The 54,584-nt window shown below is 50.9% G+C and carries 65 protein-coding genes (2 of these 65 cut by a window edge); 18 read left to right on the forward strand and 47 right to left on the reverse strand.

Annotated elements, in window-relative coordinates; translation table 11 throughout:
• Positions 1 to 25 carry the 5' end (the start) of a LysR family transcriptional regulator gene (locus IPG80_RS15060; RefSeq protein ID WP_345108227.1) on the reverse strand. 860 nt of this gene lie to the left of the window's left edge, so only the first 25 of its 885 coding nucleotides appear in the window; it begins with the start codon at positions 23 to 25; the stop codon falls past the left edge of the window.
• A gap of 133 nt (positions 26 to 158) precedes the next feature.
• On the opposite strand from IPG80_RS15060, the gene katG reads away from it, so the two are divergent.
• Together katG and glpK are read left to right on the forward strand one after the other, a co-directional pair.
• Positions 159 to 2,354: a catalase/peroxidase HPI gene (gene katG / locus IPG80_RS15065; protein ID WP_345108229.1), complete on the forward strand. Its 2,196-nt coding sequence runs from the start codon at positions 159 to 161 to the stop codon at positions 2,352 to 2,354.
• A gap of 102 nt (positions 2,355 to 2,456) precedes the next feature.
• Positions 2,457 to 3,944 (forward strand): glycerol kinase GlpK, encoded by a 1,488-nt coding sequence (glpK, locus tag IPG80_RS15070; RefSeq protein ID WP_345108231.1) that lies wholly within the window; start codon positions 2,457 to 2,459, stop codon positions 3,942 to 3,944.
• Positions 3,945 to 3,976: 32 nt separating this feature from the next.
• Here the strand turns inward: glpK and IPG80_RS15075 are convergent, their stop codons facing one another.
• The 23 genes from IPG80_RS15075 to IPG80_RS15185 all read right to left on the reverse strand — a co-directional run bounded on the left by IPG80_RS15075 (position 3,977) and on the right by IPG80_RS15185 (position 21,280).
• Positions 3,977 to 4,567: a hypothetical protein gene (locus IPG80_RS15075; protein WP_345108232.1), complete on the reverse strand. Its 591-nt coding sequence runs from the start codon at positions 4,565 to 4,567 to the stop codon at positions 3,977 to 3,979.
• A 17-nt stretch (positions 4,568 to 4,584) separates the two neighbouring features.
• Positions 4,585 to 5,811 (reverse strand): nucleotide disphospho-sugar-binding domain-containing protein, encoded by a 1,227-nt coding sequence (locus tag IPG80_RS15080; RefSeq protein ID WP_345108233.1) that lies wholly within the window; start codon positions 5,809 to 5,811, stop codon positions 4,585 to 4,587.
• Position 5,812: 1 nt separating this feature from the next.
• Complete coding sequence (locus tag IPG80_RS15085; protein ID WP_345108234.1) at positions 5,813 to 6,886, reverse strand: SDR family NAD(P)-dependent oxidoreductase; 1,074 nt, start codon at positions 6,884 to 6,886, stop codon at positions 5,813 to 5,815.
• On the reverse strand, positions 6,883 to 7,470 hold the full coding sequence (locus IPG80_RS15090) for a TetR/AcrR family transcriptional regulator (RefSeq protein ID WP_345108235.1): 588 nt from the start codon (positions 7,468 to 7,470) through the stop codon (positions 6,883 to 6,885). The genes IPG80_RS15085 and IPG80_RS15090 overlap by 4 nt, the downstream gene beginning before the upstream one ends.
• Positions 7,471 to 7,571: 101 nt before the next feature.
• Positions 7,572 to 8,351, reverse strand: a complete 780-nt coding sequence (locus IPG80_RS15095) for an MBL fold metallo-hydrolase (protein ID WP_345108237.1) — start codon at positions 8,349 to 8,351, stop codon at positions 7,572 to 7,574.
• 52 nt (positions 8,352 to 8,403) lie between these two features.
• A complete protein-coding gene (locus tag IPG80_RS15100; protein ID WP_345108239.1) occupies positions 8,404 to 9,012 on the reverse strand; it encodes a class I SAM-dependent methyltransferase in 609 nt (202 codons plus the stop codon).
• The gene (locus tag IPG80_RS15105; protein WP_345108241.1) at positions 9,009 to 9,575 is read right to left on the reverse strand and encodes a hypothetical protein; all 567 of its coding nucleotides are present in this window, start codon (positions 9,573 to 9,575) and stop codon (positions 9,009 to 9,011) included. Before IPG80_RS15105 ends, IPG80_RS15100 begins: the two co-directional genes overlap by 4 nt.
• Positions 9,576 to 9,640: 65 nt before the next feature.
• Positions 9,641 to 10,021, reverse strand: coding sequence for a hypothetical protein (locus IPG80_RS15110; protein WP_345108242.1), 381 nt, complete (start codon positions 10,019 to 10,021; stop codon positions 9,641 to 9,643).
• Positions 10,022 to 10,093: 72 nt separating this feature from the next.
• On the reverse strand, positions 10,094 to 10,522 hold the full coding sequence (locus tag IPG80_RS15115) for an Rrf2 family transcriptional regulator (RefSeq protein ID WP_345108244.1): 429 nt from the start codon (positions 10,520 to 10,522) through the stop codon (positions 10,094 to 10,096).
• Between the two features lie 24 nt (positions 10,523 to 10,546).
• Positions 10,547 to 11,416: an NAD(P)H-binding protein gene (locus IPG80_RS15120; protein WP_345108245.1), complete on the reverse strand. Its 870-nt coding sequence runs from the start codon at positions 11,414 to 11,416 to the stop codon at positions 10,547 to 10,549.
• A 162-nt stretch (positions 11,417 to 11,578) separates the two neighbouring features.
• Positions 11,579 to 11,866, reverse strand: coding sequence for an MBL fold metallo-hydrolase (locus IPG80_RS15125; RefSeq protein ID WP_345108247.1), 288 nt, complete (start codon positions 11,864 to 11,866; stop codon positions 11,579 to 11,581).
• Positions 11,863 to 12,246: an MBL fold metallo-hydrolase gene (locus IPG80_RS15130; protein ID WP_345108250.1), complete on the reverse strand. Its 384-nt coding sequence runs from the start codon at positions 12,244 to 12,246 to the stop codon at positions 11,863 to 11,865. The genes IPG80_RS15125 and IPG80_RS15130 overlap by 4 nt, the downstream gene beginning before the upstream one ends.
• A gap of 45 nt (positions 12,247 to 12,291) precedes the next feature.
• Entirely contained in the window at positions 12,292 to 13,146 is an 855-nt protein-coding gene (locus IPG80_RS15135; protein ID WP_345108252.1) for a MerR family transcriptional regulator, read from the reverse strand.
• Positions 13,147 to 13,252: 106 nt separating this feature from the next.
• On the reverse strand, positions 13,253 to 13,732 hold the full coding sequence (locus tag IPG80_RS15140; protein WP_345108254.1) for a hypothetical protein: 480 nt from the start codon (positions 13,730 to 13,732) through the stop codon (positions 13,253 to 13,255).
• A gap of 57 nt (positions 13,733 to 13,789) precedes the next feature.
• A complete protein-coding gene (locus IPG80_RS15145) occupies positions 13,790 to 14,494 on the reverse strand; it encodes a CPBP family intramembrane glutamic endopeptidase (RefSeq protein WP_345108257.1) in 705 nt (234 codons plus the stop codon).
• 1 nt (position 14,495) lies between these two features.
• Positions 14,496 to 15,188 carry a CPBP family intramembrane glutamic endopeptidase gene (locus IPG80_RS15150; RefSeq protein WP_345108259.1) on the reverse strand — a complete coding sequence of 231 codons (693 nt, stop codon included), beginning with the start codon at positions 15,186 to 15,188 and terminating at the stop codon, positions 14,496 to 14,498.
• 28 nt (positions 15,189 to 15,216) lie between these two features.
• Positions 15,217 to 15,768, reverse strand: coding sequence for a PadR family transcriptional regulator (locus IPG80_RS15155; RefSeq protein ID WP_345108262.1), 552 nt, complete (start codon positions 15,766 to 15,768; stop codon positions 15,217 to 15,219).
• Between the two features lie 119 nt (positions 15,769 to 15,887).
• On the reverse strand, positions 15,888 to 16,937 hold the full coding sequence (locus IPG80_RS15160; protein WP_345108265.1) for an SCP2 sterol-binding domain-containing protein: 1,050 nt from the start codon (positions 16,935 to 16,937) through the stop codon (positions 15,888 to 15,890).
• Between the two features lie 21 nt (positions 16,938 to 16,958).
• Positions 16,959 to 19,076: an NAD(P)/FAD-dependent oxidoreductase gene (locus IPG80_RS15165; RefSeq protein WP_345108268.1), complete on the reverse strand. Its 2,118-nt coding sequence runs from the start codon at positions 19,074 to 19,076 to the stop codon at positions 16,959 to 16,961.
• Between the two features lie 21 nt (positions 19,077 to 19,097).
• Complete coding sequence (locus tag IPG80_RS15170; RefSeq protein WP_345108271.1) at positions 19,098 to 19,484, reverse strand: DUF4345 domain-containing protein; 387 nt, start codon at positions 19,482 to 19,484, stop codon at positions 19,098 to 19,100.
• Positions 19,485 to 19,488: 4 nt separating this feature from the next.
• Positions 19,489 to 19,947: a DUF2269 family protein gene (locus IPG80_RS15175; RefSeq protein ID WP_345108274.1), complete on the reverse strand. Its 459-nt coding sequence runs from the start codon at positions 19,945 to 19,947 to the stop codon at positions 19,489 to 19,491.
• Between the two features lie 39 nt (positions 19,948 to 19,986).
• Positions 19,987 to 20,619, reverse strand: coding sequence for a DUF1295 domain-containing protein (locus IPG80_RS15180; protein ID WP_345108277.1), 633 nt, complete (start codon positions 20,617 to 20,619; stop codon positions 19,987 to 19,989).
• Positions 20,620 to 20,710: 91 nt separating this feature from the next.
• Entirely contained in the window at positions 20,711 to 21,280 is a 570-nt protein-coding gene (locus IPG80_RS15185) for a PadR family transcriptional regulator (RefSeq protein WP_345108280.1), read from the reverse strand.
• Between the two features lie 170 nt (positions 21,281 to 21,450).
• On the opposite strand from IPG80_RS15185, the gene IPG80_RS15190 reads away from it, so the two are divergent.
• From IPG80_RS15190 to IPG80_RS15210, 5 genes are all read left to right on the forward strand, one after another.
• On the forward strand, positions 21,451 to 23,142 hold the full coding sequence (locus IPG80_RS15190) for a glycerol-3-phosphate dehydrogenase/oxidase (protein WP_345108283.1): 1,692 nt from the start codon (positions 21,451 to 21,453) through the stop codon (positions 23,140 to 23,142).
• Between the two features lie 22 nt (positions 23,143 to 23,164).
• Positions 23,165 to 24,127 carry a glycosyltransferase family 2 protein gene (locus tag IPG80_RS15195; protein WP_345108286.1) on the forward strand — a complete coding sequence of 321 codons (963 nt, stop codon included), beginning with the start codon at positions 23,165 to 23,167 and terminating at the stop codon, positions 24,125 to 24,127.
• Entirely contained in the window at positions 24,114 to 24,761 is a 648-nt protein-coding gene (locus IPG80_RS15200) for a histidine phosphatase family protein (RefSeq protein ID WP_345108289.1), read from the forward strand. The genes IPG80_RS15195 and IPG80_RS15200 overlap by 14 nt, the downstream gene beginning before the upstream one ends.
• A 61-nt stretch (positions 24,762 to 24,822) precedes the next feature.
• Positions 24,823 to 25,902 carry a 2-dehydropantoate 2-reductase gene (locus tag IPG80_RS15205; RefSeq protein ID WP_345108292.1) on the forward strand — a complete coding sequence of 360 codons (1,080 nt, stop codon included), beginning with the start codon at positions 24,823 to 24,825 and terminating at the stop codon, positions 25,900 to 25,902.
• A gap of 70 nt (positions 25,903 to 25,972) precedes the next feature.
• Positions 25,973 to 27,667: a nucleoside kinase gene (locus tag IPG80_RS15210; RefSeq protein WP_345108295.1), complete on the forward strand. Its 1,695-nt coding sequence runs from the start codon at positions 25,973 to 25,975 to the stop codon at positions 27,665 to 27,667.
• 49 nt (positions 27,668 to 27,716) lie between these two features.
• Here the strand turns inward: IPG80_RS15210 and mgrA are convergent, their stop codons facing one another.
• From mgrA to IPG80_RS15270, 12 genes are all read right to left on the reverse strand, one after another.
• Positions 27,717 to 28,706, reverse strand: a complete 990-nt coding sequence (gene mgrA / locus IPG80_RS15215; protein WP_345108298.1) for an L-glyceraldehyde 3-phosphate reductase — start codon at positions 28,704 to 28,706, stop codon at positions 27,717 to 27,719.
• 91 nt (positions 28,707 to 28,797) lie between these two features.
• A complete protein-coding gene (locus IPG80_RS15220) occupies positions 28,798 to 29,826 on the reverse strand; it encodes an aldehyde reductase (RefSeq protein WP_345108301.1) in 1,029 nt (342 codons plus the stop codon).
• 55 nt (positions 29,827 to 29,881) lie between these two features.
• Positions 29,882 to 30,109, reverse strand: coding sequence for a type II toxin-antitoxin system Phd/YefM family antitoxin (locus tag IPG80_RS15225; RefSeq protein ID WP_345108304.1), 228 nt, complete (start codon positions 30,107 to 30,109; stop codon positions 29,882 to 29,884).
• 2 nt (positions 30,110 to 30,111) lie between these two features.
• Positions 30,112 to 30,504, reverse strand: coding sequence for a type II toxin-antitoxin system VapC family toxin (locus IPG80_RS15230; RefSeq protein ID WP_345108307.1), 393 nt, complete (start codon positions 30,502 to 30,504; stop codon positions 30,112 to 30,114).
• Positions 30,505 to 30,516: 12 nt separating this feature from the next.
• Positions 30,517 to 31,314, reverse strand: coding sequence for a DUF92 domain-containing protein (locus IPG80_RS15235; RefSeq protein ID WP_345108310.1), 798 nt, complete (start codon positions 31,312 to 31,314; stop codon positions 30,517 to 30,519).
• Between the two features lie 74 nt (positions 31,315 to 31,388).
• Entirely contained in the window at positions 31,389 to 32,297 is a 909-nt protein-coding gene (locus tag IPG80_RS15240) for a PH domain-containing protein (protein WP_345108313.1), read from the reverse strand.
• Positions 32,294 to 32,767: a hypothetical protein gene (locus IPG80_RS15245; RefSeq protein ID WP_345108316.1), complete on the reverse strand. Its 474-nt coding sequence runs from the start codon at positions 32,765 to 32,767 to the stop codon at positions 32,294 to 32,296. Before IPG80_RS15245 ends, IPG80_RS15240 begins: the two co-directional genes overlap by 4 nt.
• 11 nt (positions 32,768 to 32,778) lie before the next feature.
• On the reverse strand, positions 32,779 to 33,969 hold the full coding sequence (locus tag IPG80_RS15250; protein ID WP_345108319.1) for a YbaK/EbsC family protein: 1,191 nt from the start codon (positions 33,967 to 33,969) through the stop codon (positions 32,779 to 32,781).
• Between the two features lie 43 nt (positions 33,970 to 34,012).
• Positions 34,013 to 34,552: a polymer-forming cytoskeletal protein gene (locus IPG80_RS15255; RefSeq protein ID WP_345108322.1), complete on the reverse strand. Its 540-nt coding sequence runs from the start codon at positions 34,550 to 34,552 to the stop codon at positions 34,013 to 34,015.
• A 401-nt stretch (positions 34,553 to 34,953) separates the two neighbouring features.
• Positions 34,954 to 35,748 (reverse strand): enoyl-ACP reductase, encoded by a 795-nt coding sequence (locus IPG80_RS15260; protein WP_345108325.1) that lies wholly within the window; start codon positions 35,746 to 35,748, stop codon positions 34,954 to 34,956.
• 34 nt (positions 35,749 to 35,782) lie between these two features.
• A complete protein-coding gene (locus IPG80_RS15265) occupies positions 35,783 to 36,355 on the reverse strand; it encodes a DNA-3-methyladenine glycosylase (RefSeq protein ID WP_345108437.1) in 573 nt (190 codons plus the stop codon).
• A gap of 57 nt (positions 36,356 to 36,412) precedes the next feature.
• A complete protein-coding gene (locus tag IPG80_RS15270; RefSeq protein ID WP_345108328.1) occupies positions 36,413 to 37,336 on the reverse strand; it encodes an NAD-dependent epimerase/dehydratase family protein in 924 nt (307 codons plus the stop codon).
• A 215-nt stretch (positions 37,337 to 37,551) separates the two neighbouring features.
• Here IPG80_RS15270 and IPG80_RS15275 point away from each other — a divergent pair, with 215 nt between their 5' ends.
• Positions 37,552 to 37,764 (forward strand): cold-shock protein, encoded by a 213-nt coding sequence (locus tag IPG80_RS15275; RefSeq protein WP_345108332.1) that lies wholly within the window; start codon positions 37,552 to 37,554, stop codon positions 37,762 to 37,764.
• Positions 37,765 to 37,813: 49 nt separating this feature from the next.
• Here the strand turns inward: IPG80_RS15275 and IPG80_RS15280 are convergent, their stop codons facing one another.
• The 9 genes from IPG80_RS15280 to IPG80_RS15320 all read right to left on the reverse strand — a co-directional run bounded on the left by IPG80_RS15280 (position 37,814) and on the right by IPG80_RS15320 (position 44,570).
• Positions 37,814 to 39,067, reverse strand: coding sequence for a DEAD/DEAH box helicase (locus IPG80_RS15280; RefSeq protein WP_345108335.1), 1,254 nt, complete (start codon positions 39,065 to 39,067; stop codon positions 37,814 to 37,816).
• Positions 39,068 to 39,125: 58 nt separating this feature from the next.
• Positions 39,126 to 39,992: a DMT family transporter gene (locus IPG80_RS15285; protein WP_345108338.1), complete on the reverse strand. Its 867-nt coding sequence runs from the start codon at positions 39,990 to 39,992 to the stop codon at positions 39,126 to 39,128.
• A gap of 46 nt (positions 39,993 to 40,038) precedes the next feature.
• Positions 40,039 to 40,638, reverse strand: a complete 600-nt coding sequence (locus IPG80_RS15290) for a YiiX/YebB-like N1pC/P60 family cysteine hydrolase (RefSeq protein ID WP_345108341.1) — start codon at positions 40,636 to 40,638, stop codon at positions 40,039 to 40,041.
• A gap of 33 nt (positions 40,639 to 40,671) precedes the next feature.
• The gene (locus IPG80_RS15295; protein WP_345108344.1) at positions 40,672 to 41,724 is read right to left on the reverse strand and encodes a glycosyltransferase family 4 protein; all 1,053 of its coding nucleotides are present in this window, start codon (positions 41,722 to 41,724) and stop codon (positions 40,672 to 40,674) included.
• A complete protein-coding gene (locus tag IPG80_RS15300; RefSeq protein WP_345108346.1) occupies positions 41,725 to 42,102 on the reverse strand; it encodes a 6-carboxytetrahydropterin synthase in 378 nt (125 codons plus the stop codon). It lies immediately after the preceding gene.
• A gap of 20 nt (positions 42,103 to 42,122) precedes the next feature.
• Positions 42,123 to 42,803: a 2-phosphosulfolactate phosphatase gene (locus IPG80_RS15305; protein ID WP_345108349.1), complete on the reverse strand. Its 681-nt coding sequence runs from the start codon at positions 42,801 to 42,803 to the stop codon at positions 42,123 to 42,125.
• Positions 42,800 to 43,132 carry a hypothetical protein gene (locus IPG80_RS15310; RefSeq protein ID WP_345108352.1) on the reverse strand — a complete coding sequence of 111 codons (333 nt, stop codon included), beginning with the start codon at positions 43,130 to 43,132 and terminating at the stop codon, positions 42,800 to 42,802. Before IPG80_RS15310 ends, IPG80_RS15305 begins: the two co-directional genes overlap by 4 nt.
• Entirely contained in the window at positions 43,122 to 44,123 is a 1,002-nt protein-coding gene (locus tag IPG80_RS15315; RefSeq protein WP_345108355.1) for an oxidoreductase, read from the reverse strand. Before IPG80_RS15315 ends, IPG80_RS15310 begins: the two co-directional genes overlap by 11 nt.
• Positions 44,124 to 44,234: 111 nt before the next feature.
• Complete coding sequence (locus IPG80_RS15320) at positions 44,235 to 44,570, reverse strand: PilZ domain-containing protein (RefSeq protein ID WP_345108357.1); 336 nt, start codon at positions 44,568 to 44,570, stop codon at positions 44,235 to 44,237.
• A gap of 56 nt (positions 44,571 to 44,626) precedes the next feature.
• On the opposite strand from IPG80_RS15320, the gene IPG80_RS15325 reads away from it, so the two are divergent.
• The 10 genes from IPG80_RS15325 (at position 44,627) to IPG80_RS15370 (ending at position 53,739) form a co-directional block, all read left to right on the forward strand.
• The gene (locus IPG80_RS15325) at positions 44,627 to 45,367 is read left to right on the forward strand and encodes a PIG-L family deacetylase (RefSeq protein ID WP_345108359.1); all 741 of its coding nucleotides are present in this window, start codon (positions 44,627 to 44,629) and stop codon (positions 45,365 to 45,367) included.
• A 144-nt stretch (positions 45,368 to 45,511) separates the two neighbouring features.
• The gene (greA, locus tag IPG80_RS15330; protein WP_345108362.1) at positions 45,512 to 45,982 is read left to right on the forward strand and encodes a transcription elongation factor GreA; all 471 of its coding nucleotides are present in this window, start codon (positions 45,512 to 45,514) and stop codon (positions 45,980 to 45,982) included.
• A gap of 113 nt (positions 45,983 to 46,095) precedes the next feature.
• The gene (gene lysS / locus IPG80_RS15335) at positions 46,096 to 47,607 is read left to right on the forward strand and encodes a lysine--tRNA ligase (RefSeq protein WP_345108364.1); all 1,512 of its coding nucleotides are present in this window, start codon (positions 46,096 to 46,098) and stop codon (positions 47,605 to 47,607) included.
• Positions 47,608 to 47,799: 192 nt separating this feature from the next.
• Positions 47,800 to 48,399: a hypothetical protein gene (locus tag IPG80_RS15340; protein WP_345108366.1), complete on the forward strand. Its 600-nt coding sequence runs from the start codon at positions 47,800 to 47,802 to the stop codon at positions 48,397 to 48,399.
• An 11-nt stretch (positions 48,400 to 48,410) separates the two neighbouring features.
• Entirely contained in the window at positions 48,411 to 48,962 is a 552-nt protein-coding gene (locus tag IPG80_RS15345; protein ID WP_345108368.1) for a hypothetical protein, read from the forward strand.
• 51 nt (positions 48,963 to 49,013) lie between these two features.
• A complete protein-coding gene (gene kynU / locus IPG80_RS15350; RefSeq protein WP_345108371.1) occupies positions 49,014 to 50,285 on the forward strand; it encodes a kynureninase in 1,272 nt (423 codons plus the stop codon).
• A gap of 117 nt (positions 50,286 to 50,402) precedes the next feature.
• Complete coding sequence (locus tag IPG80_RS15355; protein WP_345108374.1) at positions 50,403 to 51,044, forward strand: SIMPL domain-containing protein; 642 nt, start codon at positions 50,403 to 50,405, stop codon at positions 51,042 to 51,044.
• A 58-nt stretch (positions 51,045 to 51,102) separates the two neighbouring features.
• On the forward strand, positions 51,103 to 52,080 hold the full coding sequence (locus IPG80_RS15360; RefSeq protein ID WP_345108376.1) for an ATP-binding cassette domain-containing protein: 978 nt from the start codon (positions 51,103 to 51,105) through the stop codon (positions 52,078 to 52,080).
• A 74-nt stretch (positions 52,081 to 52,154) separates the two neighbouring features.
• The gene (locus tag IPG80_RS15365; RefSeq protein ID WP_345108379.1) at positions 52,155 to 52,952 is read left to right on the forward strand and encodes an ABC-2 family transporter protein; all 798 of its coding nucleotides are present in this window, start codon (positions 52,155 to 52,157) and stop codon (positions 52,950 to 52,952) included.
• Position 52,953: 1 nt separating this feature from the next.
• A complete protein-coding gene (locus IPG80_RS15370; RefSeq protein WP_345108382.1) occupies positions 52,954 to 53,739 on the forward strand; it encodes an ABC-2 family transporter protein in 786 nt (261 codons plus the stop codon).
• 32 nt (positions 53,740 to 53,771) lie between these two features.
• Here IPG80_RS15370 and IPG80_RS15375 read toward each other — a convergent pair whose 3' ends face one another.
• Both IPG80_RS15375 and IPG80_RS15380 read right to left on the reverse strand, forming a co-directional pair.
• The gene (locus tag IPG80_RS15375; protein ID WP_345108385.1) at positions 53,772 to 54,188 is read right to left on the reverse strand and encodes an META domain-containing protein; all 417 of its coding nucleotides are present in this window, start codon (positions 54,186 to 54,188) and stop codon (positions 53,772 to 53,774) included.
• A 91-nt stretch (positions 54,189 to 54,279) separates the two neighbouring features.
• A protein-coding gene (locus IPG80_RS15380; RefSeq protein WP_345108387.1) for a TrmH family RNA methyltransferase crosses the window boundary here: on the reverse strand, positions 54,280 to 54,584 show its 3' portion. Its footprint extends 514 nt past the window's final position; the window shows 305 of its 819 coding nt (coding positions 515-819); its start codon lies beyond the right edge, outside the window — the gene reads right to left on this strand; it ends in the stop codon at positions 54,280 to 54,282.

The following is a 54,584-nucleotide window of genomic DNA, read 5'->3' on the forward strand; positions in this document are numbered from 1 at the left end:
AGTAGGTTAACTGATGGATTTCCATTATTTTCTGCTATAGGCTCTTTCTATTGCTTTTATAGGGTTTCTATATTTTACATCTATGGGTTAGAGTTGTACAATGAAGGTGGAATATTTGAAAGCCCTTACTATGTTCAATCAACATAAGGAGAAAAACAATGAGCGACGAAAGTAAATGCCCTGTCACCGGACATGCCGGTATGACTTCTGCCAGCCGGGGAACATCGAACCGTGATTGGTGGCCCAATCAACTCAACCTGAACATTTTGCACCAACACGCCCCGGCTTCGAACCCGATGGGTGCAGATTTCAATTACGCCGAAGAATTCAAAAAACTGGATCTTGCCGCTGTTAAGAAAGATCTGTCTAATCTGATGACCAACTCGCAAGAGTGGTGGCCCGCCGACTGGGGACACTACGGCGGCTTAATGATCCGTATGGCGTGGCACAGTGCTGGAACCTATCGCACGGGTGACGGGCGCGGCGGTGGGGGAACCGGCAATCAACGTTTTGCGCCGGTCAATAGCTGGCCCGACAATATCAACCTCGATAAATCACGCCGTTTGCTTTGGCCCATCAAAAAGAAATATGGCAACAAACTCTCCTGGGCCGACTTGATGATTTTGGCAGGCAATGTCGCGCTCGAGTCGATGGGTTTCAAAACCTTCGGCTTCGGCGGCGGACGTGCCGACATTTGGCAGCCCGAAGAAGATATCTACTGGGGCAACGAAGAGACCTGGCTGGGCGACAAACGTTACAGCGGTGAACGCGACCTCGAAAATCCGCTGGCAGCCGTGCAGATGGGTCTGATCTACGTCAACCCCGAAGGACCCAACGGCAACCCAGACCCGGTCGCCTCAGGGCGTGATGTGCGTGAGACCTTTGCCCGCATGGGCATGAACGATGAAGAGACCGTTGCGCTTGTGGCTGGCGGTCACACCTTCGGCAAGGCACACGGCGCAGGCGACCCGGCGCTGGTTGCACGTGAACCCGAAGCCGCCCCGCTGGAAGAAATGGGCTTGGGCTGGAAGAACAGCCTCGAAAGCGGCAAGGGCTTCCACACCACATCCAGCGGCATTGAAGGCGCGTGGAAACCGAACCCCACAAAATGGGATATGGGCTACTTCGATGTGCTCTTCGGCTACGAATGGGAACTGGTCAAAAGCCCGGCTGGCGCACAGCAGTGGACGCCCAAGAACTGCAAGCCCGAACACATGATCCCCGATGCGCACGACCCTTCGAAAAAATTTGCGCCGATGATGACAACGGCTGATCTCTCGCTGCGCTTCGACCCGATCTACGAACCGATCTCACGCCGCTTCCACGAAAACCCCGCAGCCTTTGCCGATGCCTTCGCCCGCGCCTGGTTCAAGTTGACTCATCGCGACATGGGACCCAAAGCCCGCTACCTCGGCACAGAAGTGCCCACTGAAGATTTGATCTGGCAGGACCCGTTGCCCGCGGTGGATCATCCGTTGGTGACGAAGAAGGATGTTGCGACTCTCAAAGCCAAAATTCTGGATGCGGGTCTTTCTGTGTCGGAGCTTGTTTCTACAGCCTGGGCTTCTGCCTCCACCTTTAGAGGGTCAGACAAGCGCGGTGGCGCGAATGGCGCGCGCATTCGTCTGGCTCCGCAAAAAGATTGGGACGTGAATCAGCCTGCGCAACTGGCGAAGGTTCTTTCCACGCTCGAAGCAATTCAGCAGGATTTCAACAGCGCCCAGAAAAAAGGCAAGAAAGTTTCACTGGCAGATTTGATCGTGCTGGGTGGTTGCGCCGCAGTTGAGTCAGCGGCGCAAGCTGCTGGATATGATGTGGAAGTTCCCTTCACCCCCGGGCGCGTAGATGCTTCACAGGATCAGACCGATGTGGATTCGTTCGCTGTGCTCGAACCCGAAGCCGACGGCTTCCGCAACTACCAAAAGACGACCTACTCCGTCTCTGCCGAAGAAATGCTGGTGGACAAGGCGCAGTTGCTGACCTTGAGCGCGCCCGAAATGACCGTGCTCGTCGGCGGCTTGCGTGTGCTCGGCGCGAATGTTGGCGGCTCGCAGCATGGTGTCTTCACCAAACAGCCCGGCAAACTTACCAACGATTTCTTCGTCAACCTGACGGATATGGGTGTGCAGTGGCATCCTGAAAACGAAGATGCTCAAGTGTTCAAAGCCCATGACCGCAAGACTGGCGAAGTCCGCTGGACTGGCTCCCGTGTGGATCTGGTCTTCGGTTCCAATTCACAATTGCGCGCCTTGGCGGAAGTCTATGCTCAGGACGATGCGAAGGAAAAATTTGTACATGATTTTGTTGCAGCTTGGAACAAGGTGATGAATCTGGACCGTTTCGATCTTGCATAACTGCACAAAGCCATTTTAGAGTTTGATAATAGAAATCGGAATTGGAGGATTGAATCCAATTCCGATTTTTTGTTTTACAATTAATAGACTGGAGGCTCTCTCATGACTCAATACGTTGGCGCGATCGATCAAGGCACGACCAGCACTCGTTTTATCGTTTTCGACCATAGTGGAAATATCGTTGCGGTTGACCAGAAAGAACATCAGCAGATTTACCCCAAGCCAGGTTGGGTGGAACATGATGCGCTTGAGATCTGGCAGCGCACACAGGAAGTAATCGCTGGAGCGTTGGCAAAAGGCGGACTCTCGTCTGAAGATATTGCTGCTATTGGGGTGACCAATCAGCGTGAGACGACACTCGTATGGGACAAAAATACGGGGCAGCCAATTTACAATGCCATCGTCTGGCAGGATACCCGCACAGATACGATCATCACCAAGTTTGCCAAACAGGGCGGGCAGGACCGCTTTAGAAAAAAGACCGGCTTGCCGCTGGCTACGTATTTTTCAGGGCCCAAGATCAAGTGGATTCTGGATAATGTAAAAGGCGCCAAGGAAAAAGCGAAAAAAGGCGACTTGCTTTTCGGCAATATGGATACCTGGATCATTTGGAAATTGACCGGCAAGCATGTGACTGATGTGACCAACGCTTCGCGCACGATGTTGATGAATCTAAAGTCGCTGGATTGGGATGCCGAAATTTTGAAAGAGATGGGCATTCCGCGTGTGATGCTGCCAGAGATCAAATCATCTTCAGAGGTGTATGGATATGTAGGTTCTGGGGCTCCGTTGCGTGGAGTCCCTGTGGCAGGAGACTTGGGCGATCAACATGCTGCACTATTTGGTCAGACTTGTTTCAAGGCAGGTGAAGCCAAGAATACCTATGGCACCGGTTGTTTTATGTTGATGAACACCGGCGAAAAACCCGTTCAAAGCAAAGCGGGGTTATTGACCACGCTTGGGTACAAGATCGGTGATAAGAAGCCTGTCTATGCGTTGGAAGGCTCGATTGCCATTTCTGGGGCGCTTGTGCAGTGGCTGCGTGATAACCTCGGCATGATCGAAAAGTCTTCTGATGTGGAAGAACTTGCGAAGACGGTGGAAGATAATGGCGGGATTTACTTTGTCCCGGCGTTCAGCGGATTGTATGCCCCGTATTGGAAGTCGGATGCACGTGGTGTGATCGTAGGCATGACACGCTATGTAAATAAGGGACATGTTGCCCGTTCGGCACTAGAAGCGACCGCTTACCAGACTCGCGAAGTGCTCGACGCCATGGAAAAAGATTCGGGCGTAAAGCTCCGTTCGTTGAAAGTGGACGGCGGCATGGTCTTCAATGAATTACTGATGCAGTTCCAGTCTGATATTTTGAACGTGCCGGTCGTGCGCCCGAAGGTGGCAGAGACAACCGCCCTTGGCGCGGCGTATGCGGCTGGTCTCGCCGTTGGTTTTTGGAAAGATACCGATGAGTTGAAAAAGAATTGGGGGCAGGATAAAGAGTGGAAGCCGGATATGAATACAAAGACCCGCACGAGCTTATATACGGGTTGGAAGAAAGCGGTCACACGGACCTTTGATTGGGTCGAATAACAGAACAGGACGACTTTCACCGTCCTGTTCTGTTAAGCACGATAGAATTCCTCTTGCACAATGTGCCCGTACACGATCTTTAGGAACAATGCAGGGATGAACCACTCGAAACCCGTTATGGGTGGAATCACATAATAGTTAATCAATATTGCCAGCATGATGATACCCATCGCAGCGGGGCGCTGAAGATAAAGCGGCAAGCGTTGAACTCCTGTGGAAAAAATGACCATGGTTGCGTACCAGATGATGCCGTAGGTCAAATTCATGTTCCCGAACACAAGTCCGATGAGGATGGGGTGAATGTGGAGAAGAGCAAATACAAAATGGTTTTTTGCCAGTGCTGTAAAGCCCGTCTCTTCGGGTTGAATGGGGGAGTGATAAAAGCGTTTGCAGCTGTTGAGTGAATTGGCGACCACGCCGCCCAGCACATCCAACGCAAGTAAGAGGGCGATGGCGTATTGCCACCAAGTCCAGTCCATGGCATGACTCCACCAATACCAGCCAAGCAGGGCAGTGGAAAGGATGCCAAACAGCCAGACGAGATTTTGTTCTGCCTGTGTTGCGCCTGTGCCAAAGAAGCCATCCGGTTTGCCGGAGTATTTCCACTCGATGTTTGTTTTCATGATTCTCCTGAATTCAATTATCCAAACTGTTGAATCAAAAATTGTGCCGAGTTTTTTATCCCATCCCATTTTTGAGAAAGCACTTGTATTTCTTTGGCACGTTGACGAGCATTTTCATCTTTCAATAAAAACTCGATCGACTCGAGAATTTTCTCGCGGGTGAAATACCGTTTGCTCAAGCGGATGGCGCTGCCCTGACGGACGATCATGTCGATGTTGGCTTCCTGTTCGGGTTGCAAGCCGATGCCTACAAAGGGTGTGCCTGAAGCGCAGGCGGTTTGCACCGTCCCCTGCCCGCCGTGAATGACTGCGACATCTGCCAGCGGGTTGACCTTGTGCGCGGGCAGCCAATCGTAGAGCAAAACGTTCGAGGGGACGCGCAGTTTTTCTTTTTCAAAATGCGCTTTCATCGGGGCGATGACTGTGTAAGGTGCGCCGTCGAAACTTTCCAACACGGTGCGCAGGATGGCGCGATTGGCAGAACTTCCCATCGCACAATAGACAAGCGGTTTGTCTTTGGGCAGATTCAAAATTTCCTGCGGCACATCACCGTTGAGATGCGCGAAGATGGGACCGACATATTGCCAATTTTGCGGCAGGTCTTTCACGCCCGTCAGATCGGGGATGTCGGTGACGAGGTTGTAATCACCTTCGTAAATGTCCACCAGTTTTTGGATGGGTTTGATACCGTATTCCTTTGATAACTTTTCAAAGGGACGGATCCACAGCCTGGTGCTTTTGAACCAGTCATTGATCCAACGGTCGCGCGTGGACTTGGGAATGATGCGCAAAAAAGCATAGTCAAACATGTCGGGCCATTCCGCCAGACCCGCTTCGAGAAACGGTCGTGTCAACGGGAAAGGCATGACATACACCAGCGGCACGCCTGCCTTGCGGGCAGACAAGGTCACAGACAGGGTAAAGCCCATGACGACGGCGGCAGGCTTGAGGTCCAGAAAGAGGCGGGATTCTCCATCCACGCGCCGCCTCAATTCTTCGACTGTGAATGGGTCGGCGAACGATTCACCTCTATCCACCTTCCAGAGATGTTCGATCTTGGCGTCAGTCAGCCAGGGTTCCATGCGTTTGAATTCAAAGCCTGCTTCGGTGATGAGGTGCGAGAACTTGTCGGAGTAGCCGAAGAAGATGCAGTGGAAGTGTTCACGCACGGCTTTGGCGATCTCCACCATGCGGGTGGTTTCGGCGATGTTGATGGTTTCAGGTGCGAAGACGAGGGTTTTCATGTTAACCTGCGCTGGGTTTGCAAAACCAATTGCATGGGTTGAGATATTGTTTGTAGCGCGTGACGATTTCTTTGCCGAGCAACGCGCCGCCAGCCCAGAAGGTGGCTTCGCCGAAAAAGATCAGCACGGGCGTGGCGGCGAGTTTCGTTGTGGTCGGAATTGAAAAGAAAGGCAGCGCGATCAAGCCGCCATATAACAACGTGGAGAGAATCACCAGACCGATGCCCAGTGGGAACATCCATGCGGCGGGTGGAGGAGGCGCGGGATTTTTATCGATGAGATGTTTTTTCAGGATAGCGCTGTAACGGTTGAGCAGAATGAAATCCGCAAGGCGTGGCGAGATGGCGTTGATGCTTGCGAAGAGGCGCGTGCTGAACCCGCCCATGATGTGAACTGTGCGGCGGTTGGTGATCATGTTGAGAAGCTCGGCGGCGATTTTTTCAACGGGCAGAATCTTCACGCCCATTTCCTGCCAGATGGCGTGATACGGACGCTCCGCTTCGGTGTCGGTGGGGCTGGGAGAGAAGTAGCCGATGCGCACGTTGCTTTTTCCGAGCGCGAGTTCGCGGTTCACCGACTCGATGAAGGTGAACATGCCCGCACGCGTGGCGGCATCCACGCTGTAGAAGGGAAAGGCGAGGCGCCCATCGGCGAACCCGCCAATGTGGACGATCATGCCGTCGTTTTGGTTTTTCATCAGCGGCAGGAAGGTTTGGGTCAGCAGGATCGCTCCGTGTAAGTTGGCGCTGAGGAGTTTATGGATCTCATCTTGTTGATGGTCTTCCAATGGCTTGCGAGTATCTGTCCCAATGGCGTTGACGATGATATCTACTTTGCCAAATGAATCGGAAATGAATTTACGCAAAGCCAAATGACTTTCGGAATTGTCGAACTCAAGCGCATGAATGGTGGGTGAGGCGGGCATCGAGTCCGCAAGCGATTGCAAAGCAGGAAGATTTCTACCTGCCAGAATGACCTGCGCTCCTTGTTCTCCGAAGGCTTGTGCAAAGGCAGCGCCAAGCCCGCCGTTTGCGCCTGTGATGAGCACGACTTTATCTTTGAGATCAGGTTTCATTTGTTTGCAAATCCGTTCATGAGAAGTTTGAAAGAACCGAGCAGAGTCTTTTTTGCATCCACTCGTTCGGGGTCAAGCATGGTCAATTCCAGCGTGCCTTCATAGAGAGAGGCGAGTGTCAGCGCGGCTTCGCGGGCGTTCGCCGATTTGAACTCTTTGCGGTCAATGCCTTGTTGGATGAATTGCTCCAGTACGCTGTGATAAGTTTGCAAAAAGGCGCGGATGTGATTCTTCACTTTGGCGTTGCGGTGCGCCAATGAATACAACTCGTAGGTGATGGGGATGTACTCTTGCGCTGCTTCGATGCTCAGACTGATGTATGCTTCCAGCCGTGCGCGGACACTCCCTTCGGCTTCGAGCAGCGCACGCAGGTCTTTCACATCCTTGTCGATCAACTGCTCCATGATAGCGATGATGATCTCTTCCTTGCTTTTGTAATACCAATACACGCCGCCAACGCTGAGTTTGGCGGTCTTGGCGATATCTTCCATGCGTGCGGCTTCAAAGCCTTTTTTGGAAAAGACCTTGATCGCAGAGTTGAGTATGAGCGGAATACGCTCGGCGCTGACATCGGGCTTGGGCATGCTTCCTCGTAATAACTGAATTTATATTCGGTTATATGGGTAAAAAAATAACCGAACGTCTACTCGGTTATTTTATCGGATTTGGGATTTTCGTCAAGGGCTTAGATTTCGACGGAACTTGGCTCTCCCAGCGTCAGCCAGCGGACTTTGCTTCCCAGCCCTGCGGCTTCGAACTCTTTCGAGATGGATTCCCTGCCCTGAACAAAATGTTTCCAGCCTTCGTAATGGATCGGGATGATCGTGCGCGGATTTAACTTCTGCGCGGCTTTCACGCCATCTTTCGCATCCATCGTAAAGCGGATCGGTCCTGTAATGGGGAAGCTGGCTCGCCCCAAGTGCAGCATTGCCACGCTGACGTTGAAGCGCTCCGCCACGGCGTCAATGCCGTGATAGTAGATCGTGTCGCCTGTGATGTAAAGCGCACCGTTCTGTTGTCCTTCCCATTCGAGCATGAAGCCAATCGTCTGCCCCGCGAACGGACGCGCAATCAAATTTCCGTGTTGGGCGGGCGTGGCGGTGATTTTGATTTTGGTATTCCCAGATTCTAGAATCGTGCTTTGCCAATCCGCCATCCCTTCGGCATTGCCGCGCAAACGTTTTTCGCCGGAAGTGGTGGTCAGTACGCGTTTGGCTTTGGGCAAAAAGGCACGCCCGGCTTTGTCGAGATTATCGTCGTGATGGTCGTGGCTTAGTAAAACTGCATCAATATTTCCAAGAGTTTCTATAGAAACAGAAGGCTCGGTTAATTTGGTGGAGCCAGTGCCCCAGCCGAAGTAATACTTCCCGCCGGGCGGATCAAAGACCGGGTCGGTGAGGAGGCGCAGTGAACCGACCTCAAGCAACGCTGTTGCCGCACTGATGTGGGTGATTCGAATTGGCATTTGTTTTGTTCAACCTTTTCTGTTTATTCGATTGTACCGGCTCAACGATATTTTAGACATACTTTTTTTGTATCAACCATGCTCCCACTAGACCATGTAACAGAGGTCGAAAGATGATCGATTCCGCGCTAAGCGCCTCATAGATGGATGGATCGACAATATTTCCCTGTCTGGCGTTTGCCCACATGCGCAGACCCGCGATGCGTTTTTGGGGAAGTCCATGTTGGATGGCGTGAGCGACGTTCTCGCTGGTCATCTGCCGAGTTGGCTCAATGATAAGCAGAGTCCCGCCTGGGCGGAGCAAATGCCAAAGGGAACGCAGACCCGCTTCACGGTCGGGAAGAACCGCGAGCAGGGAGGCGGCGGAGACTACCTGCGCCGATTCCGTTGGAAGGCTGGTAAAGTCGCCCGTTTGAAATTCCGCTGGCGAATGTTTCCACCGTGCAATCCGTTTGGCGGCGGCGACCATCTGCGGGTCGGTGTCGATGCCAGTAGCGCGGTAGCCCCGCTCGGCGGCGAGACGGGCGACCAGCCCGGGTCCACTGCCAAGATCCAGCCAGGTTTCACCATTGCCAGTGGGTAAAGATTCAACTGCCTGCTTGTGAAGGTCGAAGTAAAAGTCCGCGCCTTGCAGCCAGGTGAATAAAAGTGTCGAGATCATTTTTTTCCTTTGTTCATCAACCAGATGACGACTCCCAAAATAATCAAACCAATACTTGCAAGGGAGGCGATGAATTTAAGGGCTGTAAAAAATGCCGCCGCCAGCGCCAGCGCGTCCAGCCGATTTGGATATGCTACGATGATTGAAACAATGCTTGCGTTTTCAAGGTAATCTCCGACCATTGCGGCAAAAGGTAGTGTGTTCAATAATTGCCAGGCGCTGTCAGGCTGAAAGACTTGCCGAAAAAGAAGTGTGATGGCAACGGATAGAAACAATGCCTGTGCGAGCGGAATAAAAAGGTCAACTGGCGAAACGCGCGTCAGGTAGAGACGACGCCCGTGCGCACCGTAATCTGTCAATTGGCTGTACAGGGAATCCGCTGATCGCCAAAATTGTGTGTCGGGCACATTGCGCCCGCCTGCCAGCGACATGAGTTCCGCCGATGGACTGATGGAAGAGGTCATGGCGTACCCCAGACCAAACATAATGAGCGTGAGTAACAACCACAACCTGACACTGGCAATCTGTTGGATGCGTTTATTTAAATTATTCAGTAGTTTCATCTTATGTCGCTTTCATTGATTTTTGGAGAATGGAAATATTCCATTCTCCAAAAATCTTTTCATGATTACGCGTTTGCAGTTGCTTTTGGGCGCCACAGCGTCAGCAGGATGATGAACAGCGTGGCATTGAACATGGGGAAACCAGAATGAGCAAGCGCAACCGTTCCGATTGCGGTGTAGAAAATTCCCACAGCCAAGTCCACGGCTTGAATCAGAATCATGTTATTAATCCAAAATAGATGTTTTTCAGGGTCGCGGGCAATGACCAACATGCCAATGCCATACGCCAGAAAGCGGGCGGCAAGCATTCCGAGTGGATAGGCGTTGTCTGCACCGGGGGTCGAGAGTCCCTGCATTGACAAAAATTGCAGCGGCAGGAACAGATAGAAGGCTCCGAGAATTAATTGCACAACTCCGATGAGGCGTAATAAAACTTTCAATTTCATGGTGGTTCTCCTTGGTTGATTTTATTTATAAACTATATATATTGAATATATAGTTATTTACAAAAAAAAAGATTATTGGTTCAAACTTGCCATGAGATTGGCAATGGTGGTTTTCGCAAGGCGTGATTTCATGCCTTCTTCGGCGTCGGTAAGCACAGCATTGACAGATTGTTGCGCTCGGGTGGGCTTTTTGCCCGTGACCCGCAATTGATGATCCTGCCGAAACATAGGCTTGCCTGCTTCGAGGGCATTGAACACATCCAGCAGGGTGATCTCTTTGGCTGGCTTTGCCAATCGAACGCCACCCCGTGAGCCTTCGCGCGTCTCGATGATTCCCGCATTCGCCAGGTTGCCCAGGATCTTCACCGCCGATGGGCTGGGAATATTAAGGGAGGTCGAAATTTCCTTTGTCGGGACAAAGTCGAAATAATTCTGCGCGACCTTGTCCCCAACAAAGAGGACGACGAATATGGCTTGGGCGAACGAGAGTGAATAACTCATAACTAAATATAGTTTATATTTAGTTTATTGATTTGTCAAGGTTTTTAACCATTCATGCAGCGTCACTCGCGGTGCTCCGAGCAACCGATTGGCTTCCTCGGGCGAACCGTCTTCACCCCAGTTCTCGTAATGCTTCATCAGCACCGCCATGCCTTTCCATTCAGCGTTGAAGGTGAGCGCGCCCAGCGCGGCGAGCATTTGTGTGGACATCGGCGCAACCTTCACGCCTGTATGGTCTGCGTAGATTTTCATCGCCTCGCCCATCGTGTAGGCTTCAGGTCCAAAAATATAAAGTTCCTTGTTCAGGGTTTCATCTGTTTGATAACTCTTCGAAACCATGCGCGCATAATCTTCGGCTGCGATCCAATGCAGTGGGTGAGGTAGATTCCCGATCAGTGAAATGCTTTTGCCTTGTACGAAGAGCGGAAGCGTCTCCATGAACCACGAAGCGCGGAAGATGGTGTACGGCACGCCGCTGGATTTAAGTGCCGCTTCGCCCTTAACCTTTGACCTGCTCTCTGGCGTATCAGCCTTTTCCTCGCTGACGGCATACGCCGAAAGAATCGTCACCCGCCCAACATTCATCTCCTTTGCGGCATTGGCGATGTCGCGCGTGGCGAGATGATCCATGCGGTCAAAGTCCGCTTCGGTGGGACCACCCTTCAAACTGATGTGAACTCCATCCACGCCAGTCAGCGCTTCTTTCAATGCGGCAGCGTTATCCACATCGCCTTTGACGATTTCATATCCAGCGCCTAAAAGCCTTTGCGCCTTTTCAGGATTGCGTGCCAACAAGCGGACATTGAATCCGTCCGCTTTGAGTTGCTGGGCAACGGGTTTGCCGAGCATACCCGTCCCGCCGATGATGAGAATTGTTTTGTTGGTAATTGTCATAATTTCCTTTCAACTGAATTATCTAACTCAGACAAGCCGAAAAAGATTTAACCACAGAGCGCACAGAGTCCACTGAGAAAATCTTTTAAAAATCTCCGTGGTCTTCGTGGTCTCTGTGGTGAGAGATTTTTTTACAAAAAACAAAGATTCATTTCTAAGTTTCTAAAGCCTGTTTGCAAATTCTTGAATCCGTTCCGCGCTCCGAATGACAGGACCATGCCCAAAGCAAATCACCTGCGGCTTGAGTGCGGCGATCTTTTTGATGGACTTGCGGTTTTCTTCAGAATCAGTTGTGAACACGGTGAGCGGCTCATCAAACTCTGGCAGGGTGGTGAAGAAGTTGATATTGCGCAGCACATCGCCTGCTATCAATACGCCGTCATGTTCGCGCCAAAAACAAATATGCCCCGCCGAATGTCCCGGCGTTTCAATAACGATAAAGTCCTTCAACCTTGTCGTCTTCCCGCAAAACATGATCCACAGGGGTGACCAGGTCCTGCCATGAATTTTTTTTCCAAAACGGCAACTGGGTGTTTGGGGTTTGGCATTGTGCTGACCACCAAGCCGCTTTCCGCCTCAGGCTTATCCTTTTCTCCCACCCAAAACGGAATCCCCAACTTTTTGCATAACTCTGCGCTTGCGCCCTGATGGTCGGGATGCGCGTGAGTCAACGCGTGCGCGGTCAACTTATGGTCGCCAAGCTGACGTAAAATGGTGCGCCCCGAAAACTTGATACCTGCATCAATTAATGTGGAGCCGACCAGATAAGCATTAATCATCTGGCGCGGCGTGACTGGAATTTGAAAAACATCTTTTGCAATTTGAATCATTCTGTCTCCTTGCCCCCGTTTATACAGTCTTCCCCAACGTCAGAGTCAAGGTTTGCAGAAGGGAAGTTGCATTTCCACCGTCACATTATCTTCATCTTCGCAGGTGAGCTCGCGTCCGAACAAATGTAATTCGCGATACGCGCCATTTGCCTCGTAACCGTTTTCACCAACCCACTGGAACAAAGCCCCAATCGCATCACCGACTTCGAGTAATTTTCCATGATGGATGACGGAAGCCATTTCTGTCACCGCAGGTAGTTGATGAAATTCCACGCCTCCCATCTGGACCTTGAGCCTGCTTCTGTTTTCCCAGACCTTTTCTTCCACGATAGCAGCCACCTCCATGTTGATGTCCGTTTCGACATATTCAACGTTGTCATAGATTGCCAGTTCAGGCTCCAGCGGTGTGACCTGATTCTCGTCGAGCCAGCGATAGACAGAGTCATACATCCCGCAGCGGACGTGGATAATTTCATCCAGCGTGGCGAGTGAAATTCGCGCCGAAACAACCATCAGCGGGCGGACTTCCTTCACAGTCACTTCGTACGGCGAGACCGTTCCCTCGCGTTCGATCTGCCGCAGGCGCGCCGCCACCCGCATGAGGCGCAATTTCCCCTCTTTGAGTTCCTGTTCCAAATCTGCCTGCTTCATCATCAACATGCCGCGCAACTGCTCGGCGGATAGATCATCCTTAAGCAGTTGCGCGATCTGGTCGAGGGTGAGTCCCAGATCCTTCAACGCGATGATACGGTTGAGGCGGGGGAGTTGTTCGGCTTCGTAATAGCGATAGCCTGTAAATCTATCGACGTGAACGGGCTTGAGCAAACCCATCTCATCGTAAATCCGCAAAGCGCGGACAGATACCTGCGCCAGTTGTGAGAAGTCACCGATTTTTAGCATGAAGTAAAGTATAAACTCTTACACAGGGGGAGAGTCAAGTTCTACCTCGACCAGTTGGCGTTGTATAAACATAAAAAAGCAGTTGCCTGCATTAAATTTTGTGAGGCTAGCAGATTTTTATTTGAACGTCTTCTGCTTCTGGTCGGGAGGAGAAATTTCCGCACAGGATTTTGTGACCGTCTTTGAAGTAAATTTCCAGGCTGTAGGTGCGTGGACCCGAGTCCCAGTCGTGTTCGCGGACTTCGCTTTTGGTAATATCGCGGAAGGTGTAGCGTTTTGTCCGCAGGGCGTTGACCGCGGTTTCGTAGCGGTGGGTGATAGTCTGATGTTTCAGGTCGAAGGTGGTGGTTTGATTCATGCCGAAAATCGCCGCGCCGATGAACCCCAAACTGACGGCGATGGCTCCCAGCGAAATGAGAACGAAGAAAATCATCACGAACGAGAACTCACTCCACTGCCGTTTGATGAAAAACTCATACGGAGCCAGCCAGGGGAGTAATCCCATCAGGAAGAGGAATATCCGTATTCCCGTGGACATGGTCTCGGTGATTTCGATTTTGTCTTCGGTTTGGGTCAAGTGAGTCATGGCTGTCTCCTTTTGCAGATTCTATCTGCAAGGATTGCAGAATGGGTTAACAATGACTTAACTATTTTTCCTGCTCATCAAAATCATCGAAGTGATGATGACTACATCCTGCGCGAAGTGAATTGCCCACGCGATGAGAAGTCCCTGCGTTTCAACGAGGCTCATCGCCAACAGCCAGCCGAGGAATCCCGCCATCAATGCGCCGACCACGCCGCTGGGCATTCCGAAATAATGTGGTGCGCCGAAGACAATGCCTGAGATGAGGATGATGACGGATATTGAGAAAATTCCATACAGCGGCGAGACGATTCCGATTCTGAAGATGGCTTCTTCTGAAAAAGCGTTCGCCATCGAAAATGGAATTGACCAGAGCAGGCTGAACAAAAAGTAGCGATAGTCCACGCCTGCTTTTTTCAACTGGAAGAACATGAAGATGGCTGTGCCGAGGGTGATATACAACCCAAGCGTGAGGGCAATCTCCAGCCAGGTCTCATTGCCTGTGACGCCGAGCCACCCAATTTTGCTGATGTGTGCGTTGACATCTCCCACGCGGAAGAAGCGCATGAAGTTTTCAGGGTTGAGAAAATAGACGAGCAGTAGAACAATGGCGGTCAACACCAATTGCAGGGATTGAAATTTGATTTGCGTGTTGACCACTGGATTGGAGTGGAACACGGTTTTGATTTTGGCAGTGACAGGTCGAAGGGCGAAAATGCCTGCGGCGGCGAGACCAATTATCAGGGCGGTAAGAAGCGGCGTCATGTTAGCCACCGATTCCGATGATGATGAAAATCGTCTCGAGCAGGTTCAATGCCAAGTGTGCGGCGAATGGCGCAATGACATTTTTGCGCGTGACACGCAGATAAGCAAAGGGCACACCTGCGACAAGTCCCACCAACACGATGTACCAGAAGCCGCCCGTCCAATGCAGAATGCCAAAGAAGAAAACCGAAAGCGCGATGGCGGCGGGCTGGCTGAATTTTCCAAGTAGACGAGTCAAGCCGTAGCCGCGATAAATACTTTCTTCGACGAAGGGCGCGAAGAGCACGTCCGCGATGGCGAAGGGGATGAGCGACGCGCCGAGGGCGGTGAGCACGGAGCCTGCGGGGACGTAATCCCAAATGTTTTGCAGGCTGACGAGGACGGGGGTGAGGACGAAAAAGTAAAGCAGGGCAATGACCACGCCAGGGATGGCGCCGATGAGAATTTCACGCCAGAGTTGCTGACCGTCTTGCAGTTTCCAGCCGATGTCTTTCCAAGAGAGACCTTCGCGTTTCATGGTTTTCATCAGGACGAGGAGCAGCCAGATTTGCAGCGCCACCAATTGATAGGGCGTGGAGTCCGCCACGAGTTGAGGAATCGCTGCGGGGTCTTTGCCCTGCGTGACGAAGCCGAAATAAACGGAAGCGAGGATATCAAGACCAGCGCGAGAAGCGGCGCGGCGAGCAGAGTCCACCAGAGACGGGATTTATTTTCTTTCATGTTTAGATTTCCTTGTTGATAGTTTCGATGGCTTCATCCAGCCAGCGGATTGTGGCTTCTTCAATCAACTCGCCCGAGCGCAGGGTCAGTCCCCAGAACAGAGCGTCTTTCTTCAACTGCGGCACGTTTTCGCGCACATTTTGAATGGTGGCTTTGGTGTCAGTTCTATATTCGTTCAATAATTTTTGGTGAAGGTCACGCTGGAGTTTCAACTGGGTCAGCAGGGTTTCCTTGTCGAGGCGGGCGCAGAAAAACAACTTGAGCAGGAACGGGTCTTTGAGTTGGGGAAGTTCCGAGTGGGTGTCTTGCAGCCATTTGTCCAATTCCTGTGTGCCTTGCTCAGTGAGGGTGTACACGCGTCGGTCGGGACGACTGGTCTGCTCCTGCACATCCGAAGTGACCAGCCCCTCTTTTTCCAGCGCCTTGAGCGTGATGTAAATCTGGCTGAGTTTGGCGTGCCAGAAGTTGGCTGTGGAGGTATCCATGAACTGTTTGAGGTCGTACCCCGTGGAGGGGTTGTATTGGAGCAAGCCGAGCAGGGCGTATTTGAGCATTTCATCTCCTGATATATAAATCTTTATATATAATAATTTGTATATCAAGTTTTGTCAATAAAAAGTGACTGTCAATTTGTAAACGACAGTCACTTTTGCTATTTTGAGCGGAAAAACTCTTATTTTTTCTTGAGCAAGCTCACTGCGACCAACCCGATTAGCGAGGCAACCATTGTCCAGCCGAACCAATCGCCGAAGCGGGTGTAGAGGGTTTGACCTTCGACCACAAAGGTCTCGCCGACGGTCACGCCGCGTTCGTTGATCTTGCCTTCGGCGGTGATTCTGCCGTATGGATCGACCACCATTGAAAGTCCGCTGACCGCGGCTTCCCCGAAGGCGAGGCGATTTTCAACGGCGCGGAAGACCATATCGGCGGCATGGAAGGGTGGGAAGGTGCGTGTGCCGTTGAAGTCGTTGTCCATGGGCAGGAGGATGATCTGCGCGCCAGAGCGTGCCAACTCGCGGATGATCCACAGGCGGTGGACATCCCAACAGACGGAGATGCCCGCTTTGCCGTAGGGCGTTTCAAATAGCGCCAGCCCTGCGGAGATGATGAAGAAACCAAGTCCGCCCCATTCCATAAAGGTGGGAGATTGGTAATTGGTAATTGGTGATTGGGAATTGGGGCGGCTGAAGATAAAACGATACGTCACGATCAGCGCGGAAAGAAACAGCGGAAGACCAACGCTGATCCAATGACTGACCTTTGGAATGTCGAATGTGCTCCAGTGGATGATCCACGGGATGAAGGCAACCGTTAGCCACGCCATGCCGGGCAGGGAGATGGGTCCAGCAGGACGTTGGGAGGCGGGCGCTTCATAGGTGACTTCACTGGCTTTCTTGAAGAGCGAATCCATTTTCATCAGCAATTCCAGATCACCTGTGGCGGTGAACAATTCCTGCATGAGCGCTTCGTAGCCTGTCATCTCGCCGTGGCTGATCTTCATCCACACTTCCGACGGGGTGATGACCGTCAGGGTCGGGTCTTGGGCGGCGCCATCGTGAAAATAGCATTCGCCGTTTTCAATGCGGAGATGATAGACGCCCGCTTCTTTTCCGCTGACGTCAAATTGGATGGTCGCCTTGAGATTGGGAATGGCATTCGCGTCGAAGGTCAACGTCATGCCTTCAAGAGTTTGGCGTAGGTTTAGGTTCTTGGGAATGTTCATGCGAGATTCCTTACTCTTGCTTTACACTTTCTTCAGCAACGCCAGCGCATTGACTTCGGCAGATTCGCCTTGATAAACGCCGACCAGATTTCCGACGGGATCCAACACAGCAATCGCAGCGGTTTTGTTGGTATCTTTCAAGCCAAAAGTTTTGGTCACACTCCCGTCCCAGTCGGGAAGAATCAGAACCATGGAGGCAGGGTCAACGTTTGGCGGCAGGGAAGCTGCGGCTTTTTCGTAGCTTTCTTTCATGGCTTTTTCTGCGAACCCTCTAAACAGTTTTGGAACGCTATGCAGGTCTACAATATTGGCAATAAAAAGCGAGTCGCAGTTTTTGTATTCATCTTGAGCACGCAAAGAACTATTGACCACGGCGGCTCCTTCGGCGGTTTCTTGCGTGTGGAATAACAGGACAGCAGGTTTGCCGATGGCGTTCAGGTCTATTTCAAGATTGGAGCCGATGGTTTTGATTACAGGGAGTTGGTAGTTGGTAAGTGGTACATCTGTCTTTTGAGGTGTCACGCTTTTCGCGGGTGCTTGATTGCTGCTCAATTCAGCCTGTTCATCGAGCATAACTTGTGGTGAGGTCATCAATACTGCTGGGTGTCCGTCTAGGTAGCCTAGCACAATTCTGGAGGTTTCCCGTCCAGACATCATCGCTGCACTCATGCCGCCTGCAAACGTCCACGCGCCTGTGAGGAAAAGGTTTTGAACGGGTGTTTTTGCTTGCAAACGGTTGAAATACATATTGTCCACGCTTTGCTCGCTGCCATAGATGGCGCCGCCGGTGTTACGGCTGTAACGCCAGTTGGTTATGGGGGTTCCGACTTCCATGTATTTGATATGTTTGCGCAAATTAGGGATTACTTTTTCCACGCGGTCGATCAACATATCGGCGGCGGCATTTTTGATCTCGTTGTATTGAGGGTTATCGCTGTAATTTTCCAAATTACCACCGGTACCCCATTGGTTATCCGAGTTCCAATCGGCAAGCGAGAGAATGTTGAGGATCGAGCCGCCTTCCGGCGCACAGCCAGGGTCTGTAAGGTCATAATATGTAATGCCCATCCCTGTCTTGCTAAAATCACCTTTGATACTGGCTTCATAGTCCGCTTTAATATCGTACCCATCAGACCAGAACATTTCGTGATGCTGCCAGCCTTCCGCACGCAGGTCACAATCCAAGCCCAGGTAAATGACAAGGTTGGAAATGGATGGTTTCCCTGCCTCTACTTTTTGGACATACTCAGCGGGCAGGTGTTCGCGTCCAATGAACTTGAGAAGTGTATCGGGCGCGTTGGCATTGCTGATGATCACGTCGGCTTCGATCCGCAGCCCTTTTTCAGTTTCCACTGCCACAGCGCGTCCATCGCGGACCTCGATGCGGTTCACCGTTTGGCGATAGCGAATCTCACCCCCGAACTTTTTGAGCGTGGCTTCGAGCGCGCGGCTGATCGCCATGCTGCCGCCCTGTGGAAAGTATGCACCAGAAAGATGATAACTGCCCCAGGGAAAGATGAAAGCGGCGGCATTCAGTTTCTCAGGTGAAAGTCCATAATAGCCCCACAGTGTGCTGAACACTGTTTTCAATTCTGCGTCCTGAATGAACTGACTCATGTATTCATCCCAACTGATAGACATGGCAGCGAGCATTTTTGGATATTCGACCGGCATTTGCTTTACCGGCGGGCGAATCCCCGCTTCACCTTCGGCGCCAAAGCGGCGAACCTGCCAGAAGGTTTCCAACATGTCGGCGATCAGGGCGTGGATCCCTTTGCGCTCATGCGGAAAATTCTTCACCAGCTCGGCTTCATATTGCACAATATCGGCATGTGCGTTGATTTCATGTTTGGGAAAATGAGCAGTATAAAATGGATCCATGCGTTTGAATGAAACCTGCTCCAGAACATTCAGTTCCTTCAAGGCGGGGTATGCCCACCCGCCGGGTGCGGCGCCATCCAATGCATGCAGCGCCACCTCAAAGCGATACTTTCCGCGCCGAAATTCATGAGCATATCCACCAGGCACGGCATGATGCTCCAACACCAGGACCTTCCTCCCCGCTTTTGCGAGATACCCCGCGGCGCTCAGCCCTCCCAGACCCGCGCCGATCACAACGACATCGAATTTTTCAGACATATTTTTTCCTTTTCCAAATAACTATTGTTTTACTAGCAGCCAATGCCAATATAGGAACAAAGGTGCACCTATGATTTCCAGCATAGTGAAGGCAATGAATGGAACAGGCGGCAAGCCGATAACGAATATGGAAAGCAACCGCCCCACACCGCCAAGAAAGATCATGAGCCAAAGCACGCGATACAGTTCAAAATGTCTTTCGAGATTTCTCACGGTGGCTAACACTGTCAGACCGAGACCCAGCCAAAGTCCGCCAAAGAAGCGCAGTTCGCTGTCCAATAAGGCTGAGGCAGGCAGGTTCAGGCTTGATAGTATCGGGTCGTGGATTCCCAACATGGTGAGCATGCCTGTGAGTATAGGGATGAGCCCTAGTACAACAAGAAAAGATTGAAGTAGTTTGCGAGTCATCTATTTACCAAAAGTGTGGTTTTGCCACCATCAAGAAGGTAATGCCAATGGTGATCAGGACAATGACCGTTCCCAATACAATTCCGTTGCGCGACACACGCTGATAGACTGGGTCGTCTGCGCCTTTGGTTTCGGCAAGTTGCTGCTGTTTCTTGAGCAGGGGAGCGTATACGAAAAGCCCCAGCACTGAAATGATCGCGTATAAAATGAGCGCCACTGTCATCCAGGATGTGGAGTAGTGAATTTGCCCGCCCACACGCATCATGATCTCACCGGTGATGTATGCCAGAATATAAGCAGGGTTGGCGATCCAGTTGTCGAGCAGGCGAATCGTTTTGAGGGTGAAGACCAGTGTCTCGCGGCTCTTTGGCACGGTCATGAACCAGGGAAAGTAGGTCAGGTTTGCGCCGAGTGAAATGATGGCGCTAAGAATATGAATCCATTTGGCGATTGTATAAAGCATGGTTTATCTCCTTGTAATTAAATTATGTTGAGGGTGACTTTATGAACGTTTTCCAAAAAAGATTTTTGGAAACAACAACCCGCTTTTCTTTTTGTATTCTGCAAACTGCGGGTAGCGTGAAAGCGATTTATCTTTTGAAAGCATGTTGCGAATGAAGAAACCGAAGACCCATCCGCTCAAGATCACGAACGGCAGCCAGTGCAAAGATAGGGTCGCATACGCCGCGTAGATCATGATCTCGCCGAGATAATTGGGGTTGCGGGTATATTTGAACAAGCCTTCATCGATCAACCCTTTTTTGAATTGCAGGGTGTAATGTTTTTGCGCGTCGCCGACATAGTGCAGGAAAATGCCAAAGATATACAGGACCAGCACCAGCCCGATAAGCGGCGGGTTTAATGTCACATGGCGGCTGATGAGCAGGTATGGGGCTGCGTAATATCCAGCCAGCGGCAGGAAGACAAAAATAATCGCAATTGCAGCAGGCATTTTTTCTTCAAAGCGCTTGTCGGGGTAGATTGAATCCTTGACCAGCCAGAGGATGCTATAGCTGCCATGAATGGCAAGGTAAATAAATGCTTCTGTACTCCAGTTATTGAAGTACCACATCAGCCCCAAGACTACAGGGGTAACCAATGCTTTGTGAATATTGATCGCAGTTCCTACTTTCATTTTTTGCTATCCTTTCGCGCACAAGGCGCATTTAATAGACCGTCCTGGGAGCAGGCGGTTTTTATTTTTTTTTACTTATTTTCGTTATGGGTTATTGTTTCGGCGGCATTAGCGGCGCCAGATTTTCAATATTTTTTCGTGTTTTCTCGTACCAGTCCAGTTCAAATTCGAAATGCGCAATTCCGTAATCCAACGTGATCTGCCAGAGTTGGCGGGCGCGCTCCACACCGATGCGTTTTGCGTTTTCATCCAGCCCGGTTTGCACCGAAGTTTTCAAGAGATGAAGATGTTCTTTAATTTCTTTGATACGAACATCCAGCAAAGCCGTGATTTCCTCGTTACTGCTGAAGTGCGAAAAGAAAATTTGGATCAAATTAGCGTCGCGGACGGGTTCCATAGGTAGGGGAGTGAGCAGCCAGCGACGCAGTTCGCTTCTTCCCTCCGTCGTGATCTGATACTCTTTTCTGTTGGGCTTTCCTTCCTGTGGAATGACCTTCGCCTCTGCCCAGCCTTTTTTCTCCAGCCCTTCCAGCGACTTATAAATATGGCTTTGGGTGGCAGACCAGAAATGAACAACCGAAACATCGAAATACTTTTTCAGGTCATAGCCGGTCATGGGTTGAAATTCAATGAATGCAAGAATGGCATGTTCGAGTGGCATTTTGCTCCTATGTTTGTATATTCCTATGTAGGAATATTATCAAGTAGGATTATTTTTGTCAAGAGTTTAAAACCTCCTGTTTTTCGAGGACATCCTACTAAGTACTTTGATAACCCCTAAAAATTGAAATCATCGTACAATCAAGTTATATATTTCAAAGGGTTATTAAGATGAATCGTTCTGAAATTCTTTCACAGCTAAAAAAGAATCCGCAAGTTTCTGTGCTCATTGTGGGCGCAGGCATCAATGGAATTGGCACCTTCCGCGACCTGGCATTGAATGGCGTTGACGTTCTGCTTATCGATAGGGGAGATTTCTGTTCCGGCGCGAGTGCAGCATCTTCACATATGGCACACGGTGGCATTCGCTATCTTGAGAATGGTGAGTTTCGTCTGGTGCGTGAGGCGGTGAAAGAACGCAACCGCATGATCCAGAATGCGCCACATATCGTCAAGCCGTTGCCGACGACGATTCCGATGTTTAAATATCTCTCAGGTCTCTTGAACGCGCCGCTTAAATTCCTGGGCTGGCTCGATAAACCTTCCGAACGCGGCTCGGTCATTATCAAGCTAGGGTTGATGATGTACGATGCCTACACTGGTAGTCAACGCACGGTGCCGCGCCACAAGTTCTATTCCCGTGCCGAGTCGCTTTCCAAGTGGAACAAGTTGAATCCTGAGATCGTCAACACAGCGGTCTATTATGATGGGCTGATCTCCAACCCCGAGCGCCTTGCACTTGAGATCATGCTGGATGCAGAAGCCGAAAATACGAACGCCCGTGCGTTGAATTACGTCAGCCTCGTGGGTGGTTCCGGTAAGTCGGTCATTCTGCGAGATGAGTTGACCGATGAAACGGTTGAACTTGAACCGAAGCTGGTCATCAATGCTGCTGGTCCGTGGATCGACTTTGCCAATCACAGCCTGGGTGTGACCACCAAGTTCATTGGTGGTACGAAGGGTTCACACCTCGTCCTGAAGCACCCCGAATTACGTGCTGCCATTGGCGACAACGAATTTTTCTTTGAGAATAAAGATGGGCGCATTGTGCTGATCTTCCCGATGCAAGACCGTGTGTTGATCGGTACCTCTGATATCAAGATCGATCACCCCGATGATGCCAACTGCACGGATGAAGAAGTGGATTACTTCCTCGAACTGACTGCGCGTGTTTTCCCGACCATCAAAGTGACCCGCGAGCATGTGGTCTTTGCATTTTCAGGTGTGCGTCCTTTGGCAAATAGTGTGGCGAAAACCACTGGGCAATATAGCCGCGACCATCACATCGAAGTGCTGAGCGGCGATTGGACGAATCTGCTCTTCCCGGTCTATTCTTTGGTCGGCGGCAAGTGGACCTCCTTCCGCGCCTTCTCGGAAGAAGTGGCAGATAAGGCGCTGCAATTCCTTGGCATAGCTCGCAATAAAGGCACAGGCGACCTGCCTGTGGGTGGCGGGCGTAATTATCCGCGCACAAGTGAAGACTGCGCAAAATACATCAACGGTCTTGCCGCGTGGACGGGGCTTTCACATGAACGCCTTGAAACTCTGTTTGACCGATACGGTACGCGCGCTGAAACCATTGCCGAGTTCATGAAACTATCTACCGATGCTCCATTGATCTCCCTGCCGAATTATTCGAAACGCGAGATCCTCTTCCTTGCGCAGTATGAGCGCGTGGAACATCTTGACGATCTGCTTTTGCGCCGTACCATGCTCGCCATGCTTGGCAAACTTTCACGCGAAGCCGTGCTCGAATGCGCCGATCTGCTGGCAGATGCCTTCGGTTGGAGCCTTGAGCGGAAAAATGCTGAGGCGGAGAGAACGCTTCGGTTGTTGGCAGACAGGCACCGGGTTCGGTTGTGAGCCGCGTGGTAGAATCTTGTAGATGTCTCCACGGCGAAAATCCAAACTCCAAATAGACCTCGTCATTCCCGTATATAACGAAGCAGAAGCGCTTGTACAAACGTATGCGGACGTCCGCCAGGTGGTGGATGCGCTGCCATACGATTTTCGATTCATCTATGTGGACGACGGCTCAAGCGACGGGACAGAGGATACACTTCGCGGCATCTCTGCGAACGACCCAAGAGTGACCCTGCTCCAGCTTAGCCGCAACTTTGGGCACCAGGCAGCACTGACGGCTGGCATGGACGCCTCACAGGGCGATGTGATGATTTCGATGGACGGCGATGGGCAGCACCCTGCGGAATTGATCCCCAAAATGATCAGTTTGATCGAACAAGGTTACGACATCGTACAAGGACAGCGCATCGAAGAAGACCGTGCTGCATCCTTCAAGAAGGTCACTTCTAATTTTTTCTATTGGCTTATTAATCGCATCAGCGGTACACAGGTTTTGCAGGGCGCCGCGGACTTTCGTGCTCTTTCCCGCAATGCCTTGAATGGTGTGCGTTCGATGCACGAATATCACCGCTTTCTGCGCGGCATGATCTCATGGATGGGCTACAACAGCGTCATTCTGCCGTATCACGAACCCGAACGTATTGCAGGCAGATCGAAATATTCGCTCAGTAAAATGGTACGGCTTGCTTCGGATGCCATTTTCTCTTTCTCGCTGGCGCCGTTGTACATCGGTTTGAGTGCCGGTTTCGCGTTCTTTGTCCTTGCGGGTGTGCAGCTTGTGTATGTGTTGTCTTTGTGGGTGACGGGCAATACCCAACGAGTGGAGCCAGGATGGAGTTCACTTATGGGTGTTATGCTGATCGCCAGCGGCATCATTATGATCCTGCTTGGGTTTATCGGCGTGTATGTCGGCTATATCTTTCAGGAAGTCAAGCGTCGTCCGATCTATCTTATAAAGGGGAAGTCACCTGATGATAGAGAATAACAAGCCTAAATTCTTTGTGGTTACGTTCCTTCGGCACGGTGAATCGGTGGGGAATGCCGAATCGCGCTGGCAGGGACAGGCAGACTTCCCACTCACCGACCGTGGGCGATCTCAGGCGCAGGCGCTGGCAGATCGCTGGAAGCGCGAGAAAATAAGGTTCGACTATGTCATATCCAGTCCGCTTTCGCGGGCGCGTGAGACGGCGGAGATCATTGCTTCCAAACTTGGTTTGAACGTGGAGTTCGAGCCGCTTTGGTTGGAGCGCGATAATGGTGCCTTTGCCGGGCTGACCCAACATGAAGTGCGCCAGAATTTTACCCATCCTGATTTCACCACGCCCTACGACTCAGTAGGCAATGACGGCGAAGGAGATTGGGAACTGTTCCTGCGGGCGGGGCAGGCATTGCATGACTTGCTCAAACGCGAGCCTGCACGTTATTTGATCGTCTCGCATGGTGGTATGTTAAACCAGCTCATGCATGCTGTGATGGGCATCATGCCGCAGGCAAACAATGCCGGAGTCCGGTTTCGTTTTGGCAATACTGCATTTGCCCAGTTGCTATACTTCCCAAACCAGCATCGTTGGGCGGTGGATAAGCTCAATGACCATGCCCACTGGCCAGATGCCGAGTGATGCATAAAGATACTTATTACTACGATATAAATTAATCTTAACCTTGGAATCAAAATTAAATATGACCCTCCCTTCTTCACAATCTTCTGAACTTAAATTCCTTGTCTTTGGCGCAGGCGCGATCGGTACCTATATTGGCGGTTCGCTGGCGCTGGCAGGCTATCAGGTTGTTTTTGTGGAACAGCCGAAGATGGTGGAGGAATTGCGCGCCAAAGGCTTGCGCCTTGACCTAACGATCGATGAACGCCGCAAGACCAAAGATGCGCACTTGGTTGCCCCTCGCGCTTTTGTGATCGCGCCCTCATTGGAAGAAGCCTTGAAATTCGGACCCTTTGATGCAGGCATTTTTGCTTTGAAATCCTTCGATACTGTCTCTGCCATGGAAGGTTTTAAGCCTTACGCTGATAAGCTGCCGCCTCTGCTCTGCCTTTCCAATGGCGTTGAGAACGAACCTTCCATTGCTCGTGCCCTTGGCGCGGATAAGGTCGTATATGGTACCGTCACCACTGCCATCGGCAGGCGCGGACCCGGCGACATTGTCCTCGAAAAGTTGCGCGGCGTGGGTGTGGCGGCGGGGCATCCGCTTTCGGAGAAGCTAGTCGCCGCCTTGGATAAAGCCTATCTCAAGTGCCGCCTGTATCCCGATGCCTTGGGCATGAAATGGTCGAAGATGCTCACTAATTTGGTATCCAACCCCACATCTGCCATTCTTAATCTGACCGCCGCGCAGGTCTTCGCGGATAAACGTTTATACAAACTTGAAATAGACATGCTCAAGGAATGCCTGGCTGTGATGAAGTCCATGAATCTCGAAGTGACCGATCTGCCTGGAACGCCGGTGAAATTACTGGCGCTTGCCACAAAGCTCCCGCTTTGGCTTTCCAAACCGTTCCTCTCCAAAGCCGCAGGCAGCGGACGTGGCGCCAAGATGCCGTCCTTTCACATTGACTTGTACTCCGGTCGTCCGCAAAGCGAAGTGGAATTCCTTCACGGGGCAGTAGTCCGCGAGGGAAAGGCACGCGGCATTCCAACGCCTGTTAATCAGGTTCTCACCGAAACCTTGCTTGCGCTAACAAATAAAGAGATTCCGCTTGAAGAATTCGCTGGGAAGCCAGAGGAATTGTTAAAGAAGTTGAAGTAATAATTTGACCATGGACGATGGACCATTGACCATAATGGCTTATCGTCCATAGTCCATCGTCTGTCGTCCAATGTCCATCCACATCACCCCACCCAACCCGAACGTCGAAGTACATCTGCCGAATGGCAAAACATTAACCGGTCCGCGCGGCACGCAGGTGGGTGAGTTCCTTGCGCAGATCAAAGATAGTTTCACCGCGCCTATCGTGGCAGCGATCATCAACAACGAGATCCACGAACTGACCTATCCCATCAAGTCTGAATCCACCTGCACACCTATCACTATGGACAGCGCCGATGGTGCTCGCATTTATCGCCGTTCAGTCATCTTCCTGTTGGAGATCGCCTTCTCGCAGATTTTTCCTGACGGCTATTTGAATATTGATCATTCCGTTTCGTCGGGCGGATTTTATTGTGAGGTCAAAGGTCGCAGTGCTCTTTCGCAAGCCGAGCTGGATACGCTCGAAAAACAAATGCGCAAACTGGTCGCCGAAGACCATGCCTTCGAACGCCGCGAAGTTCCCATTCAAGAAGCTGTCGATTACTTCACCCAGCGTGGGCAAGAAGATAAATTGCGCCTGCTCAAGTATCGCCGCAAGGAATACCTGACCCTTTATGCCTTCAACGGTCTCATGGATTATATGCATGGCTACATGACCCCTTCCACGGGTTATCTCAAATGGTTCGCGTTGAAGAAGGTCAATGGCGGCTTCATCCTGCAATATCCGCGCCGGAATGCGCCGACCACCCTTGAGCCGTTGGGTGATTATCCAAAATTGATCCGAACCTTTCGTCAATATGGTGATTGGCTCGAAACGCTGCATATCGATAGTGTTGGCGCATTGAACGAAGCTATCGAGTCGGGGCGTGCCGATGAGATCGTGCTCGTCTCTGAAGCCTTGCATGAGCAAGGCATTGCCGACACCGCCCAACATATCGCAGAAAAAAATTCACGCATCATCTTGATTGCCGGTCCATCATCGTCTGGCAAGACCACATCGTCCCGCCGCCTTGCCGTGCAATTGCTGGCGCGCGGCATCTCGCCGTATCCGCTTGAGTTGGATCATTATTTTATTGACCGCGAAAAATCTCCGCGTGACGAAAATGGCGAACATGATTTCGAAGCCATCGAAGCGCTTAATCTCAAGCGCCTCGCAGATGACATTGAAAAACTTGTCAGCGGCGAAGAAGTTCAACTCCCGCGATTCAACTTCAAGACCGGGCGAAGCGAAGATGGGGATGTGGTCAAGCTGCGCGACGGACAACCGCTCATCCTCGAAGGCATCCATGGATTAAACCCCCGCCTCATCCCCGACCATTGGGCTGATTCAGCGTTTCGGCTTTATGTCTCCGCCTTGACCCAACTCAACCTAGACCGCCACAACCGCGTCTCCACTACAGACACGCGCCTTATCCGCCGCATCGTACGCGACGCGCGTGAACGTGGATATTCTGCACAAGCCACCATCTCACGCTGGGAGTCGGTGCGGCGCGGCGAGAAGCGGCATATCTTCCCGTATCAAGAAAATGCAGATGTGATGTTTAACTCAGCGTTGGTTTATGAACTGGCTGCACTTAAGAACGCCGCCGAACCGTTGCTGCGACAGGTGCCGCACAATGTGCCTGAATACATCGAAGCCCGCAGGCTGCTTGCCTTTCTCGATTGGTTCCTGCCCTTGGATGTGAGTTTGATCCCCGCCAACTCCATCGTCCGTGAATTTTTAGGCGGTTCGAGTTTGAAAGATTTCAAGATCTGGCGAGGATGATTCTTAAATGCAGACCTCCGAGGTTTTCAAAACCTCGGAGGTCTTTTGTTTATTTCAAAATATTTTCGATTTGTTGCAACTCATCGCTTGAAAATTCAACCTTACTCAACATCCCAACTGCATCTTCGATCTGACTGACCTTGCTTGCCCCGATCAGCACGGAGGTCATCGTTTCGTGACGCAGTACCCATGCCAATGCCATTTGCGCGAGGGTTTGTCCGCGCTGCTGGGCGATGGTATTGAGCTTTTGCACCTTGGTGATCTTGTCATCGGTGATGTGAGCCGGTTTGAGGAAGCCATGCGCTTTGGAAGCACGTGAGCCTTCGGGAATGCCACCGAGGTATCTATCGGTTAGCAAGCCTTGCGCCAGCGGGGAGAAGGAAATACAGCCAATGCCTTCTTCCTTCAATGTTTGTAATAACCCATCTTCCACCCAACGTTCAAACATGCTGTACTTGGGTTGATGAATAAGACATGGCGTTCCTAAAGATTTTAGGATTTGCGAGGCTTCGCGTGCCTTATCGGCGGGATAGTTCGAAATGGCGACGTAGAGTGCCCGTCCGCTGCGGACGGCATAATCAAGTGCCTGCATCGTCTCTTCGAGCGGAGTGTCCGGGTCGGGTCGGTGATGATAAAAGATGTCAACATACTCAAGTCCCATACGTTTGAGGCTTTGGTCAAGGCTGGAGATGAGATATTTGCGCGAGCCCCATTCGCCGTAAGGACCTTCCCACATGTAATAGCCCGCTTTGGACGAGATCACAAGTTCATCGCGATAGGGGCGTAAATCTTTTGCCATGATTTGCCCAAAGGTTTCTTCCGCCGAGCCAGGAGGCGGACCATAGTTATTGGCGAGGTCAAAATGCGTGATGCCGAGGTCGAAGGCGCGTAACACCATGGCACGACTGTTTTCGTACACGTCCACGCCGCCGAAATTGTGCCACAAGCCGAGTGATACAGCAGGGAGTTTCAGTCCGCTGCGCCCTGAGCGGCGGTATTGCATGGATTGATAACGAGAGGTGGAAGGGAGGTAGTTCATGTTGATCCTTTTTTATTATGACGTACGTAGGGGCGACCCGTCAGGTTGAGCTATGTAACTTGCTCTCGCTGGGAGGGTCGCCCCTACAGTGTTATACAAAGCCGTGTTCGATCAAACTATTTGCCATGGAAATGATGGCTTCTTTGCCGGAACGAGGTGTCCATTTGAGGATGCGCCTTGCTTTCTCGTTGGATTGTTCGCAGTCACGATCCAGTTCTTCGGTGACACGCGCAATCTTTTTATCGAACAGACCTAAAAGGCGCACCATCCAACTTGGGAATTCAAAGGTTGGGATTTTATATCCGCGCCCGGAGAATTCGGCGTGCAAGATGCCAGCAATATCTTTCAACCAGAACATGCCTCCAGAACAGAGAAAGCGTTGCCCGGCAGCTTCGGGCGTGGTCATGCCGAGAATAATAGCAGACGCTACATCACGCACATCCACCAGTCCCATTTTGATGCGCCCCACACCGGGGACTTGCCCAAGCATGTACGTGCGGATCAATTCCACTGAGGTGCGGAAGTTCTTGTTCGGCACCGGTCCCAGGATCAGCGGCGGGTTGATGGCGACCAGTTCCATGCCGTTGGTATTCTCTGCGCCGTTGATGAAGTCCCATGCGGCACGCTCAGCGAGGGTTTTACTTTTGGCATACGCGCCGATCTCATTTTCAATGATCGACCAATCTTCTTCGGTGAAGGTTCTAAATTTATCTTTGTATCCTGATGAAATGGCAGCCACCGATGAGACTTGCACCACACGCTTCACGCCCGCTTTGTGCGCCGCACGTAAGACTCGCAGCGTCCCTTGTACGGCAGGGATGATAAGTTCATCTTCATGCTTGGGCTCATACAAGGGAAAAGGCGACGCGACATGTAGAACGGATTCGACGCCGTGCAGCGCCTCATCCCAGCCTGCATCCTGTTCCAAGTCCGCGGCTTTGAACTCCAGCCGGTCATTCGCTTGCACGAATCTCGCAACCGCCTCGCGGACTTCCGTTTCTTTCGAAAGTGAACGGATCGTTCCGCGCACAGAGTAGCCTTTTTCGAGTAATTGGATGATGGTGTGAATGGCAACGAAACTGCTCGCGCCGGTGACGAGAATGGGCTTTGATGATGGCATGATGAATGTCCTTTTCAAAAAAGCCCTGACTGGTTGAATTGTCAGGGCTTTTGCATTAAGAGTATCTTGTTCTACTTTCTCGAATGGCTTCCAGAATGTCTGACCTTGTAATGTTCAGTTTGATACTGCGAACTTCAAAAGGAGAATCTTTAATAGGCATTACCGGGCTGATGGTGAAAACCTGACCGTCTTTGGTCATGAAACGGATTTGACCTTCTCGTAAAGCTTTTTGTAGTAATTCGGGAAACTTTTTTTGTATTTCTGCAGATGTGTATATCATCATTTTTACACCTCTATAACTTGAACGCCTTCTTTTTGGGCAACGATTGCCAGTTCCTTGTCAAGTGTAATGAGCGGAACTTGATTTTCGATGGCACATTGCAGGATATAGGCGTCATAAGCGTAAATGTTATATTTCCCTGCGAGCCGCATCGCGTCTGTGAGGTCTATCTCAACTACTTCCATTGAAATTTCCTGATAAATCTTAATGGCTTCGATGGCTTGTTCAAGCTCCACTCTTGAACGCTTCATCATCGCGGAAAAGGCATTTCCAACTTCCCATTTGATGGAAGGCGGTACAACGATGGAAGAATTTTTTGTTAACTCTATTAACTTCGCCCGTTCAGGCTCGTCAGCAATGACCGCAATAATGGCAGAAGTATCAACTGCAATTTTCATGATTGAACTTGATTATAGCATGGCTATTATTAATGCCACGACCACCCCAAACGCGCCGCAGGAAAAATTGACCAGATCATTATCCAGCCACGTCCAGCCGCGGATGTGAACCGTTTCTGTGCCGCAGGTGTGCAGGGGATGTTTCTCGGTCTCTTTTTGGTCGGTGGGGCAGAAGTACATGGCTTGGACGGTTCCGCCGAGTAATGAGTCGAACAGGGAACCGGCGAGTCCGCCAAGGGTGACGATAAAGAAGACAGAAACTGGATCAGCCGTCCCGTAGAGGGAGGCGGCGAGAATGCCGATGAGGGCAGACCCTGTCAACGAGGCGAGTGTGCCGATTAATGAGATTCCGCCTGAGGTGCCTTTTTCCACGACTTTGGTTAAGTTGGTGATCATGCGCGGAGGGTTGGGATTCAATACGCCGAGTTCGGTTGCCCAAGTATCGGCGTTGACGGCGGCGAGAGAAGCGGCGAAGCCAACCCATACCCAGGGTTCGTTGGGGTAGAAATAATGCAGGGCAGCAAAGAAGGTGGCAATACCGCCATTACCAAAGACCTGACCGGCGTCACGTTCGTGCCCTTTGGAGAATTTCTCTTCGAGTTTGGCTTTGCGTTTTTTGAAGGCGCGACTCAATGCAGAGGAGGTAATAAAAAAAGTGAGCAATAGAATCGCCCACGATAAACCGCCAACTCCGAAGATGATCGTTCCAGTGAAGGCGGCGGCGACGGCTCCGCTTTTGTTAAGGCTGTGGGCTTTGTATGCGAGGAAGGCAATCAGAAGGGCGAGGAGAAAACCAAGGAGAAGTTGCATGGGGAGGTGAAAGTCAAAAAATCGAAGGGCAGGGATTGGAAGTCGGACTTTTGACTTTCGACCTTCGATGTATCTTACACGGGTGTGGTGATGATGAACAGAACTGCTAAAAGGAACAGCAGGCTGGTGATTGTGCTTGAACCCCAAATAATGAAGGCGAGCGTACGTTCACGGTCCCAGCGATAGAAGTAAAGACCTGCGATCCAGCCTGCAACGGCGAGCAAAAGACTTGCAACCGGAAAGATCATAAGTTGTGAGGAAGGCACAGTTTGAAATGTGCTTTCTGAAGCTTGAACAGCAAGTGCGACTTCTGGAGTGGTGGGAATGATAAGGCTGGACCAGACGAACAACCCAATGTTCAAAAAGAGTGCCGAGAGCCACAAGTAACGCGCCATGCCGCTTTCCCATGCCTGCGAAACAATAAATGAGGGATAGACCGATTTTGCTTCTGTTGGAGCAAGGCTGCCCAATTCGGTGGCTCGGGCGAAGGTTTGGGTCAATCCGGCAGGATTTTCGGGTGAAATGACAAAAACACGTTTGGCGGTGGCAATGAGTAAAAGTTTTTTGGGGTCTGCTGCAATGAACTCTACCACGCCAAGATCGGGGTGGCGTCGCAGCCCAAGCAATGCACCAGGCAGCGGCATTGCTGGCAGGGTGAGCGGGTGGGTCAAGTCTTCGGCAGGACGCATCCATTCAATTTCAGAGAGAGGGATGTCTTCCACACGCAACCCCCAGCGGATGGCGAGACTGTCACGGTCGATCTCATAACTTCCGCGATACAGGGCAAAGATGCGATAGGCAAAAAATGGAATCGGTACAAACGCTGCCAGCGAGACCAGCAGCCAGATAAGGAAGGCGGGGCCTACATCAGCTGAGGTGAGTTGGATGAATCCCACCACGACCACCACACTTAGTGTAAGGAGGATGATGCCGTGGATGAGGAGTCCACGCTGCTTGGGTGGTGGGAACAAGCCAGTGTTCATGAAAGGTACAGCATTTTGATGAAGACAGTTTTTGGTTTTTCTTCGCGCAAGACCAACTCAATATCTTCCTCTTCCTTGAGTCCCATTAAATGCGGGTTATCTGCAATGCGCATGCGGATCTCGTGCGGCTGTCCCTGCACGGTGTAGGTAAATTTTCCATAATAGGTGTAACGGCGACGATTGTTTTTGCCGCTGCTTGCAGTGACCGTTTCAAGGTCGAGTATTTTTCCGGTGACGGTTATTCCATCGCGGAAGGTGGACATGATGAGGTTGTAGCGGGTCACAAACCAGATAATCCCGATCACAGTTAGAGCAGCAAGAATGGCAACCAAAAGAGGAACGATCTGCTGTTCAAACCCATAGTAAGAAATCACTTGAAAAAGCAAAGAGCCAACGATCATTTTGACAGACGATTGGATATTATAGTCAGTAGAATAAAGATTTTTGAACGATGGGGTTTTATTATTCATATGTCACCTCTTTATTTTTTTATTAGTAAATCAATGTTTTCTGAATTTAAAAGACTATCAACCGGTAAAGCACCGTTTTCACTGGATGTACGGCGCTTTAATTCTACCATTCCATTTTGCAGCCCTTTTTCGCCGACAGTCAGACGCACGGGACAGCCGATCAGGTCGGCATCATTGAATTTAACTCCGGCACGCTCATCGCGATCGTCGAACAAGACCGAAGTGCCTGCGTTTTGTAACGCGTTATAAATTTCTTCGGCTTTGGCTTTTGTGTCCATCGTCTTGCCGGGGACGTGCATCAGGTACACATCAAAGGGGGCGGCAGAGTTGGGCAGGGTCAAGCCTTTGTCATCGTGATTAGTTTCTGCAAGGGAAAGCATTAGGTTCTCAAAATCAACTTCACTTCCCGATGCAATTTGTATAGCAGATGAAACCTCTAATGGATTTCCGCACTTAGGGCAGCCATCGCCAGCTTTAGCTTGCACCAGATCAGCAACCATCTCCGCTGCATAATCGCGCGGATAGTTCGTGTTCAATAAGTGATAGCCAGCCTCATTCGCGCCTGCCACGAGGTTTTGCGATTCGGGGATCAAGTCATCGACGAGGATGAGCGCATCCCTTAAGCCAATGGGCGATGCATACCCCGCGGCAGCCCCGGACTTTGAAATGGATTCTACATCTGCCAGCGCCACCTCGCCGACGAATTTTCTCAGCTTCGCTTCGCTCAGTTGCATATCTCCGCGCACGGCGATGAAGATGAATTTGTTATCTGCCTTGCGGACGAACATCAAGGCTTTGGCGGTCTTTTCTTTGGGGATATTTAGCAAAGCTGCCAACGCCTCAATAGTATTGCAATCAGGCGTGGATATTTTTTCAAGCGGACGTTCCTCTTCTCGCGGCAGGGCGGTCTTTTTGAACTGAGCCAGCTCAAGCCGCTCTGTGTACTGACAAGATGGGCAGTGGGCGAGTTCTACATTTCCAGTGGAAAGCAGAAAGTAAACATCGCTTTCATTTTTCTGAAGAGACAATCCCAGCGAATTAATGTCGCATTTTTTCAATCGAGCAATCATCTGTTCGCCTAGCGGCAGGAGTTGATTGTCACGGGTGATGTATCCGGCACGGACGAGCCAGCCGAAGCCTTGAGTCCGGGCGTTGTTGGGGAATTCACGTTGGGTTTGGATGGAGAGAGAGGTGTATTTCATATACAAATTCCCCCCTCCTTATCGGAGAGGGGCAGGGGTGAGTTTATGATTCTTCCGATTTCTTTTTGCGTGGTAGGCGTTGGGTATTTACAGGGGTGGATGCCGGGGCGGGGACTGGTTCGGGTATCTGAATCGGCGTCTGCGCGATGACTTCGGCTTGGGCGGCTTCCGAAGGCGTGGCTTCAGGAGCCGGCTCGAGATTAAGGTCGACCGATTCTTCCATCCGAATCTGACCGCGCAGGAACGCACCTTCCTCGGTCACGAAGGCAGTGGTGACCACGTCGCCCCACACACGCCCCGTAGCGCGGATTTCCAGCTTTTGGGTGGTGATGTTCCCTCGCACCGCACCGGCGACAATAACAGTGTTGGCGCGCACGTTTTGGCAGGTGACGCGCCCGGTCTCGCCGACCACGAGCATGCCGCGCAGGGCGATTTCGCCTTCGAATGCGCCTTCGATGCGCACGCCACCGGAGCCGTTGATGGACCCGTGCCAGATCACGCCTGAGCCCAGCACCGAAGTGATGCGCTCGACAGCTTGGACGGGTTGTACGGTTTCAGCGGGAGTAGGATTGCGTTTGAACATTAAGCACTTGCTCCCATGGAAACCTGATATTCAACCGGAAAGATATCTTTCAGATTAAGGCGTGCAGGCGTCCAGTCTCTTACCAATGTGTTCTTCCCCCAGTGTCCCGCACAGAATATAAAAGCGATTTCGGGTTATAAATTATCTGCATTTCAATCTTTCCATTCTCCGTAAAAGACGTACACAGTTACGGTGATAATCGTATCATTTTCTTCCACGTGCCAGGCGCCCGAGACGGGCCCCCCGAAAGAAAAAACCCCCGGGGGGACGCAGGCGTTCTTAGCCGTTGTAATGTGTGCGGTTCGATCTGAATTTTCATTTGTCCAACGCCCAAGATAGGATAAGTACCTAATTTTACCGTTAAAACAAAAAGGGGCGGACGTGAAGCCCGCCCCTATGAATTACTCGCCTTTTTCTTCCACCATTTGCACGCCCATGATGTTGAAACCCGAGTCTACATACATAATCTCGCCGGTAATGCGCTTCGACAGATCCGAAGCGAGGAAGACCGCTGCATCGCCGACATCTTCAATGGTGACGTTCTCGCGCATGGGAGATTTATCTGCAAAGTGTTTGTACATATCGCGGAAACCGCCCACGCCCGCCGCCGCAAGGGTGCGGATCGCGCCTGCTGAAATGGCATTGACGCGGATCTTTCGCGGACCGAGGTCATACGCCAGATAGCGTGTGGATGATTCCAATGCAGCTTTGGCAACGCCCATCACATTGTAGTGTGGGGCAACCTTCACAGCGCCTGACCCATACGTGAGGCACAGGATCGAGCCGCCATCATTCATAATGGGCAGGAAGGCATTCGTCAACGCCACGAAGGAGAAGACCGAAATATCCATCGCCACACGAAAGCCTTCACGGCTGGTCTGATGATAGGGTTTGCTCAATTCATCGCGCCCGGCATAAGCAATCGAATGGACGAGAATGTCGATCTTGCCAAAATGTTTTTCGGCTTTCTTCACAACGGCTTCGATCTGATCGTCCTTGGTCACATCGCATTCTTCGACCCACTGGCAATTGATTTTTTCAGCCAAAGGTTTTACGCGCTTTTCCATGATCTCACCGGCATAACTAATGCCGATGTTCGCGCCCTCGCGCAAAAAGGCTTGAATGATGCCCCAGGCAATCGACTTGTCATTTGCCAGCCCAAAGACCAGCGCGTTTTTTCCTTCAAGTAATCCCATAACTCTCTCCTCGATAATTCGGTTTTGGATACCCTTATTTGAGTATCGGCTCTTTGACTAAGAATCTCCAAGGCTTTGATAGCCAAGGTTCTGGTGTTTTATTTAAACCCACCCGTGCGCCAATCGTCACGCTCTTTTCGGGGACTTTAACCCCCGCCTCGATCCATAAACCTGAGCTTGATTCCGTTAAATCGGCATAGTTCTGGCTCTTGGTGATTCCCAGCGCCTGAGTCAGCTTGCCGGGACCAAACGTATCCCGTCCCTGACGGCGATTCATCATCACCTCCACGCCTTCGAGCGGCTGAATCGCGCGGATCAGCACCGCCGCAGGAAAGCCTTCCTTCTCGGTAACAGCATTTAACATCCAATGATTGCCATAGGTGAAGTACACATAGGCATGCCCCGGCAGACCAAACATCGGGTCGGTGCGGATCGTCCGCCCGGCTTTGGCGTGGCTGGCAAGGTCATCGAACCCGAAATAGGCTTCCGTCTCAGAGATCAAACCGACTAATTTTATGCCGTTTGAAATATGAACCAAACGCGCGCCAAGTAATTCACGAGCAACAGTTAGGGTGGGACGGTTGTAGAATTTACGGGGGAGAATCATTTTTGCCACAAAGGACGCCAAGCTCACGATGGTCGAGATTTTAAACTTTGTGTTTAATCACTTAAATCTGGTGTCTCGTTGAAGCGTTAATCTCAAACCCTCTTCCAACTGAATGGACGGGGTAAAGCGTAATTTTTCTTTTGCCACGGTCAAGTCTGCTTTCATGCGTGAAACGCCGCCGGAGGTTTGGTTGTTATAAACCACATTCGCTTTGCTTCCCGTTACGGTCAGGACGGTGTTGACCAAGTCCTGTACCGAGGTTTCCACCCCAGAACCGACATTGATAACTTTCCCGTTTATGTTTGGTGCTGTCGCTGAAGCAACCATGGCGCTGACCACATCGTCCACGTAGATGTAATCGCGGGTCTGGTTTCCATCGCCGTGTGCAACCAATGTGCCGCCGCGCAGCGCCTGCCGCAAATAGTGGGGGACAACAGGAGGGTGGGATGGCGGCAGATGCTGCCCTGGTCCATAGGCATTGAAGATACGTAAACTGACAGTTTCGATGTTCCACAAATTCCCGATTGTGCGGACGTAATATTCAGCAGAAAGTTTTGAAACCGCATAGGGAGAACGTGGATTGGGGATGTCTGTTTCTTTTAGGCTGCCATCGATCATGTCGCCATAAACCGCGCCGGATGACGCCAACACAACACGCTTCACACCAACATCCCGCATGGCTTCCATTAATGCAACGGTTCCGCCTACGTTGACGGCGTTGTAATCGCGTGGGTACAGGATCGACTCTTGTACCGAGACCCGAGCCGCAACGTGGTAGACCACATCCACATCTTGCAGAAGAGTCCACAGTTTGGGGCGGTCGCTTACATCCCCGCGGGTAAAGTGAACATCAGGAGCCAGTACTTTGGGGTCGCCGGTGGAGAGGTCGTCCAATCCGCGTACCTGATGTCCCTCACGGGCAAGGTGATTTGCAAGCGAAGAGCCGAGGAATCCCGCGGCTCCGGTAATTAAAAAGTTCATAGGGTAGAGATTATACTCTCAATATTTGCCGTCATATTTTGATTGACGTTTATGAGTTCGTGTGTTATTGTTGAGGCCAGATAGGAAAACGGTAGGTTACGTTGGTTTGAAGAACATCAACAGCTCACAGTTTTTACTGTGGGCTGTTTTGTTTTGTCCTCCGATGGAACAAACAGATTTGCCTATAAAATCTCAATTGCCATAGGAGGCAAAAAATGTCTGACAGAATTATTGGAACAGTAAAGTGGTTCAACGGCGATAAGGGCTTCGGCTTTATCGAACGCGAAGGTGGAGCGGACGTGTTCGTCCACTTCTCCGCCATCCAGGGTGACGGCTACCGTAACCTTCAGGAAGGCCAGAAGGTCGAGTTCACCGTTGAAAAAGGACCCAAGGGTCCTCAGGCCAGCAACGTTACCGTTCTGAGCTAAGTCAACAAAAAAAGAGCCGGATGCGAAAGCATCCGGCTCTTTTTGATTCTTATTTTTTACGTGGTGCCAGTCGATTCCTGCCATAACTCTTTGGGGTGGGGGCTGGCTTGGGCGGACGGTGCCCATCGCCGCGTGGACCGCCTCTGCCTCTGCCGCCAGAATCAGAGCGCGGCGGAGCGGGAGCCTTATAGTCGAACCCATCCAGCGTTTCACGTTTCAGTTCAGTGCCCATGATGCGTTCGAGCGTGCGGATCATATCCTTATCTTCATCGGTTACCAAGGTGAAGGCATCCCCGGTGCGTTGTGCTCGCCCGGTGCGACCGATGCGGTGAATATATGCATCGGCGGTATCGGGCATGTCGTAGTTGATGACGTGCGAAACGGTTTCGATATCAAGCCCGCGTGCGGCAATATCCGTGGCAACCATGATGTCATGATGACCGCTTTTGAATCCTTTGAGCGCGGCTTGGCGCTGCCCCTGTGAACGGTCACCGTGCAGGCTGGTGACCTTGAACCCGGCGCGTTCGATCTGCTGGGCTACGCGTTGGGCGCGATGCTTGGTGCGCGTGAAGACCAGCACAGAATTTGTGTCGGTGCGCTTGAGCAGTTCGATCAACAGCATGGTTTTCAAATGCTGTGGAACCGGATACAAGGCATGCGCAACCGTGTGGGCAGGTTTGATGATACCCATCGAGATTTTTTGCGGCTGCTTGAGTGCCAACTGGGCGAGCAATTCCACATCTGGTGGGAAGGTGGCAGAGAACATCATTGTCTGCCGTTTTTCTGGCACCGCTTTAACGATGCGGCGCACATCTGGAAGGAAGCCCATATCGAACATTCTGTCGGCTTCATCAAGTACGAGCAGTTCAATGTTTGCCATCTTGGCATGACCCTGCGCGATGAGATCCAGCAGACGACCCGGGCAGGCGACGAGGATCTCCGCGCCATTACGCAATGCCTGGATCTGCGGGTTCGCTCCAACACCGCCGTAAATGGTTACACTCCTGAGCTTTGTCCCCGCGGATAGCACTTTGATCACATCGTTGATCTGCTCTGCCAGTTCACGCGTCGGTGTGACGATGAGCGCGCGCGGTGTGTGGCGCGGACCTTCAAGTAGTTTGTTCAAAATAGGCAGAACAAAGGCAGCGGTCTTGCCAGTGCCTGTCTGTGCGGTACCGATAATGTCCCGTCCGCGTAGAGCGGCGGGGATGGCGGCTTGTTGAATGGGGGTAGGGGATTCGTACCCTGCCTTGGTAATTCCCTGCGTGAGGCGAGGGTCAAGCTGAAATTGAGAGAAATTCATAAAATCCTTCTGAAAGTGACAGACATCTAGAGGATGTCTTTTGAAATCATTATATCCTTTATATTTCTTTTGTTTGCAATTCGGAGCGTGTCAAAAGCACAACAGCGGTCAGGATCAATCCTCCACCAACGAGGACGATGGGAAGAAGCTGGTCGCCAAATAACCAGGTAGATAGCAGGACAGTGACGATCGGTTCAATGGTCGAAAGCATGGCGGCATTGGTCGGACCGATCCGATCCAGCCCGGCGAGGAAAGTGTTTACCGGAATGATGGTGGAAATGAAAATGATGCCTAAAACTGCAAGCCAGCCTGCCTCCCCGGTGGGGAAGTGTGCTCCGTTGACGAAGGTCAACATGCCATATACCGCTCCTGCCGAAGCAAAAATGACCGCAGACGATTGCACCGGCGAGACATGTTTCATCACATTTGTGCCGATAATGATGTAAATGGAATAGATCAGTGCCGCCACGATCGCCATGACCGCGCCAATGAGCTGCCCGCTGACGGGTCCCACGATGAGTGCGGCTCCGACCAATGCAAGTACGAGCGCGATGATCTTCGTCCGTGTGAGTTTTTCGTGCAGGAAGATCACGGAAAGCACGGCGACGAAGAATGGATAGAGGTACAGCAACAACGCCACCAGACCCGCGGAGGCATATTTGATTGCGGTCATATAAAGAAAGGATTGTCCCACATAACCGATCGCGCCCATGCCTATGAGTTGTGCGAGAATGCGTCCGCGTGGATACGGCTCCTTGCGCAGGATCAACAAAAAGGTCATGAATGCGGCGGAAAGCCCAAAGCGTAGGAAGAGGACAGTGAATGTGTCCATACCGTCGGCGTAGGCAAAACGCCCAAAGATGGCAAGCGTCCCAAATGAAGCGGCAGAAATGCCGATGAGCAAAATTCCGGTGAAGCGTTTCATAGCCGGCAACTATACCCGAAAAAAATCTCCCCGTTGATGGGGAGATCTATGCAAGTACTGCGTTTGGGTTCAGGCTTAGTTTTCGATGGGAGAAGCCTTCCCAAATTTCCTGCGGATAGATGATCTGATTCGTGCCGGGCAGTTGTTCCATGGCGAGACCGGTATTCATATCAATACCGATGGACTGATATGCTTTGTAGATCAACTGACTGCAATAGAAGGCGTCTTCGGTTTCAGGGTTGAAAAAATTGAGGTTGTAAGGTTTGCCCACTTGTGCATGCACATATTTTGCAATCGTAATGCGCATGTTGACTTCATCTTCATCAGAATAACCGAGCACATCCAACGGCGAAACGACTCCATAGAAGGTGTCGAACAGGAGTCCGCGTTGGCGTGCCATACGTTCGGTATCCCAATTTCCATTCGGCACATCAAAGGTGATGACCCCGCGTGCGCCTGCCTCGGCACAGCGTCCGTCGGGTCCGAGATAGATGGCAACGTGGTCAACATCCCCCGGCACGAGGCGACCAACCATTCGCCAAAACTCGCCTGGCAAAATATCGGGTTTGCCGTTCATGGTGCAAATGACATCGCCCGTTTGCACGGGCATGCCATTGATCTGATAGGTGTAAATCATTGTATTCATTATACGGAGTTTGCCCCCTGAAGTTTCAGCCGTTCATCTTAAAAACGAAAGCAAGAAATCACGGATCTGACCTGCCGTCTGATGCCACTTGGGCTGACGCTGATAGCGACTCCGCGCTGCGAGGCTCATCTCCAGAAGCAGATCGCGCCTCTCGTTCAGGAGCTGCAGTTTTTCAGTCAAACGTTGAGCGTCTCCCGGCTGAATGAGAAACCCGGTCCTGCCATCTTCGATGACTTCGCTTGCCGCGCCGAGGGTGGTGCCTATTGCAGGCAGACCAAAGCCCATCCCTTCGAGGTAGACGATGCCAAAGCCTTCATAACTGGATGGTACGACAAGAAGATGGGCTTGCTGAAGTTTATCAACAAGAGGTTGGTTGTTGAGTGCGCCGTGAAATGTGACAATGGGTGATAGTCCGTTATCACTGGCAAAGTCTTGCATTTGTTTGGCATAGGCTGGCTCGGTGGTGAGTGATCCGACAATATCTAGTTGATAATTGGAATTTGGTAATTGGGTTAAAGCTTCTAGCAGAGTATGCAATCCCTTCCGCTCGATGATATTGCCAAGGAACAGGATGCGTAGTTCTTTCTCTTTACTTCTTTCTATGATGTCATGTTCGTTGAGTGCCGCTCCAAAGCGATCTGTTGGCGGGAAGGCAACGACATCAGGCAGGTTATTCCCAACGACGCCTTGCACTACTTCTCTCGTCGTCTCGGAGTTAAAGATGAATCCATCCACACCCTGTAAATATTCTTTCTCCACCACGCGATAAAAAGCATTCTGCCATTTGGGGCGCTGTTCCGAGCAACGCAAATGATGGACAAGGCTGATCATGGGGTAGGGATGCGGGCGTCGATTTGCAAATATCAGAGATGGGTGATTCAGTTCATCTTGGATCAGAATATCCAAACCTGAGGGCAGCTTGAAGGTGAGGTTATCCGTCAGGTGTGAAGCGTAATTTCGCCAGGGCAGCGAGATGATCTCCACCATGTCGCCTTGCGCACGGAGATGATCCACCAACATACGGTCATACATATATCCGCCGCTGAGGGTGTCGAGCGAGCCGTAAATGACAAGTCCGATTTTCATTTATCGAGTTACTTGAAATGCCGCCCACGCATTGGCGTGTTCCCACAACACTACTTTTACACCGATAATGTTCTTTGCCTTGATGCGTTCATTTAAAGATGTGGCGAGTATCCGTGCAAAATGTTCAATGGATGGGTTCAACCCGGCAAATTCAGGTTTTTCATTCAACATTTGTTCTTTGTAATAATCTACGATCTCATCAAGATGCTTTTCCACATCCACAATATCAACAAGGTACCCATGTTGGTCGAGTTCGTTACCTTCCAGAACCAACTCAAGGATGTAGTGATGCGAGTTGGGGAAATTTTCCGGTCCCCAATCTCCGCCGATCAAAAAGTGACGAGCAATGAATTCCCGACGTACACCAAGTGAATACATAGTTTTCTCCAAAATAAAAGTCAGGCTGTAGGTCTAACTGCCTGCATAATTAAATAGCCGTTTTTTCGTTCAATAGGCATAGCAAAATCAAAAGCATCGATGTGCGTGCAGAGGGCGAGGTCAGCATGTGGAAATTGCGGATGTTCTTCCATGTGCTGAAGCGCATCTCTTGAGGCATGTACTCGTTTGACGAAATCCTGCGCCTCAACTGTCTGCCCAGTAAACTGTTTCTCCAAATAATCAGCACAAGCTACATCTTCATCATTTTTCAAGCCACCGGTGATGACAAACGATATCTCTGTAGGCTTTAATTTTAAGACATATTCAATCGTGGCTCTTGCCACAACAAAGCTGGTTGCCAGCATCACATTCGCGTTCACAGCGCGGACAGCACCCTGGGTCCCTGCGCCAGTGCGCTGAATGAGGGTGATGCCGTTCAGGTCATGTTCAAGGATGCGGGTAGGGGAGTTGCCGAAGTCGAAGCCTTCCGGTGGGAGTCCACTCACTTCGCCCATTGCCTTCGCGTTGATAAGTTGTGATTTTAATTTCAAGGCTTCATCCACACTGCTTACCAGTCGAATCTCTTTGGCGCCGCGCGAGAAGGCATATGCCGCAGTGGAAAACGCACGTAACACGTCAATGACGAGAACAATGCCAGCGGCTTGATGACAATCTTCAAGAATATACCGATCGAATTTCATAGCGATAGTTTTTTGAGCAAAATCCCGATCACTACTGCGAGGAAAGAGAACAGTAATACAAACATATTGAGCTTGCCAAGAACTTTCATGTGAGGCGGCAAAATGTTGGCAATGCCAAAACTTAGCATTACGGTTCCGACTGCGAAAACTTCCCAAGTGTGTGGGTCATTGAAAATGGCGATCCGACTCGGATGCAGATCCATATAGGGGAGAACGCCCAAAGAAACCAGCATGGTTAATATTCCACCCATGCTGGGGAGCCCGCCAAGAAAGAATTTCCCAAGCGCACTCTGTGCAAAAGCCGCACCTGAGATCTTTTTATTTTCCATAGTCAAAGACCACCTGTAGCGTCTCTTGCGGATTTTCATCCAGCAACTGGTATGCCTTGGCTGCATCATCCAATGAGAAGCGCTGGGTGATCCACTTTGCAGGCTGAATGCGTTCCAACGCCTGCCACGCCACCTCGAAGCGACGGGATTTATCCCAACGTCCGCTCAGTTCTGGCGAAATGGAACTGACTTGTGAAGAGATAAGTTTAATGCGTGAACGATGGAATGAACCACCCAGATTGATCTCGGCACGTTTTTGTCCATACCACGAACCGATTACAATGCGCCCGCTGAAGGCAGTGTGCTCAATGGCAGTGTTCAAAACCGAAGGCGAGCCGGTGAGCTCGAAGACAAGGTCGAAAGAGTCTAGAGTAGAGGGTTGGAGGTCGATAGGCGCAAGTTTATTGAGCTTTGTCCTTTGACCTTCAACTCGAATGGCATTTTTTCTTAGTTCGATCCCGTCTACAACGGTTAAATTCTCAAGCGGAAACTCATTCAAGAGCGAAGCTGTCAACAAGCCCACCATACCCTGCCCCAAAACCATCACACGTTCTCCAAGGATCGGCGCCCCGTCTTGCACCAGGTTGACCGCCGTTTCCATATTCGGAAGAAAGCAGGCGTTCTCAGGAGCGAGATCCGCAGGAAGGGGAATTAATGCGGAAGGCTGGGAAATGAAAGCTGAAGTATGTGGTTGAAAAGCAAATACATATTTGCCTAACCAAGACTTGTCCACTTGTTTGCCTGCTTCTTGCACCACACCTACACATGCATACCCGTACGCCAGCGGATATTTCAACTCGCTACTGACCGCATCATGCGCATCCTGCAATTGCGGAAACTGTCCGCGGTAGACCAGCATCTCCGTCCCGGCGCTGATGGCAGAGCAGACCGTTTTTACCAAAACCTCATCCTCTTTCAAAGAAGGAAGCGGCGCTTCAAAGATTTCCACGTTTCCGGGAGCTGTGAATATAAGGGTCTTGGCAGAAAACATGGCGGAAGTTTAACATAAAAGATGGCAGCCATTTCAGGCTGCCATCTTTGCGGCATTTTTTATTTTGGCGGCACCCCACGGGTCGGGTATTTGGGTACATCCCGCCGGAATTCATAATTTTGGATAATAGACTCGATCAGCTTTTTTCTGATCCGAGGGAACTTCTTTGAATTCGAAGCCAATGTTGAAGTACTGCGGGCTGAGGTCTTGCTGGCACCATGCCACACGAGCAACCAAACTCATGCGAATGGCTTTTATATCCGGCAGCTCAGGAATCTCAACCGCGAGCGTGATCTCTGTATCCGGTTTCATTGGCTTTTCACTGATGATCATCGCACCTGAGGCGGTTAGATCGCCAAGATACCCAAGCAAATTTCCACCATACAGATCAAAGACCTGAGTGTATGCTATAAGATTTTTGCGTTCCTGTTTTCGTCTTTCTTTCATGGGACCTCGTGCATCCAAGTGTAAGGGCAGTGAATGGAATGATACATTGCTATTTTATGGTAAAAATAGCAATGCGCTGGATCTATCTTTCCCCTCATCTTGATGATGCCTCCCTTTCCGCCGGTGGTTGGATCTACGACCAAACTCAGGCGGGTAATGCCGTCGAAATATGGACGATCATGTGTGGGTTTCCGCCTACAAAAGCGCTTTCGCCGTTTGCTCAATACCTCCACGCTCAATGGGGCATGGACTCTGCACGGCAGGTCGTAAGTGATCGCCGGGTTGAAGATAAGAATTCCGCTGCCATTCTTGGAGCAAAGGCCAGGCATTTCAACTTTTTAGATTGCATCTACCGGCAGGATAAGGCGGGGAACTGGCTCTATGTGGATATTTATACGCCGCCGCTGAAACAAGAGAATTACCTGCCAGCACAGATCGCTGCTGCCATTTCCGCCCGCCTCAAACCAGACGATAAACTGGTCTGCCAACTAGGCATTGGCAAACACATTGACCATGTCACCGTGCGGCTTGCAGCAGAATTGTTGAAGCGCCCGCTTCATTATGTAGCGGATATTCCATATTTGTTCAACTTTCCCGAGCACCTAAAGCCGAGCACAGTCGGAATGAAGAAAAAGGTCGAACGGGTAAGCAGGGCAGGACTAAAAGCGTGGAAAGAGGCGATTCTGGCGTATGAATCCCAAATGTCCATGCTTTTCAAAAATCACCGTGCCATGCGCGGTCAGATTCATCAGCATTTCCTCAAATTTGGTGGGCAAGCTTTTTGGGAAAAAGCCTAGACGATTTCATATAGGAATTTTGGGGGCTTGAAACACCCTCTAAATCGTGATATATTATGCCCGTTTTCCGGATGACGTCACCGGAAATTTTTTCATCATTGCATCTCGGTAGGGGATGCAAAATTCATTTAGCAGGACAATAGAATGCCAACCAATTTCCTTACCAAAGAGGGTTATGACAAGCTTCAAGAGGAGCTTGAACACCTGCGTACCGTGAAGCGCCAGGAAGTTGCCGCGCGTTTGCATGAAGCCATGGAAGGCGGGGAACTGATCGAAAATGCTGAGTATGAAGCCGCCAAGAATGAGCAGGCTTTTGTGGAAGGCCGTATTCAGGAGCTTGATCTTTTACTTGCCACCGCACAGATCATTGAAGATAACGGCAAAGGGAAGAAACATGATTCCATTCAAGTCGGTGCCAAGGTGACCATTAAAGAAGGTAACTTTGAAGCCGAGACCTTTACCATTGTAGGGGCGGCAGAAGCCAACCCGCGCGAAGGCAAGATCTCAAATGAATCCCCGATCGGCAAAGCTATTCTTGGACACAAGCTGGGTGATACCGTTAAAGTGGAAACTCCCGGTGGTACTTACAACGTGAAGATCCTCAAGGTCGCCTAATTTTAGGACGCGCCTCGCTGCCCCGCGTCCATAGTTTGGATGCGGGGCTTTTTTTATACTTACCTCACCCCTAACCCCTCTCCTAAAAGGAGAGGGGAACTGAAGGAAGAATCATGGCAGAATACAACTCCCTTGAAAAAATCCGTTTGCAGAAAGTGGAGGAACTCCGTGCTGAAGGCGTGGAGCCGTACCCAACCCGAGCAAAGCGGACTCATACCAGCGCACAGGCAATCGCCGAATTCGAGAAGGATGAGACGGTTGAGGTGAAAGTCACACTCGCCGGTCGCATTCGTTCGATGCGTCCCAAGGGAAAGTTGTGCTTCGCCCATATCGAAGACGGTGACGGCAAGATCCAGTTGTTCCTGCGCGTGAACGAAGTGGGGGAGGATCGCCTCGCCTTTTTCAACAAGATGTTTGACCTCGGCGATTTCGTGGAAGCGACGGGTGTGATGATGCGCACCAAGGCTGGCGAACCTTCGCTTCAGGTCTTGGACTTCAACCTGCTCGCCAAATCCATTTCACCGCTCCCTGCTGACAAGGACGTGACTCAGGAAGACGGTACGGTGGTCCGTTATGCTTCTTTGGATGACCCCGAACTGCGTGCCCGCCAGCGCTATGCTGATCTGGCAGTGAACTCCGAAGTCCGCGATACCTTTCGAAAACGCGCAAAGCTGGTCAAAGCCTTGCGGACTTTTCTCGACGACCACAACTTCCTCGAAGTGGAAACGCCGATCCTCCAGCCCTTGTATGGCGGCGCGGCGGCACGTCCGTTCACCACGCATCACAACGAACTTGACCAGGATATGTATTTGCGCATTTCCTTTGAGTTATATCTCAAGCGTTTGCTTGTGGGTAACTTGGAACGTGTCTATGAAATCGGGCGTGACTTCCGCAATGAAGGTGTGTCGTTCAAGCACAACCCTGAATTTACCCAGCTTGAATTCTATTGGGCGTACGCGGATTATTTGCAGGTGATGGAACTGACCGAGCAAATGGTGGCATATGCCGCCGAGCAGGTGACTGGCTCCACCAAGGTCAAATTTGGCGAGCATGAATTGGAATTCAAACCGCCGTGGAAGCGTGTGGAAATGCGTGATGGCATCCTTGAAACCAGCGGCATTGACATTGCCGAGCATAAAACGGCTGAGGCGTTGCTCAAGGCGATTAAAGAGAAACTGCCCAAGGCGATGCCTGATCCGAAGTCCACTCGCGGTAAGTTGATCGACTTCCTCGTCAGCGAATATCTCGAGCCGACGCTTATCCAGCCGACCTTCCTTTATAACTACCCGCGTGATATTTCGCCACTGGCAAAGTCCATGCCTGGCGATCCGCTGACTGTGGAGCGTTTTGAAGGGTATGTGGCAGGCTTTGAGTTGTGCAATGCCTTCACCGAATTGAATGACCCGCTTGATCAGGAACAGCGCTTCCTCGAAATGGGACGTGATTATGCCGACGGCGACGAAGAGAAGCAGCCACTTGATGAAGATTATCTGCGCGCCATGCGTTATGGCATGCCGCCCAATGGCGGCTTTGGCATGGGAGTGGATCGCCTGACAATGCTGCTAACGAACAAGCACTCCATTCGTGAAGTGCTTTTGTTCCCGGCGCTACGCAAGGAAGAATAGTTACGACCGCCGACTACAGACCGCCGTCTTCTGTCGGCGGTCTTTTTTAACTCACCCAAAAGTGGGACTTAGCTTTTATGACCTTAGAGGGAGATGCAAATAAGGCTTTCATGCGTAAAATAGATTTACTAAAACAGATGACAGCCATTCTGGTGTTGGTCATCTGTATTTTTATGAGGAATACTGGTGACTATGGAAAAAATAATGGAAGTTTTAGGTTTTGATGATGCTGATCTTGGTTCCAATCGTTTGGGACAACTGACCCAGAAACAGAAAGACTTGCTGGCGGAAAAAGCAAAAAGCCATAAAAGTTTCAATACGATCATTGGCGTGATCATTGCAGTTGTTTTTGGCGGAGCATTATTGACCGGTTTGGGCGCGCCCATCCTTGCCGCAGTGGGTGGAAGTTTACTGGAAAGTGGCAAAGTCACAACAGAAGCGCTTCTCACTTTAATCCCCATTATTTGTGTAGTCCTGTTTGTCCTCGTCATCTTTGGCGGAATTCTTATTGTGATTCTAAAAGTTGTCTTTGATCGAGCCAACAAAAAAGTAGATACAACCGTCCGTCGTGTGGAAGGGACGGTTAACTTTATATGGGTCGAGAGGCGGGAACGCAATACGAGTAAGACAGGTCCCACGTATAAAACCGTCCGCGTGCTGGAGATGCGCATCGGTGGCGAGACGTTCAATGTCAATAATGAATTGCCCAATGTCATCAATCAGGGCGAGGAATGGATTTTTTACTACACTAACCATCCCTTCAAATTCTTGTCTGCTGAAAAAAATAAATAAGGGGTAAGCCCATGTCTAGGAATGAAAAACTTCAAGAATATTTCAACTTCAGCCAGACCGACCTGAATGCCAACCAGCAAGGACGTGTCACCGAAGATCAGCGAACCCGTATAAAAGCCAAGGTTCAGCGCTATAACAACCGCGTCCTGATCGTGTTGGGAATAGTCCTGGTGATCGGCTTCATTTCCAATTTCGCCATTCGAATAGCTGCTGCGAGTGACCAATTTAGTAGTCTCTTTTCCTCGCTGCCAATGGGCGCAGTTGGACCGATTTTCGCTGCCTTCATTATGGTCATTTTCTTAATTTTTCGCACCCAAAAGAAAAATGAACAATCTCTCCTGAAAGCCGAAGGTACGGTCAACTTTGTTTGGGTGGAGAGACGCGTGTCTAATCAGGATCGCACCGGTTACAAGACCGTCAAAAGCCTGCAAATGCACGTGGGTGGTGTCTCGTTCAGTGTCAACGAAAACCTGATGGACATCATTAACCAGGGCGATAACGTCCGCTTCTATTACACCAGCGGCGGGGATATTGTCTCTGCAGAATCTATCAACAAGCCATAAACCACCAAAGGCGATTACAATCGGGCGAAATCCACTCCTAAAGGTGACCTAATGAATTTTTCAGCCTCCCGTGATTTCGCCCTGCAACTTGATGCCCAAGATAAACTCGCCTCTTTCAAAGAGGCGTTTGTCATTCCAGACCCAAGCCTTGTTTACTTCGACGGTAATTCGCTTGGCATGATGCCCAAAGCGGCGCAGGAAAAATCGCGCCAAATTGTCGATGAGCAATGGGGCAGGGATTTAATCCGCGGTTGGAACAAAGGCTGGTGGGACGCTCCCTCGCGCGTGGGGGATAAGATCGGTCAGCTCATCGGTGCGGCGACGGGTCAAACTCTCGTCGGCGATACGGTTTCGGTCAACCTCTTCAAACTCGCCACCTCTGCACTCACGCTTCAACCGAATAAAACCCGCATCATCACCGACACATTCAACTTTCCTTCCGACCTTTACATTTTGCAGGGCATCAATCAAACGCTTGGTAATCGTCACGAAATCATCCGCATCGGCGCTAGCGACAACGACATCACGCCCGATCTCGCCGCGCTTGAAGCCGCCATCAATGAGAACACTGCGCTCGTCACTCTTTCGCATGTCGTGTTCAAAAGCGGCTACATGTACGACATGCAACGCGTCACCGACCTTGCCCATAAAAAAGGCGCGCTCGTCCTTTGGGATTTATCTCACTCGGTCGGCTCCGTCCCCGTCCACCTCGACGATTGCAACGCAGACTTCGCCATCGGCTGCACCTACAAATACCTCAACGGCGGTCCCGGCGCGCCTGCGTTTTTGTACGTCAACAAAAACATTCAAGAAAAACTTTCCTCGCCCATCTGGGGTTGGTGGGGTCAAAAAAATCCCTTCGACTTCGACCTCGATTACACCCCCGCCCCCGGCGCGCAACGCTTTCTCGTTGGCACACAACCGATGATTTCTTTACTCACTATGGAAGCTGCCCTCGAACCGCTCATGCAAGCAGGTATGGACGCGCTTCGCGAAAAATCCATTTTGATGACGGACTTCGCCTCTTTCTTAACCGAAAGCTGGCTCGTCCCCTTCGGCTTTTCATTAGGCTCCCCAGCGGACTCTGCCATTCGCGGCTCGCACATCTCCATTCGCCATCCCGAAGGCTACCGCATCAACCGCACCCTCATCGAAGAGATGAATCTCATCCCAGACTTCCGTGCGCCCGATAACCTGCGTCTCGGCTTTGCGCCCATCTATCTTTCCTTTGCAGATGTCTGGGAAGGCTTCGACAGAATCCGTAGAGTGATGGAAGAGAAGCGTTACGAGAAATATCCGAAGAATAAATTGGCAGTAACATAAAGTATTCGTCATTGCGAGGGCGACGTTCTTCCGCCCGAAGCAATCTCATGTCCGTGCTGTGAGATTGCTTCGTCGTTCACTATCGTTCACTCCTCGCAATGACGGGAAAGAGTAAAGATGGAACACAAACCCGATACCATCAAAGTCTCTGCATCTCATAAAGAAGAAGTATTTGCCACCCATGCGGATTTGCATGTGACGGTCAAAGGCTCCTCGCTGCTCAGCAGTAACGAGGCGATGAAGAAAGCTAAGGAAGTGAATCAACTGCTCGAAGCGCTGAAGCAGGTTGGGGTTAAGGAAGAGGCGGTCACGCTTCAAGGCGTGAATGTGTCCACATCCTCAGGCGCGGTGTTGAAATCTTCTACGGCATCCTATCGTTTAAAAATCCGCTGTGAAGATTTAGCGAAGTTCGCAGAGATTTTGGATGTGATCTCATCTCAGAAGAATGCAACGCTTACGCAGACGGAATGGAAATACGACGAAGATGCAGCGCGTGAAGCCTTGCTGCTAACGACCTTGGAGAAAGCCAAAAGCAAAGCCGCGAAGATAGCGCAGGCGATGGGGGTGAAGTTATTGGGCGTGTATGACTTGATGGAAAATACTTATGATGAAGAGCTGGCAATGCCGTTTCAGGCACAGGCGAAAGCGGCATTTCGTTCTGCACCCGCAGAACCAGAGCCAAGCCTCGGCATGGATGTGCAGCACTCAAAGACCATTCATGTGAATGTGGATATTTGGTATCGAGTCTCTGAATTCTAGTCTAGCACTTTTGTTCTAATAATGATAAAATCTCTTCCCCCAAGGAGAGATTTTATTTATGTCCCCGACCATTCAAGTTCAACATTTAAGTAAAACGTATCAGGTGCCGGAGCGCGAAGGTGGATTTGGTGCGGCTGTTCGTAGCTTTTTCAAACGCAAATATAAAGAGGTGAAGGCTGTTCAACAAGTGGACTTCACCATTGAGCAGGGCGAGGTGGTTGGCTTTCTCGGACCGAACGGTGCGGGCAAGACCACAACCTTGAAGATGCTTTCCGGGTTACTGCATCCCACAGGCGGAAGTGCGAATGTCTTGGGATTCACGCCTTGGGAGCTCAAACCTGAATATCTGCGCTCGATGACTTTGGTGATGGGGCAGCGCAATCGCCTCTCATGGGACATTCCCGCTGCGGATTCGTTCTTGCTCAACCAAGCCATCTATCGCATCCCCGATGATGAATATAAAGAAACTTATAAAGAATTGGATGAATTGCTCGAACTCGAGCCGTTGATGAAGAAACCGGTTCGCAATTTATCTTTGGGTGAGCGCATGAAGTGCGAGATCGCGGCTGGACTTTTACACCGTCCGAAGGTTTTGTTTTTAGATGAACCGACGATCGGTTTGGATATCACTGGTCAGTCGCGCATCCGCGAGTTTTTGAGAGAGTACAACAAGCGCACCGGCGCGACGATTTTGCTGACCAGTCACTACATGGCGGATGTTACCGCCTTGTGTGAGCGCATTATCATCATCCATCACGGACAGTTGAAATATGATGGCGGCATCAACGACCTCTCGAAGAAGATCGCGCCGTTCAAGTTGATCGGTGTGATGCTGGCAGATGCGGATGCGCATGACTTGAGCAAATATGGGGAAGTGGTTCAAAACGAGGAAGATGCCGAGAAGCGCTACATCCAGGTCAAAGCGGAGGAAGTGACGCACGTCACTTCACGGCTTCTGGCGGACTTGCCCATCCGCGATATCACCATCGCCGATCCACCGATTGAGGATGTGATCGAGCAGGCATTCAACGCGTAGGGGCGACCCTTCATTGTTTATCGAGGAGCACTGCCTATATGGGCGGGTCGTCCCTACGATGAATGGAGAATTTTATGTTCTTAATTTTCAAACGACTCTGGCAAGTGAACTGGGCGGAGCAGTGGCAATACCGCGCCAACTTGTTGATGTATCTTTTATACTGGCTGGTTTCTCCCATTGTGTACCTCGCCGTGTGGACGAGCATTGCGAACGTCAAAGGTGATGTCAACGGGTTTACTGCCAACGATTTCACGACCTATTACATGGTTCTGCTGATCTGTGACCAGATCACAAGTAACATCATCATTCATACTTTTGCCTACAAGATTCAAGATGGTTCGCTTTCAGGCGAACTGATCAAACCCATTCATCCCATGTTGACGAATGCATTGGTCAATAATGTTGCCTTCAAGGTGTTGACGATTATGGGGTTGATTCCTGTGTGGATTGTTTTGTTCATGCTCTTCAAGCCTGATTTCAGCGGCATTACTTTAACCGGTGTCTTGCTGTCCATCCCTGTGATGATCGTGGCGTTCTTTATCGGTTATCTGCTGTCCGCCACTATCGTCTCTCTCGCTTTCTGGACGACCCGCATCTACTCCATTCATGAATTTTACTTCGCGCTCATTCTGTTGTTCTCGGGTCAGTTCGTGCCGCTGCCGCTCATGCCAAAATTGATTCAAGATATCGCGCAATACCTCCCATTTCAGTTGCTGTTGTATTTTCCTATTCAGCTGATCCTCGGCAAGCTTTCAACAGAGCAGATCGTACTTGGATACATCATGTCGGGCGTGTGGCTGGTGGTCGCTGTGGTCTTGTTTAACCTCGTCTGGCGCAACGGCGTCAAGCGATTTTCTGCGGTGGGAGCATAACATGCAGACTCTCAAACTACTTTCTGCATTCTTCAAAGTCAACGTGCAAATGTCACTGGCATATCGTGCCGATACTGTTGTCAACATTTTGCTCAACCTGATGTGGCTCGGCTGGGAATTGCTTTCCCTTAATATCATCTTCAACAACACTGAAACCCTCGGCGGTTGGGGCTTGGGCGAACTCATTGCGCTGTTGGGTGTCTTCCGCCTCGTCAACACCATGATGATCGCGCTGATCTGGCCCAACACTGAGAAATTCAACCAGTCCATTCGTGATGGCTCGATGGATTACACCATCCTGCAACCGGTCAACAGCATGTTCTTGGTCACTTTCTCGCGCATCACCGTCTGGCGGATTTGGGACTTGGTACTTGCTGTGGTGTTGATCGTGGTGGGGGTCAATATGTCTGCTTCAGTGACCTCCGCGGCTCAGATCCTGACCTTTATCCTGCTCAGCCTCTCAGGCATGATCGTCATCTATAGCCTTTGGATCGTCCTCATCGCGCTGACGTTCTGGTTTGTCAAATTTGACAATAACGTCACCATCCTGCAAGCGTTGATGGATGCCGGGCGTTATCCGGCGACTGTCTATCCTGCCTGGTTGCGTGTCATCGTCACTTTCATTATTCCCATTGCAGTTGCAACAACCATTCCGCTCCAAGCCTTGCGTGGCGAATTGAGCGTCATCCAGGTGCTGACCTTTCTCGGCGTGAGCGTGCTCAGCTTCTTGATCGCGACACGCGTGTGGAAGACGGGTTTGAAACAATACAGCGGCGCAAGCAGCTAAAACAAAACGGCGACTTCAAGTCGCCGTTTTGTTTATTTCTTTTCCAAAATCACTATAGACTTTCCATCCGCAGAAGACAATGTCAATAGGTTTCCACTTTGAGTGACAGTCATCGTCTTGTCTGAAAGGATGGCGAGGACTGCACTTTCCTGTGCGGATGTCTGGTCACAGAACATCATGGTCGAGATGATTGAGCCAATGCTCATTTGGTCGCCGTTGAGTTTGTAATCTCCGCCGAAGGTGTTACATCCAACCGTCCCGCCGAATTGACCATCTTCAAACGAAATGGATGTTTCTACACCTGGTACAGCAGGGGTGGGTGCGGCAGAGTCGCCGTACGAGACGAGCTTCCATTCGCCAGTGAGGCTGGTGTTGGTTGTGGAGCAAGCGTTAAAAATGACCATAGCGAGCGTTAACATAATAAGAGCAGGTAAGGTGGCGAGTTTCATAATTTCTTCTCCTTGATATCTATTTTGACGCCCCGATGGATAAAAAGTTCCCGAAAAAAAAGAACCGAGGTTTTCCTCGGTTCCGGTTGAGCTAGTTCGCCTGGTTGAATTTTGAGCGGCTGTAAAGTGTGATTCCTGCCGATGCCGAAACATTGAGCGACTCGACTTTATCACTGATGGGGATGCGTACTTTCATCGTGGCAGCGTTTTCGACCTCCGCTGAGCAGCCATCTTTTTCGCTGCCAAAAGCAAGTAACAGGCGGTGAGGGGTGGCTGCGATTTCATCCACTGCCTTATCTGCGTGCATATCCATGACCATGAGCGACTCGTTATTCTTTTTGCAATAATCCAAAAAGTCTGCAGTGGATGCGGTGATCATAGGCAGGGAGAAAAGAT

Source organism: Candidatus Villigracilis vicinus, assembly GCF_016702885.1.
GTDB classification, from domain to species: Bacteria; Chloroflexota; Anaerolineae; order Anaerolineales; family Villigracilaceae; genus Villigracilis; species Villigracilis vicinus.

Excerpts from the sequence above, each read along its gene's own strand:
- IPG80_RS15365 (WP_345108379.1), top strand. The coding sequence starts at position 52,155 with ATGTTCTTAATTTTCAAACGACTCTGGCAAGTGAACTGGGCGGAGCAG.
- IPG80_RS15100 (WP_345108239.1), bottom strand. The coding sequence starts at position 9,012 with ATGATCTCGACACTTTTATTCACCTGGCTGCAAGGCGCGGACTTTTAC.
- IPG80_RS15270 (WP_345108328.1), bottom strand. The coding sequence starts at position 37,336 with ATGAACTTTTTAATTACCGGAGCCGCGGGATTCCTCGGCTCTTCGCTT.
- IPG80_RS15235 (WP_345108310.1), bottom strand. The coding sequence starts at position 31,314 with ATGCAACTTCTCCTTGGTTTTCTCCTCGCCCTTCTGATTGCCTTCCTC.
- IPG80_RS15210 (WP_345108295.1), top strand. The coding sequence starts at position 25,973 with ATGTCCATCCACATCACCCCACCCAACCCGAACGTCGAAGTACATCTG.
- IPG80_RS15265 (WP_345108437.1), bottom strand. The coding sequence starts at position 36,355 with ATGATTCTCCCCCGTAAATTCTACAACCGTCCCACCCTAACTGTTGCT.
- IPG80_RS15295 (WP_345108344.1), bottom strand. The coding sequence starts at position 41,724 with ATGAAAATCGGACTTGTCATTTACGGCTCGCTCGACACCCTCAGCGGC.
- IPG80_RS15110 (WP_345108242.1), bottom strand. The coding sequence starts at position 10,021 with ATGAAATTGAAAGTTTTATTACGCCTCATCGGAGTTGTGCAATTAATT.
- IPG80_RS15200 (WP_345108289.1), top strand. The coding sequence starts at position 24,114 with ATGATAGAGAATAACAAGCCTAAATTCTTTGTGGTTACGTTCCTTCGG.
- IPG80_RS15105 (WP_345108241.1), bottom strand. The coding sequence starts at position 9,575 with ATGAAACTACTGAATAATTTAAATAAACGCATCCAACAGATTGCCAGT.
- IPG80_RS15120 (WP_345108245.1), bottom strand. The coding sequence starts at position 11,416 with ATGACAATTACCAACAAAACAATTCTCATCATCGGCGGGACGGGTATG.
- IPG80_RS15080 (WP_345108233.1), bottom strand. The coding sequence starts at position 5,811 with ATGAAAACCCTCGTCTTCGCACCTGAAACCATCAACATCGCCGAAACC.
- IPG80_RS15230 (WP_345108307.1), bottom strand. The coding sequence starts at position 30,504 with ATGAAAATTGCAGTTGATACTTCTGCCATTATTGCGGTCATTGCTGAC.
- greA (WP_345108362.1), top strand. The coding sequence starts at position 45,512 with ATGCCAACCAATTTCCTTACCAAAGAGGGTTATGACAAGCTTCAAGAG.
- IPG80_RS15140 (WP_345108254.1), bottom strand. The coding sequence starts at position 13,732 with ATGACTCACTTGACCCAAACCGAAGACAAAATCGAAATCACCGAGACC.
- IPG80_RS15115 (WP_345108244.1), bottom strand. The coding sequence starts at position 10,522 with ATGAGTTATTCACTCTCGTTCGCCCAAGCCATATTCGTCGTCCTCTTT.
- IPG80_RS15225 (WP_345108304.1), bottom strand. The coding sequence starts at position 30,109 with ATGATGATATACACATCTGCAGAAATACAAAAAAAGTTTCCCGAATTA.
- IPG80_RS15355 (WP_345108374.1), top strand. The coding sequence starts at position 50,403 with ATGGAACACAAACCCGATACCATCAAAGTCTCTGCATCTCATAAAGAA.
- IPG80_RS15275 (WP_345108332.1), top strand. The coding sequence starts at position 37,552 with ATGTCTGACAGAATTATTGGAACAGTAAAGTGGTTCAACGGCGATAAG.
- IPG80_RS15170 (WP_345108271.1), bottom strand. The coding sequence starts at position 19,484 with ATGACTCGCAAACTACTTCAATCTTTTCTTGTTGTACTAGGGCTCATC.
- IPG80_RS15135 (WP_345108252.1), bottom strand. The coding sequence starts at position 13,146 with ATGCTAAAAATCGGTGACTTCTCACAACTGGCGCAGGTATCTGTCCGC.
- IPG80_RS15315 (WP_345108355.1), bottom strand. The coding sequence starts at position 44,123 with ATGTTTTCTGCCAAGACCCTTATATTCACAGCTCCCGGAAACGTGGAA.
- IPG80_RS15245 (WP_345108316.1), bottom strand. The coding sequence starts at position 32,767 with ATGAATAATAAAACCCCATCGTTCAAAAATCTTTATTCTACTGACTAT.
- IPG80_RS15160 (WP_345108265.1), bottom strand. The coding sequence starts at position 16,937 with ATGAACATTCCCAAGAACCTAAACCTACGCCAAACTCTTGAAGGCATG.
- IPG80_RS15325 (WP_345108359.1), top strand. The coding sequence starts at position 44,627 with ATGGTAAAAATAGCAATGCGCTGGATCTATCTTTCCCCTCATCTTGAT.
- IPG80_RS15190 (WP_345108283.1), top strand. The coding sequence starts at position 21,451 with ATGAATCGTTCTGAAATTCTTTCACAGCTAAAAAAGAATCCGCAAGTT.
- katG (WP_345108229.1), top strand. The coding sequence starts at position 159 with ATGAGCGACGAAAGTAAATGCCCTGTCACCGGACATGCCGGTATGACT.
- IPG80_RS15185 (WP_345108280.1), bottom strand. The coding sequence starts at position 21,280 with ATGCCACTCGAACATGCCATTCTTGCATTCATTGAATTTCAACCCATG.
- IPG80_RS15360 (WP_345108376.1), top strand. The coding sequence starts at position 51,103 with ATGTCCCCGACCATTCAAGTTCAACATTTAAGTAAAACGTATCAGGTG.
- glpK (WP_345108231.1), top strand. The coding sequence starts at position 2,457 with ATGACTCAATACGTTGGCGCGATCGATCAAGGCACGACCAGCACTCGT.
- IPG80_RS15155 (WP_345108262.1), bottom strand. The coding sequence starts at position 15,768 with ATGCTCAAATACGCCCTGCTCGGCTTGCTCCAATACAACCCCTCCACG.
- IPG80_RS15340 (WP_345108366.1), top strand. The coding sequence starts at position 47,800 with ATGGAAAAAATAATGGAAGTTTTAGGTTTTGATGATGCTGATCTTGGT.
- IPG80_RS15205 (WP_345108292.1), top strand. The coding sequence starts at position 24,823 with ATGACCCTCCCTTCTTCACAATCTTCTGAACTTAAATTCCTTGTCTTT.
- IPG80_RS15090 (WP_345108235.1), bottom strand. The coding sequence starts at position 7,470 with ATGCCCAAGCCCGATGTCAGCGCCGAGCGTATTCCGCTCATACTCAAC.
- IPG80_RS15145 (WP_345108257.1), bottom strand. The coding sequence starts at position 14,494 with ATGACGCCGCTTCTTACCGCCCTGATAATTGGTCTCGCCGCCGCAGGC.
- IPG80_RS15180 (WP_345108277.1), bottom strand. The coding sequence starts at position 20,619 with ATGAAAGTAGGAACTGCGATCAATATTCACAAAGCATTGGTTACCCCT.
- IPG80_RS15255 (WP_345108322.1), bottom strand. The coding sequence starts at position 34,552 with ATGTTCAAACGCAATCCTACTCCCGCTGAAACCGTACAACCCGTCCAA.
- IPG80_RS15375 (WP_345108385.1), bottom strand. The coding sequence starts at position 54,188 with ATGAAACTCGCCACCTTACCTGCTCTTATTATGTTAACGCTCGCTATG.
- IPG80_RS15305 (WP_345108349.1), bottom strand. The coding sequence starts at position 42,803 with ATGAAATTCGATCGGTATATTCTTGAAGATTGTCATCAAGCCGCTGGC.
- IPG80_RS15130 (WP_345108250.1), bottom strand. The coding sequence starts at position 12,246 with ATGATTCAAATTGCAAAAGATGTTTTTCAAATTCCAGTCACGCCGCGC.
- IPG80_RS15310 (WP_345108352.1), bottom strand. The coding sequence starts at position 43,132 with ATGGAAAATAAAAAGATCTCAGGTGCGGCTTTTGCACAGAGTGCGCTT.
- IPG80_RS15095 (WP_345108237.1), bottom strand. The coding sequence starts at position 8,351 with ATGCCAATTCGAATCACCCACATCAGTGCGGCAACAGCGTTGCTTGAG.
- IPG80_RS15260 (WP_345108325.1), bottom strand. The coding sequence starts at position 35,748 with ATGGGATTACTTGAAGGAAAAAACGCGCTGGTCTTTGGGCTGGCAAAT.
- mgrA (WP_345108298.1), bottom strand. The coding sequence starts at position 28,706 with ATGAACTACCTCCCTTCCACCTCTCGTTATCAATCCATGCAATACCGC.
- IPG80_RS15345 (WP_345108368.1), top strand. The coding sequence starts at position 48,411 with ATGTCTAGGAATGAAAAACTTCAAGAATATTTCAACTTCAGCCAGACC.
- IPG80_RS15165 (WP_345108268.1), bottom strand. The coding sequence starts at position 19,076 with ATGTCTGAAAAATTCGATGTCGTTGTGATCGGCGCGGGTCTGGGAGGG.
- IPG80_RS15280 (WP_345108335.1), bottom strand. The coding sequence starts at position 39,067 with ATGAATTTCTCTCAATTTCAGCTTGACCCTCGCCTCACGCAGGGAATT.
- IPG80_RS15285 (WP_345108338.1), bottom strand. The coding sequence starts at position 39,992 with ATGAAACGCTTCACCGGAATTTTGCTCATCGGCATTTCTGCCGCTTCA.
- IPG80_RS15300 (WP_345108346.1), bottom strand. The coding sequence starts at position 42,102 with ATGTATTCACTTGGTGTACGTCGGGAATTCATTGCTCGTCACTTTTTG.
- IPG80_RS15175 (WP_345108274.1), bottom strand. The coding sequence starts at position 19,947 with ATGCTTTATACAATCGCCAAATGGATTCATATTCTTAGCGCCATCATT.
- IPG80_RS15320 (WP_345108357.1), bottom strand. The coding sequence starts at position 44,570 with ATGAAAGAAAGACGAAAACAGGAACGCAAAAATCTTATAGCATACACT.
- IPG80_RS15195 (WP_345108286.1), top strand. The coding sequence starts at position 23,165 with ATGTCTCCACGGCGAAAATCCAAACTCCAAATAGACCTCGTCATTCCC.
- IPG80_RS15240 (WP_345108313.1), bottom strand. The coding sequence starts at position 32,297 with ATGAACACTGGCTTGTTCCCACCACCCAAGCAGCGTGGACTCCTCATC.
- kynU (WP_345108371.1), top strand. The coding sequence starts at position 49,014 with ATGAATTTTTCAGCCTCCCGTGATTTCGCCCTGCAACTTGATGCCCAA.
- IPG80_RS15370 (WP_345108382.1), top strand. The coding sequence starts at position 52,954 with ATGCAGACTCTCAAACTACTTTCTGCATTCTTCAAAGTCAACGTGCAA.
- IPG80_RS15085 (WP_345108234.1), bottom strand. The coding sequence starts at position 6,886 with ATGAAACCTGATCTCAAAGATAAAGTCGTGCTCATCACAGGCGCAAAC.
- IPG80_RS15250 (WP_345108319.1), bottom strand. The coding sequence starts at position 33,969 with ATGAAATACACCTCTCTCTCCATCCAAACCCAACGTGAATTCCCCAAC.
- IPG80_RS15290 (WP_345108341.1), bottom strand. The coding sequence starts at position 40,638 with ATGAATACAATGATTTACACCTATCAGATCAATGGCATGCCCGTGCAA.
- IPG80_RS15075 (WP_345108232.1), bottom strand. The coding sequence starts at position 4,567 with ATGAAAACAAACATCGAGTGGAAATACTCCGGCAAACCGGATGGCTTC.
- IPG80_RS15220 (WP_345108301.1), bottom strand. The coding sequence starts at position 29,826 with ATGCCATCATCAAAGCCCATTCTCGTCACCGGCGCGAGCAGTTTCGTT.
- lysS (WP_345108364.1), top strand. The coding sequence starts at position 46,096 with ATGGCAGAATACAACTCCCTTGAAAAAATCCGTTTGCAGAAAGTGGAG.